54 protein-coding genes, 1 tRNA gene and 1 pseudogene (2 of these 56 cut by a window edge) are annotated in these 57,109 nt (G+C 64.6%); 33 read left to right on the forward strand and 23 right to left on the reverse strand.

Going from position 1 to position 57,109, the window contains the following annotated elements; all coding sequences use genetic code 11:
- Nucleotides 1–579, forward strand: partial view of a methyl-accepting chemotaxis protein gene (locus tag AC1DIO_RS10015; RefSeq protein WP_441505647.1) — the final stretch only. Its footprint begins 1,104 nt before the window's first position; only the last 579 of its 1,683 coding nucleotides appear in the window; its start codon lies off the left edge, out of view; it ends in the stop codon at nt 577–579.
- Between the two features lie 7 nt (nt 580–586).
- Here the strand turns inward: AC1DIO_RS10015 and AC1DIO_RS10020 are convergent, their stop codons facing one another.
- From AC1DIO_RS10020 to AC1DIO_RS10030, 3 genes are all read right to left on the reverse strand, one after another.
- The gene (locus AC1DIO_RS10020; protein ID WP_476853402.1) at nt 587–1,348 is read right to left on the reverse strand and encodes an ABC transporter permease; all 762 of its coding nucleotides are present in this window, start codon (nt 1,346–1,348) and stop codon (nt 587–589) included.
- A gap of 8 nt (nt 1,349–1,356) precedes the next feature.
- A complete protein-coding gene (locus tag AC1DIO_RS10025; protein ID WP_441505811.1) occupies nt 1,357–2,280 on the reverse strand; it encodes an ABC transporter ATP-binding protein in 924 nt (307 codons plus the stop codon).
- Between the two features lie 326 nt (nt 2,281–2,606).
- Nucleotides 2,607–3,233: a hypothetical protein gene (locus AC1DIO_RS10030; protein WP_441505648.1), complete on the reverse strand. Its 627-nt coding sequence runs from the start codon at nt 3,231–3,233 to the stop codon at nt 2,607–2,609.
- 166 nt (nt 3,234–3,399) lie between these two features.
- On the opposite strand from AC1DIO_RS10030, the gene AC1DIO_RS10035 reads away from it, so the two are divergent.
- The 7 genes from AC1DIO_RS10035 to AC1DIO_RS10065 all read left to right on the forward strand — a co-directional run bounded on the left by AC1DIO_RS10035 (nt 3,400) and on the right by AC1DIO_RS10065 (nt 9,120).
- Nucleotides 3,400–4,689, forward strand: coding sequence for a DUF3422 family protein (locus AC1DIO_RS10035; protein ID WP_441505649.1), 1,290 nt, complete (start codon nt 3,400–3,402; stop codon nt 4,687–4,689).
- Between the two features lie 112 nt (nt 4,690–4,801).
- Nucleotides 4,802–5,419 carry a glutathione S-transferase family protein gene (locus tag AC1DIO_RS10040; RefSeq protein ID WP_441493225.1) on the forward strand — a complete coding sequence of 206 codons (618 nt, stop codon included), beginning with the start codon at nt 4,802–4,804 and terminating at the stop codon, nt 5,417–5,419.
- A gap of 217 nt (nt 5,420–5,636) precedes the next feature.
- Nucleotides 5,637–6,005 carry a DMT family transporter gene (locus AC1DIO_RS10045; protein WP_441505650.1) on the forward strand — a complete coding sequence of 123 codons (369 nt, stop codon included), beginning with the start codon at nt 5,637–5,639 and terminating at the stop codon, nt 6,003–6,005.
- A gap of 3 nt (nt 6,006–6,008) precedes the next feature.
- Nucleotides 6,009–6,149, forward strand: coding sequence for a hypothetical protein (locus AC1DIO_RS10050; protein WP_441505651.1), 141 nt, complete (start codon nt 6,009–6,011; stop codon nt 6,147–6,149).
- A 34-nt stretch (nt 6,150–6,183) separates the two neighbouring features.
- Nucleotides 6,184–7,176: an NAD-dependent epimerase/dehydratase family protein gene (locus AC1DIO_RS10055; RefSeq protein ID WP_441505652.1), complete on the forward strand. Its 993-nt coding sequence runs from the start codon at nt 6,184–6,186 to the stop codon at nt 7,174–7,176.
- Nucleotides 7,173–8,612 (forward strand): aspartate aminotransferase family protein, encoded by a 1,440-nt coding sequence (locus AC1DIO_RS10060; protein ID WP_476853370.1) that lies wholly within the window; start codon nt 7,173–7,175, stop codon nt 8,610–8,612. Before AC1DIO_RS10055 ends, AC1DIO_RS10060 begins: the two co-directional genes overlap by 4 nt.
- A 127-nt stretch (nt 8,613–8,739) precedes the next feature.
- Nucleotides 8,740–9,120, forward strand: a complete 381-nt coding sequence (locus AC1DIO_RS10065; RefSeq protein WP_441505654.1) for a VOC family protein — start codon at nt 8,740–8,742, stop codon at nt 9,118–9,120.
- 6 nt (nt 9,121–9,126) lie between these two features.
- Here the strand turns inward: AC1DIO_RS10065 and AC1DIO_RS10070 are convergent, their stop codons facing one another.
- The 5 genes from AC1DIO_RS10070 to AC1DIO_RS10090 form a co-directional block, all read right to left on the reverse strand.
- Nucleotides 9,127–10,440 (reverse strand): FAD-binding oxidoreductase, encoded by a 1,314-nt coding sequence (locus AC1DIO_RS10070; RefSeq protein WP_441505655.1) that lies wholly within the window; start codon nt 10,438–10,440, stop codon nt 9,127–9,129.
- Entirely contained in the window at nt 10,437–11,327 is an 891-nt protein-coding gene (locus tag AC1DIO_RS10075; RefSeq protein WP_441505656.1) for a UbiA family prenyltransferase, read from the reverse strand. Before AC1DIO_RS10075 ends, AC1DIO_RS10070 begins: the two co-directional genes overlap by 4 nt.
- Before the next feature lie 224 nt (nt 11,328–11,551).
- Entirely contained in the window at nt 11,552–11,911 is a 360-nt protein-coding gene (locus tag AC1DIO_RS10080) for a RidA family protein (protein WP_441505657.1), read from the reverse strand.
- Between the two features lie 373 nt (nt 11,912–12,284).
- The gene (locus AC1DIO_RS10085) at nt 12,285–12,674 is read right to left on the reverse strand and encodes a RidA family protein (RefSeq protein WP_441505658.1); all 390 of its coding nucleotides are present in this window, start codon (nt 12,672–12,674) and stop codon (nt 12,285–12,287) included.
- 162 nt (nt 12,675–12,836) lie between these two features.
- Nucleotides 12,837–12,913 (reverse strand) — tRNA-Arg (locus tag AC1DIO_RS10090).
- Nucleotides 12,914–12,941: 28 nt separating this feature from the next.
- Between AC1DIO_RS10090 and AC1DIO_RS10095 the strand changes: the two genes are divergently transcribed.
- Nucleotides 12,942–13,724 (forward strand): hypothetical protein, encoded by a 783-nt coding sequence (locus AC1DIO_RS10095; RefSeq protein ID WP_476853371.1) that lies wholly within the window; start codon nt 12,942–12,944, stop codon nt 13,722–13,724.
- A gap of 40 nt (nt 13,725–13,764) precedes the next feature.
- Nucleotides 13,765–15,207: a M48 family metalloprotease gene (locus tag AC1DIO_RS10100; protein ID WP_441493216.1), complete on the forward strand. Its 1,443-nt coding sequence runs from the start codon at nt 13,765–13,767 to the stop codon at nt 15,205–15,207.
- Between the two features lie 402 nt (nt 15,208–15,609).
- Here the strand turns inward: AC1DIO_RS10100 and AC1DIO_RS10105 are convergent, their stop codons facing one another.
- The 4 genes and pseudogenes from AC1DIO_RS10105 to AC1DIO_RS10120 form a co-directional block, all read right to left on the reverse strand.
- A complete protein-coding gene (locus AC1DIO_RS10105; protein ID WP_069878873.1) occupies nt 15,610–16,212 on the reverse strand; it encodes a CarD family transcriptional regulator in 603 nt (200 codons plus the stop codon).
- Between the two features lie 392 nt (nt 16,213–16,604).
- Nucleotides 16,605–16,940 (reverse strand): annotated as a pseudogene (gene fdxA, locus AC1DIO_RS10110) (ferredoxin FdxA); the annotation flags it as partial.
- A gap of 177 nt (nt 16,941–17,117) precedes the next feature.
- Complete coding sequence (locus AC1DIO_RS10115) at nt 17,118–17,429, reverse strand: RNA-binding S4 domain-containing protein (protein WP_441505675.1); 312 nt, start codon at nt 17,427–17,429, stop codon at nt 17,118–17,120.
- A gap of 42 nt (nt 17,430–17,471) precedes the next feature.
- Nucleotides 17,472–20,801, reverse strand: a complete 3,330-nt coding sequence (locus tag AC1DIO_RS10120; protein WP_441505813.1) for a helicase-related protein — start codon at nt 20,799–20,801, stop codon at nt 17,472–17,474.
- 466 nt (nt 20,802–21,267) lie between these two features.
- On the opposite strand from AC1DIO_RS10120, the gene AC1DIO_RS10125 reads away from it, so the two are divergent.
- Both AC1DIO_RS10125 and AC1DIO_RS10130 read left to right on the forward strand, forming a co-directional pair.
- A complete protein-coding gene (locus tag AC1DIO_RS10125; RefSeq protein ID WP_476853372.1) occupies nt 21,268–21,864 on the forward strand; it encodes a TetR/AcrR family transcriptional regulator in 597 nt (198 codons plus the stop codon).
- Complete coding sequence (locus AC1DIO_RS10130) at nt 21,861–22,784, forward strand: haloalkane dehalogenase (protein WP_441505677.1); 924 nt, start codon at nt 21,861–21,863, stop codon at nt 22,782–22,784. Before AC1DIO_RS10125 ends, AC1DIO_RS10130 begins: the two co-directional genes overlap by 4 nt.
- On the opposite strand, the gene AC1DIO_RS10135 is transcribed toward AC1DIO_RS10130, so the two are convergent.
- Nucleotides 22,781–23,614 carry a DUF3108 domain-containing protein gene (locus AC1DIO_RS10135; protein WP_441505678.1) on the reverse strand — a complete coding sequence of 278 codons (834 nt, stop codon included), beginning with the start codon at nt 23,612–23,614 and terminating at the stop codon, nt 22,781–22,783. The two genes, AC1DIO_RS10130 and AC1DIO_RS10135, sit on opposite strands and share 4 nt — an antisense overlap.
- 264 nt (nt 23,615–23,878) lie before the next feature.
- On the opposite strand from AC1DIO_RS10135, the gene rpmB reads away from it, so the two are divergent.
- Nucleotides 23,879–24,166 carry a 50S ribosomal protein L28 gene (gene rpmB, locus AC1DIO_RS10140; protein WP_113516050.1) on the forward strand — a complete coding sequence of 96 codons (288 nt, stop codon included), beginning with the start codon at nt 23,879–23,881 and terminating at the stop codon, nt 24,164–24,166.
- Nucleotides 24,167–24,332: 166 nt separating this feature from the next.
- Here rpmB and AC1DIO_RS10145 read toward each other — a convergent pair whose 3' ends face one another.
- The 7 genes from AC1DIO_RS10145 to AC1DIO_RS10175 form a co-directional block, all read right to left on the reverse strand.
- Nucleotides 24,333–25,292, reverse strand: coding sequence for an esterase-like activity of phytase family protein (locus AC1DIO_RS10145; protein WP_441505679.1), 960 nt, complete (start codon nt 25,290–25,292; stop codon nt 24,333–24,335).
- A gap of 44 nt (nt 25,293–25,336) precedes the next feature.
- The gene (gene cobT, locus AC1DIO_RS10150; RefSeq protein WP_441493210.1) at nt 25,337–27,232 is read right to left on the reverse strand and encodes a cobaltochelatase subunit CobT; all 1,896 of its coding nucleotides are present in this window, start codon (nt 27,230–27,232) and stop codon (nt 25,337–25,339) included.
- A 25-nt stretch (nt 27,233–27,257) separates the two neighbouring features.
- On the reverse strand, nt 27,258–27,614 hold the full coding sequence (locus AC1DIO_RS10155; RefSeq protein WP_441505680.1) for a GFA family protein: 357 nt from the start codon (nt 27,612–27,614) through the stop codon (nt 27,258–27,260).
- 13 nt (nt 27,615–27,627) lie between these two features.
- Complete coding sequence (cobS, locus tag AC1DIO_RS10160) at nt 27,628–28,611, reverse strand: cobaltochelatase subunit CobS (RefSeq protein WP_069878864.1); 984 nt, start codon at nt 28,609–28,611, stop codon at nt 27,628–27,630.
- Between the two features lie 171 nt (nt 28,612–28,782).
- Nucleotides 28,783–29,931, reverse strand: a complete 1,149-nt coding sequence (locus AC1DIO_RS10165) for a glycosyltransferase family protein (protein WP_441505681.1) — start codon at nt 29,929–29,931, stop codon at nt 28,783–28,785.
- Nucleotides 29,928–31,184 (reverse strand): glycosyltransferase, encoded by a 1,257-nt coding sequence (locus AC1DIO_RS10170; protein ID WP_441505682.1) that lies wholly within the window; start codon nt 31,182–31,184, stop codon nt 29,928–29,930. Before AC1DIO_RS10170 ends, AC1DIO_RS10165 begins: the two co-directional genes overlap by 4 nt.
- The gene (locus AC1DIO_RS10175) at nt 31,181–31,843 is read right to left on the reverse strand and encodes a class I SAM-dependent methyltransferase (RefSeq protein ID WP_441493206.1); all 663 of its coding nucleotides are present in this window, start codon (nt 31,841–31,843) and stop codon (nt 31,181–31,183) included. The genes AC1DIO_RS10170 and AC1DIO_RS10175 overlap by 4 nt, the downstream gene beginning before the upstream one ends.
- Before the next feature lie 84 nt (nt 31,844–31,927).
- Here AC1DIO_RS10175 and AC1DIO_RS10180 point away from each other — a divergent pair, with 84 nt between their 5' ends.
- Nucleotides 31,928–32,473 carry a hypothetical protein gene (locus tag AC1DIO_RS10180; RefSeq protein ID WP_441505683.1) on the forward strand — a complete coding sequence of 182 codons (546 nt, stop codon included), beginning with the start codon at nt 31,928–31,930 and terminating at the stop codon, nt 32,471–32,473.
- 3 nt (nt 32,474–32,476) lie between these two features.
- Here AC1DIO_RS10180 and AC1DIO_RS10185 read toward each other — a convergent pair whose 3' ends face one another.
- Genes AC1DIO_RS10185 through AC1DIO_RS10195 form a run of 3 tightly spaced genes read right to left on the reverse strand, consistent with a single transcriptional unit; the run spans nt 32,477 to nt 37,531 of the window.
- Nucleotides 32,477–34,330, reverse strand: coding sequence for an adenylate/guanylate cyclase domain-containing protein (locus AC1DIO_RS10185; RefSeq protein WP_441505684.1), 1,854 nt, complete (start codon nt 34,328–34,330; stop codon nt 32,477–32,479).
- A gap of 16 nt (nt 34,331–34,346) precedes the next feature.
- Nucleotides 34,347–34,796: a cyclic nucleotide-binding domain-containing protein gene (locus AC1DIO_RS10190; RefSeq protein WP_441493203.1), complete on the reverse strand. Its 450-nt coding sequence runs from the start codon at nt 34,794–34,796 to the stop codon at nt 34,347–34,349.
- Complete coding sequence (locus AC1DIO_RS10195; protein ID WP_476853373.1) at nt 34,793–37,531, reverse strand: ABC transporter transmembrane domain-containing protein; 2,739 nt, start codon at nt 37,529–37,531, stop codon at nt 34,793–34,795. The genes AC1DIO_RS10190 and AC1DIO_RS10195 overlap by 4 nt, the downstream gene beginning before the upstream one ends.
- A 195-nt stretch (nt 37,532–37,726) precedes the next feature.
- Between AC1DIO_RS10195 and AC1DIO_RS10200 the strand changes: the two genes are divergently transcribed.
- From AC1DIO_RS10200 to AC1DIO_RS10290, 19 genes are all read left to right on the forward strand, one after another.
- Complete coding sequence (locus AC1DIO_RS10200) at nt 37,727–38,674, forward strand: polysaccharide lyase family 20 protein (protein ID WP_441505685.1); 948 nt, start codon at nt 37,727–37,729, stop codon at nt 38,672–38,674.
- 101 nt (nt 38,675–38,775) lie between these two features.
- Nucleotides 38,776–40,656, forward strand: a complete 1,881-nt coding sequence (locus AC1DIO_RS10205) for an ABC transporter ATP-binding protein (RefSeq protein ID WP_441505686.1) — start codon at nt 38,776–38,778, stop codon at nt 40,654–40,656.
- Nucleotides 40,656–42,614 carry an ABC transporter substrate-binding protein gene (locus AC1DIO_RS10210; protein ID WP_441505687.1) on the forward strand — a complete coding sequence of 653 codons (1,959 nt, stop codon included), beginning with the start codon at nt 40,656–40,658 and terminating at the stop codon, nt 42,612–42,614. The genes AC1DIO_RS10205 and AC1DIO_RS10210 overlap by 1 nt, the downstream gene beginning before the upstream one ends.
- A gap of 6 nt (nt 42,615–42,620) precedes the next feature.
- Nucleotides 42,621–43,619, forward strand: a complete 999-nt coding sequence (locus AC1DIO_RS10215; protein ID WP_476853403.1) for an ABC transporter permease — start codon at nt 42,621–42,623, stop codon at nt 43,617–43,619.
- Nucleotides 43,616–44,791 carry an ABC transporter permease gene (locus AC1DIO_RS10220; protein ID WP_441505688.1) on the forward strand — a complete coding sequence of 392 codons (1,176 nt, stop codon included), beginning with the start codon at nt 43,616–43,618 and terminating at the stop codon, nt 44,789–44,791. Before AC1DIO_RS10215 ends, AC1DIO_RS10220 begins: the two co-directional genes overlap by 4 nt.
- 103 nt (nt 44,792–44,894) lie before the next feature.
- Nucleotides 44,895–45,968, forward strand: a complete 1,074-nt coding sequence (locus AC1DIO_RS10225; RefSeq protein ID WP_441505689.1) for a glycosyltransferase family 4 protein — start codon at nt 44,895–44,897, stop codon at nt 45,966–45,968.
- Complete coding sequence (locus tag AC1DIO_RS10230) at nt 45,965–46,738, forward strand: polysaccharide deacetylase family protein (RefSeq protein WP_441505690.1); 774 nt, start codon at nt 45,965–45,967, stop codon at nt 46,736–46,738. Before AC1DIO_RS10225 ends, AC1DIO_RS10230 begins: the two co-directional genes overlap by 4 nt.
- 53 nt (nt 46,739–46,791) lie before the next feature.
- Complete coding sequence (locus tag AC1DIO_RS10235) at nt 46,792–48,174, forward strand: glycosyltransferase family protein (RefSeq protein WP_476768905.1); 1,383 nt, start codon at nt 46,792–46,794, stop codon at nt 48,172–48,174.
- 148 nt (nt 48,175–48,322) lie between these two features.
- On the forward strand, nt 48,323–49,558 hold the full coding sequence (locus AC1DIO_RS10240) for a metal-dependent hydrolase family protein (protein ID WP_441505692.1): 1,236 nt from the start codon (nt 48,323–48,325) through the stop codon (nt 49,556–49,558).
- 193 nt (nt 49,559–49,751) lie between these two features.
- A complete protein-coding gene (locus AC1DIO_RS10245) occupies nt 49,752–50,570 on the forward strand; it encodes an ABC transporter permease (RefSeq protein WP_244523418.1) in 819 nt (272 codons plus the stop codon).
- Between the two features lie 3 nt (nt 50,571–50,573).
- On the forward strand, nt 50,574–51,632 hold the full coding sequence (locus tag AC1DIO_RS10250; protein ID WP_441493193.1) for an ABC transporter ATP-binding protein: 1,059 nt from the start codon (nt 50,574–50,576) through the stop codon (nt 51,630–51,632).
- Between the two features lie 95 nt (nt 51,633–51,727).
- A complete protein-coding gene (locus tag AC1DIO_RS10255; protein ID WP_441505693.1) occupies nt 51,728–52,774 on the forward strand; it encodes an ABC transporter substrate-binding protein in 1,047 nt (348 codons plus the stop codon).
- A gap of 7 nt (nt 52,775–52,781) precedes the next feature.
- Nucleotides 52,782–53,654, forward strand: a complete 873-nt coding sequence (locus tag AC1DIO_RS10260) for an ABC transporter permease (RefSeq protein WP_441493191.1) — start codon at nt 52,782–52,784, stop codon at nt 53,652–53,654.
- Between the two features lie 65 nt (nt 53,655–53,719).
- Entirely contained in the window at nt 53,720–53,908 is a 189-nt protein-coding gene (locus AC1DIO_RS10265) for a twin transmembrane helix small protein (protein WP_043233987.1), read from the forward strand.
- Between the two features lie 174 nt (nt 53,909–54,082).
- On the forward strand, nt 54,083–54,673 hold the full coding sequence (locus tag AC1DIO_RS10270) for an acyloxyacyl hydrolase (RefSeq protein ID WP_441505695.1): 591 nt from the start codon (nt 54,083–54,085) through the stop codon (nt 54,671–54,673).
- A gap of 183 nt (nt 54,674–54,856) precedes the next feature.
- A complete protein-coding gene (locus AC1DIO_RS10275; RefSeq protein ID WP_441505696.1) occupies nt 54,857–55,438 on the forward strand; it encodes a cob(I)yrinic acid a,c-diamide adenosyltransferase in 582 nt (193 codons plus the stop codon).
- 8 nt (nt 55,439–55,446) lie between these two features.
- Nucleotides 55,447–56,142 (forward strand): rhomboid family intramembrane serine protease, encoded by a 696-nt coding sequence (locus AC1DIO_RS10280; protein WP_441505697.1) that lies wholly within the window; start codon nt 55,447–55,449, stop codon nt 56,140–56,142.
- A 144-nt stretch (nt 56,143–56,286) separates the two neighbouring features.
- Complete coding sequence (locus tag AC1DIO_RS10285) at nt 56,287–57,036, forward strand: electron transfer flavoprotein subunit beta/FixA family protein (protein ID WP_441505698.1); 750 nt, start codon at nt 56,287–56,289, stop codon at nt 57,034–57,036.
- Between the two features lie 3 nt (nt 57,037–57,039).
- Nucleotides 57,040–57,109: the 5' portion of an electron transfer flavoprotein subunit alpha/FixB family protein gene (locus AC1DIO_RS10290; protein ID WP_441505699.1), read on the forward strand. 878 nt of this gene lie beyond the right edge of the window; the window shows 70 of its 948 coding nt (coding positions 1–70); the start codon lies at nt 57,040–57,042; its stop codon lies off the right edge, out of view.

A 57,109-nucleotide genomic window follows, 5' to 3' on the forward strand; every position in this document is an offset into this window, starting at 1 on the left:
GGCAATGCCGCGCGCGATGCCACCAGCGCGAGCGCGAATGTCGCCAACCTGACCTATGCCGCCGAAGAGATCGGCAAGATCGTCTCGATGATCCGCGACATCGCTGCCCAGACCAATCTCCTCGCCCTCAACGCCTCGATCGAGGCTGCACGTGCCGGCGAGGCCGGGCGCGGCTTCAGCATCGTCGCTGGCGAGGTGAAGACCCTGGCGAGCCGAACGTCCCAAGCGACGGATGAGATCGCCGCCCAGATCGCGGCCTTCGAAACCGAGACACGCGGCGCAGTCGCCGCAATCGAAGCGATCGCGGCGGTGATGGCCGAAGTGGCCCAGCACACCGTGGCGATTGCAGGGGCGACTGAGCAGCAGATGCAGGCAACGGCGCAGATCGCCCGCAATGCGCAGGCAACGTCGGATGGCACCGTCCGCGTCTCGCGCAAGATGGAGGGGGTCACCGCCGCATCCGAGGAGACCATGCTTTCGGCAAGTCAGGTTCTGAAGACAGCCGAAAGCCTGAGTCGTGAGGCGGAGACTCTGCGGGGTGCCGTCGAGACCTTCTTCTCTGACGTCAAGGCGGCCTGAGGCCGGCTCAGGTCTTCAGGCGATATCCGGTCCGGAAGATCCAGCCGACAGTCGCAATGCAGGCGGCGAGGAAGACCAGCGTCATTCCCAGGCTGACGACGATGCCGACCTCGGAAACGCCGAAGAAGCTCCAGYGGAAACCGCTGATCAGGTAGACGACCGGGTTGAACAGCGCCACCGTCCGCCAGAATCCCGGCAGCATGTCGATCGAGTAGAACGACCCGCCGAGGAAGGTCAGTGGCGTCACCACGAGCAGCGGGATCACCTGCAGTTTCTCGAAACCGTCGGCCCAGATGCCGATGATGAAACCGAACAGGCTGAAGGTCATCGCGGTCAGGAACAGGAAAAGCAGCATCCAGACCGGATGCTCGACCCTGAGCGGCACGAAGGCCGTCGCCGTCAGCAGGATGATCAGGCCGAGAAAGATCGATTTCGTGGCCGCCGCGCCGACATAGGCGATGACCGCCTCCCACCATGCCACGGGCGCCGAGAGCAGTTCGTAGATCGTGCCGGTGAATTTCGGAAAATAGATCGCGAAGGAGGCGTTGGCGATGCTCTGCGTCAGCAGCGAGAGCATGATCAGGCCAGGCACGATGAAGGAGCCATAAGCGACGCCGTCGATCGCCTGCATGCGCGAACCGATCGCGGCACCGAAGACGATGAAATAGAGCGAGGTCGAGATCACCGGCGAGACGATGCTCTGCAGTGGCGTACGCCAGGTGCGCGCCATCTCGAAGCGATAGATCGCGCGCATCGCGTGGAGATTGATAGCCATGATCAGTGCCGCTCCCTCACCAGGCTCACGAAGATGTCTTCCAGCGAGCTCTGGCTGGTGCGCAGATCCCTGAAGCGGATGCCTGCGGTCGCGAGATCCTGCAGGAGCGCGGTGATGCCGGTCCGCTCCGCCTTGGTGTCATAGGTATAGACCAGTTCCTCCCCCTCGGCCGCGAGCGCCAGATCATAGGCTGCAAGCCCCACCGGCAACGCGGCAAGCGGCTCCTGCAGGGAGAGCGAAAGCTGCTTCTTGCCGAGCTTGCGCATCAGCTCGGCCTTGTCCTCGACCAGGATGATCTCGCCCTTGCTGATCACGCCGATCCGGTCGGCCATCTCCTCGGCCTCCTCGATGTAATGCGTGGTCAGGATGATGGTGACGCCGTCGTCCCTGAGGCGCCGGACGAGCTTCCACATGTCCTGGCGGAGCTCGACATCGACGCCGGCCGTCGGCTCGTCGAGGAACAGGATCTGGGGTTCATGCGCCAGCGCCTTGGCGATCAGCACACGCCGCTTCATACCGCCCGAGAGCGTCATGATCCGGTTGTCGCGCTTGTCCCAGAGCGAGAGATCCTTGAGCACGCGCTCGACATGGGCCGGGTTCCGCGGCAGGCCGAACAGCCCCCGGCTGAAGCTGACCGTCGCCGAGACGGTCTCAAAGGCGTCCGTGGTCAGCTCCTGCGGCACCAGCCCGATGCGCGCGCGCGCGGCCCGATAGTCCTTGATGATGTCATGACCATCGGCGAGCACGCTGCCGGAGGTCGGGTTCACCAGTCCGCAGATGATGCTGATCAACGTCGTCTTGCCGGCACCGTTGGGTCCGAGCAGGGCGAAGATCTCGCCGCGGCGGATTTCCAGATCGACCGATTTCAGTGCGCTGAAGCCGGACGCGTAGGTCTTGGACAGGTTGGAAACGCGGATGATGGACATGGCCACGATATAGGGGAAGCGACGGAGGGATGCGACCGCGCCGCCATGCGCCGCGAGCACGTCAGCAGATCATATGACGACTGACTGATTTCGTCAGCAGTAAAATGCCAATGGCCGGGACAAGCCCGGCCATCCCCAATCCTCGCTGGCCCTTCGTCTCAGCGCATGAAGAACCAGAGCAGGATGATGACGGGAATCGGCACGCCAAGCAGCCAAAGTGCAATCGAACGCATTGGGACAGCCCCTTATGAATGATCGTGCTGGAGCAACGTCCTGAGGCTGCCCAAGGTTCCGGCCGCTCCCTCCTCGCTTCCTCGGGCGCAGCCTCACGAAAACAGCGTCGCGCTTCCATGCCAGAGCGGACGATAGCCATGCGCGAGGGCCGCGATGGTCGCAGGCGGCGTCAGTACCAGGACGGTCCCGGGCGCCCGCCGCCGTCGCTCGATATATCCGTTGGGAGACCAGAGCAGCGCGGCCTCACCGCGCAAGGCCAGCCACTCGCCGGCCCCAGCCTCGATCATGGTTCCGTCCGGCAATCGATCGGCCTGAAGCCGGTGCTTCTGCTTGGCTCGTCCGATCCGGCGCTCGCCATCCAGAATCCGGTCGATCTCGGGAAAGAGCGGCTCGGACATGAGGCCGAGGCCTCGGACCAGCGCCGCACGGTAGCCGAGCGCATCCGCCCGCCGGCACTCCATGCAGGGCCGGTGCCCGGCCGCAAGCGCCGTCACCTCGTCGCAAAAGAACAGCTCGGTGTAACCCTTGCCCCAGACCTGTCGCCGTCGCCCCTTGAAGGAGAGCACGCAACAGATCCACTGCCGCGTGGCGTGCGACCGGATCGGCGCGGCCTGCGTGTGCGGATCGTGAAACCGGCCGCCGCGATTGCCGAACACCAGGCCACGCGCAGGGTCGCGGGCGAGCGAGCCGTCGGGCCTTACACGGTTGGGCAGGGGCATGGCTGGCTCCTGGGTTCTCTCTTCAGAACTTGGCACATCATGCTGCCGGATCCTGTCGGCAGCATTCTTCCCTCCCTGCTTGCGGCACCATGCCCATCTGGCCGGGCACGCGACTTTGCGGCAGTCTTGCCTCTATCGGGAGCGGTCGAACGGGCGTCGGGGCGACATGATCGAGCACCAGAAGGGCGGCCTCGTACCGCACCCCGACCGCGAGGTCATTCTCGCCGAGGTCCACGCCCGCCCCTTCGCGCCGATCGAGACCCCGCGCCGCCTGCTGCATTTCGCCTTCCTGACCGATGCGGCTCAAGCGGCGGCAGACCGCGACGCCTTGGCTCGATTTTGTTCCGAGCGCGGTGTGACGCCCCTGGCCGAAGGCGCCAAGCATCACCGCGCCCGCCTCGCGGAGATTGGCCTGCGCTGGGAACAGCATAGCGAGTTCACGACCTATAGCTGGGAATTGCCATCGCCCGAACGCTCCGCCTTCGTTCCGACGGCAATCGATCTGCAGCATCCCATGCACGAGTTGCCGCAGCCCGGCCCGCACCTCGTCTCGATCGACCTCCATCTCCTGCCCGCGATCGGGGCTGGGGAGCTGGATGCGATCTTCGATCCTGCGAGCCTCGCCGCATCGCTCGTCGATAATGCAAGCGCCGTTGCGGCAACCGATTTCCGGGTCAGTGCCGGCGGGTTCGTCCGCATCCTCCTGCTTGACCGCGAACTGACATCGTCCCGTTCGGGGGCCCTGACCCAGAGGCTTCTGGAGATCGAAACCTATCGGACATTGGCTCTGCTCGGCCTGCCGGAGGCGCAGCGCATCGGCCCATCGGTGCGTGCCACGGAGGAAACGCTGGTGCGCATTGCCTCGACGATGACGGCGACGGAGGGCCTTGTCTCCGACAATGCGCTGCTCGACGAGATGACCGCGCTCGCCGCGCGTCTCGAATCCGAGGCGGCGTCCACGAACTATCGCTTCGGTGCGAGTCGCGCCTATGACAACATCGTCCAGCAGCGCCTGATCGCGATCGGCGAAACGCCGCATGCCGGCTGGCCGACGCTCGCAGCCTTCCTGTCCCGGCGGATGGCGCCGGCGATGCGCACCTGCCAGATGCTGCAGGAGCGCCAGACCGACCTGTCGCGCAAACTCGCGCGCGCCGCCAATCTGCTACGCACCCGCGTCGATGTCGCACTCGAGCAGCAGAACCGCGACCTGCTGGCGGCCATGAACGAGCGCACCCGCCTCCAGCTGCGGCTGCAGCAGACGGTCGAGGGCCTCTCGGTCGCGGCGATCGGCTATTACGTCGTCAGCCTCTTCGGTTACCTCGCCAAGGGCGCGAAGGATGCCGGCTTCCTGCCCATCGACGTCGGCATGGCGACAGCGCTCTTCGTACCCATCGCCCTCATCGGGGTCTGGGCGGCGGTCCGACGCATCCGGCGCGGGCATAGCGAAGAGAGCTGAGCACGGGCCGTGCCGGTCCTGACATCTACTGACATCAAGTACCGTCACAACTCCCGCCATCGCCGCGACGACGCACCCTATCGGGAGCGCCGTCCTCATGATGGAGAGAGCCATGCTGACCTTCTACCACGCCCCCCAATCGCGTTCCTTCGGCGTGCTCTGGCTCCTGGAAGAACTCGGGCAGCCCTACCGGATGGAGATGATCGATATTCGCGCCAAGAGCGGTGCCCCCGAGGACTACCGCGCCATCCAGCCGCACAAGAAGGTACCCGCCGTCATCCATGACGGTATCATCGTCACCGAGCGTGCCGCGATCTGCATCTACCTCGCCGACGCCTTCCCCCAGGCGGGTCTCGCGCCTGCGCTGAGTGATCCCGCGCGAGCCCCCTATCTGACGGCCCTCGTCTATACCGACGCAGTACTCGACCCGATCATCGCGACCAGGGCGACCAATATCGATTACGTCCCGCAGCATTTCTCCTTCGGGTCGCACGAGGACACCGTTGCCTATCTGGAGAAGCGCCTCGGCAATCAAGATTTCGCGGCCGGCGACCGCTTCACCGCCGCCGACACCCAGCTCGGCAGCGGCATCCATTTCGGCATGAACATTATCGGCGCGCTGCCGCGCCTGCCTGTCTTCGAGGCCTATCTCGCTCGCGTATTCTCGCGGCCGGCGTTGCAGCGCACCCTCGACAAGGATGGTGTCCTTGAAGAAGGGCAGGTCGCCTGAGCGCAGGTCTCGAGGATCGGTCGATCTTGCATGCCCCGGCGACCGCCATGCCCGCCAGAACCGGCGGGGAACAGGGCATGCGAGATCCGCGAGACTTGTCCCCAAGGCCTCAGCATCTTCTTAAGGTTACGGTTAGGTAAGGTCGCTGACGTAAGGCATTTGAAGTATTTTCAGCCGCATTCAGGGCCCGTCAAGAACGCGGACAAATGCTGCCCCGATGAATTCCTACATACCCCTGATTCTGTTTACCGTGCTGACCAACGCAGCCGCGCAACTGATGCTGAAACGGGGCATGACCGGCATCGGTAACCTCGATATCGCGAATGACGGACTGATCTGGACCGTATTTCGGGTCGTCTTCAACCCCTTCGTCTTCGCCGGCCTCTGCACCTTCGTGGTCAGCATGGCCTCGCATCTGATCGTATTGTCCAAGGTACAGATCAGTTACGCCTACCCGTTCCTGAGCCTCGCTTACGTCGTGGTCGCGGTCTACGCCTACTTCGTCTTCCAGGAAGACCTGAGCCCTGCCCGCATCGCCGGCATTGGCTTCATCGTCGTTGGCACCATCTTCATCGCACAGAGCTGAGTCATGATGGACCTGATCGCACGCTTCATTCTCCGCCTCGGCATCCTGTTCGAACCGCCCGAGAACAGACCCGCCTTGCGCCCGGTGCCCGTGCCCGTGCCGGTCCGTGACCGGCGCCCTCGCCTTCCCGACACGTCGCGCTGACGCATCTCATCATCGAACCAGCGGCAAACTCAGCATGAAACACATCATTATCGGCGGAGACGGCTTCGTCGGCTCGCATCTCGCGGCGGACCTCGCCGCCATGGGCGAGGAGGTGCTGGTCGCGGATATCCAGAAGAGCGCTCACGCCCATTACGCGGCGGTCCCCTTCCAGACGATCGACGTAACCAGAGCCGAGAGCGTGGAGAGCATCCCGCTCGGCCAGGATGATCTCGTCTACAATCTCTCGGCCAAGATGCTCTCGCCGATCGTGACCCGTCGGGAACGCCACGATTTCTTCTGGCCGGTGAACTATCACGGCACCGCCAACATCCTGAACTGGATGGAGAAGCGCGGCGCCAACAAGCTCGTCCACTTCACCACGGACATGATCTACGGCCACTCCATCACCGTGCCGCAGGACGAGACCCATCCGGCAAGACCCCTCGGCGAATATGGCGAGAGCAAGCTCGCCACCGAGACCCTGGCGCAGACCTATCGCGACAAGGGTTTTCGGATCCCGATCTTCCGGCCGCGCCTGATCATCGGCCCGGGCCGCCTCGGCATCCTCGTCAAGCTCTTCCGCCTGATCGACATGAACCTGCCGGTGCCGATGATCGGCGGCGGCGGCAATCCCTACCAGTTCATCTCGGTGTTCGACTGCGCCAGCGCCTGCACCGCAGCCTGGAAGGCCGACTTCCCCAACAGCGCCTATAATCTCGGCTCGGACGATCCGCCGCCGGTGAAGAAGCTGCTGGGCGACCTGATCAGGCATGCCGGCTCGAAATCGATCCTGCTGCCGACGCCTGCACCATTGGTCAAGTTCGCCTTGAACACGCTTGACGCGATCAATCTGCCGATCATGGACCCGGAACAGTACATGATCGCCGACGAGATCTGCATTCTCGACACCAGCAAGGCCAAGCGCGAGCTCGGCTGGACCCCGAAATACCGCGACGAGGACATGCTGCTCGCCGCCTATACCGAATATCGCAAGAGCAAGGGCGAGCAGAGGAGCAAGGCCGCATGAGCATGCCAGCTTTCAGGAACGACGATTCCCCAGCCCGCCCGAAGCTGATCAGCGTCGAGGAGGCCAAACAGCTCGACGCCGCACAGGTGAAGGAGCTCTTTGCCAACCACATCAACCCCGGACAGCTGCATTTCCTCAAGCTGCTCGGCTTCGACAAGATCATCGTCGATCGTGCCGAGGGCATGCATTACATCACCCGGGACGGACGCAAGATCCTCGATTTCTTCGGCGGGTTCTGCTCGGTCGCCTTCGGCCATAACCACCCGCGCATCATCGCCGCCCGGCAGAAGTTCCAGGACGAGAACCGCCACGAGATCTGCATGGCGTTCATGTCGCAATATGCGGCCGCCCTGGCCCGGAATCTCGCCACGATCTCGCCCGGCGATCTCGACATGGTCTTTCTCGGCTCGACCGGCTCGGAAGCCATGGAAGCTGCGCTGAAGGTCGCCGAGCAGGTTCAGGGCCCGGGCAAGTCGAAGATCCTGCATGCCGCGAATTCGTTCCACGGCAAGACCAAGGGCGTGCTCTCGGTCACGGATTCGACGCTCTACCAGTCCCAGTTCAAGCTCGTCGAAAACCGGGTCAAGGTGCCGTTCGGCAATATCGAGGCCGTGCGCCTAGCGCTCGAATCCGATCCGGCGATCGGCATCGTCGTGATGGAGACGATCCAGGGTGGCGGCGGCATCGTCGAAGCCCCCGAAGGCTTCTGGCGCGACTTGCGCGCGCTCTGCGACAAGCACGGCGTCCTCTGGATTGCCGACGAAGTGCAGTGCGGGCTCGGCCGCACCGGCCAGTTCTTCGCCTTCGAGCGTGACGGCGTCGTGCCCGACGTCACCGCACTCGCCAAGGCTCTCGGCGGCTCCAAGGCTGCGATGGGTGCGATGATCGCCCGGCGCGAACTCTACATGAAGGCCTATGGCAAGCCGAAAACCGCATTGATCCATGCCCAGGCCACCTTTGGGGGCATGGGCGAGGCCTGCGTCAGCGCGATCGAGGCCCTCAACGTGCTCTATGAGGAAGACCTCATGGGCAACGCCAAGCGCCAGGGCGACTACCTGATCGAGAGGCTGAACACCCTTCGCGCCAAGCACCCGACGCTGCTCAAGGAGATCCGCGGCCGTGGCCTGATGATCGGCGTCGAGTTCCAGGACATCAGCGAGGCCATGCCTTTCKGCGTCAAGCACATGGTCGCGCTGCTCGACGACAAGCTGAAGGGTTCGCTCTGCGGCTTTGTCGGCGCGCTGCTCCTGAAGGATTACGACGTGCTCGTCGCCTTCACCGAATACAACCGCAACGTCATCCGCCTCGAACCGCCGCTGATCGTGACGCGCGAGCAATGCGACCAGTTCATCGAGGCACTCGACGACCTGCTCTCGCGCGGCATCACGCGGATCGTCACCGATTATCTGCGCAAGGTTGCKACCGCKAAGAACTGAGCTCCCTGCCCAGGCAGCTTCCCCAGGGTCGGCATGCGCCGGCCCTTTTGCGTCGCAGCGCCTGCTKACAGAAATCCGTGGCCGCTCGTGCAGAACTCTCCCTTCCGCAGCATCAATCCGGTGAGCCATGTTGAGCCATCTCTCCTTCGGCGTGTCCGATCTCCCACGGGCGATTGCCTTCTATGATGCTGCACTGGCGCCGCTCGGCCTCGTGCGGGTCTGGACGGTTGCCGATGGAGCAGGCTACGGGCCGCCGAATGGCGGCGATCTCCTGGCGCTGAAGCTGCAGGCTGGCCCGGTCACTCCGCCGGGGCCGGGGTTCCACCTCGCTTTCGCGGCGGGGACGCGTCAGGCTGCCGACGATTTCCATCGGGCCGCGCTTGCGGCAGGCGGACGGGACAACGGCGCCCCCGGGTTGCGACCGCGCTATGCACCTGACTATTACGCCGCCTTCGTCATCGATCCGGAAGGCTATCGGCTTGAAGCCGTCACCCGGGCAACCGCCTGAACGACGTTAGCCCGCAGTCACGCGGCGCCAGAAGCCGGATGAGAAGCCCGGATCGACATGCCGGGCAAAATCCCGCCACTGCGGGAAGGATGCCTCGAAGGTCGCAGGCGACATGCGGGCATCCTTGTAAGGGTTCACCCGGCCGCCCGCCGCGATTGCCACGCGATCAAGCTCGTCCAGCAGCTTGAGCGTCCGCTCGCCGCGATGCGGGAAATCGAGCGTCAGCGTCGCGCCCACAACCGGAAACGACATGATGCCTGGCGACGGCACGTCCCCAAACAGCTTCAGCACCGTCAGAAAGGATGCCTCGCCAGCCGCGAGCGTGCGCCTCAGCATCTCCTCGACCGCCCTATGCGCCTGCGCCATCGGCACCGCGCATTGGAACTGGCGCAAGCCCCGCGGGCCATAGGCGCGGTTCCAGTTACTCACCCGGTCGAGCGGGTAGAAGAACGGCCGATAGGGAATGCGCCTCGGCTCCGGCGAACGCGGCTGCGCGGCCCGGTAGAGCATGTTGAAGGCACGCAGCGTCAGGCGGTTGATCAGCGGAAAGGGAGGATTGATCGGGAATGGCAGCGGGCGCGCTGCGCGCGACTGCGGCAATTCCGACGCCGGAGCATGATTGGCACGGAAAAAAACGCCGCGTCCGAAGCTAGTCCCGCCAGCAAGCGAGTCGATCCAGGCCACGGTGTAGTCATGGGTTGCATCGGATTCCGCCGCGACCTCGAAGAAGCGCCCGAGGCTCGGGAAATGGATCGCCTCCTGACGCATCTCGGCGGATGGGATCGGCATCAGCTGCAATGTCACCTGGGTGATCAACCCGGTCAGCCCATAGCCGCCGATCGTGGCGGCGAAGAGCTCTCTGTTCATGTCAGGCGCGCAGGTGAGCCGGGCCCCGTCCGAACGCGCCAGCTCGAAGGCACGCACATGCCGCCCGAACGTGCCGGCGCGATGGTGGTTCTTGCCGTGCACGTCGTTGGCGAGCGCCCCGCCAACGGTGACGAAGGCGGTGCCCGGCGTGACCGGCAGAAACCAGCCCAGCGCAACCACATGCTCCAGGATGGTGTCCAGCAACACTCCGGCTTCGCAGGTGATCAGTCCGCTTTCGCGATCGAAGGCCAGGATCTGATCGAGGCGACGCGCCGCGATCAGCCCGCCGCCATCATTGAGGCAGGAATCGCCGTAGGAACGGCCATTGCCATAGGCGAGCACGGTCGAAGGGTAGCGCGCAGGCTCGGCACTCCAGGCGTCCGGCATGATGATCTGCGTATTCCGGGCGATGAGGCCGCCCCAGGACCGATATTCGGGCGCTCGTCCGTTCACGGCAGGACCGTCGCGGCGACCATGATCAGCAGCACCAACCCACCCGTCACCTGGCTGCGCCAGTCGCGGATCATGAAGACCAGCGGATCATCCGGCATCTGACCACGACGGGCGAGAAACCAGATCCGCGCCATCTGATAGAGGATGACGGGGCAAACCAGCCAGATGATCTCGGGGTGACGATAAAGCTGCTTCACGGCCGCACTATCGACATAGAGCGCCATGATCAGCGCGCAGGTGCAGCCCGAGGCCATGCCGAGCTGCGACAGGGCCTCGATATCCTCGGCCTGATAGCCGCGGCCGGCCTTCTTCAGCCCGGACTGGTCCTGCGTGATTCGCAGCTCCGCATAGCGCTTGACCAGCGCAAGGCTGAAGAACAGGAACATCGAGAAGGCGAGCAGCCAGGACGAGACCGGAATCGCCGCCGCGGCGTTGCCGGCCAGGATGCGCAGGGTATGCAGAGCTGCAAGCCCGAGCACGTCGACCAGCAGCTTGCGCTTGAGAACGAACAGATAGAGCAGCGCCAGGACGAGATAGGCGGTCAGCGCCAGCAGGAACGTACCCGGCTCAGGCACGAACACTGACGAAGCGAAGGCCGCGATCATCAGCAGTGGCACCGCAGCATAAGCCTGCTTCGCGGTGATCTCGCCGGCAGCCAGAGGGCGCTTGCACTTGGTCGGGTGCCGCCGATCGGCCTCGACATCGACAATATCGTTGAGGAGATAGATCGCCGAGGCGAGCAGGCTGAACGCGACGAACGCAATCGCCCCGTGGCCGAGCGCAGCGAGATCGAACACGTCATGGTTCAGCAGGATGGGGACGAAGACGAGCCCGTTCTTGAGCCAATGATGCGGTCGCATCGCTCGGATCATCGCGCGAACAGACATGTCAAAGCCCTTGTCCACCTTTCAGGGCCGCCAGGCGATCGAACAAAGATCGTCATGGCTTCCCGTGCGAGGCGAACAGGAACGGCCTCGGCGCGTCCTGCTATGGCGGTCAAATCCCTAAACCGCGGTGGAAATCACGTCCGCCTCGTCGAGATTCAACCGCCATGCTTAATGACAGGCTGACGATAGGTCAGATTGCCGATGTGCCGCGCGGCCCCCGGAATTCAGGGGGCCTTCTTCGCGGCCACAGCGGTGATCTCGATCGCATATCCCGGCGAAGCGAGCTTCGCTTCCACCGTTGCGCGCGCCGGCGCGCTGCCGCGGGCGACCCATTTGTCCCAGACGGCGTTCATCTCGGCGATCCCAGCAATATCGGTCAGGAAGATCTGAACGCTCAGAATCCGGTCCTTCGCACTACCGGCGGCTTCGAGCGTTTCCTCGAGCAAGGCCAACACCTCCTCGGTCTGCCGCGTCAGCGTCTCCCCTTCGGTCTTCTCCGCGACATGGCCGGCGAGGAAGACAATGCCGTTGAAAATGGCGGCGTCGCACCACCGTTCCGTCAGGCCTATACGTTCGATCGACATGGCTCTGTATCTTCCTGGTTGTTTGAACCGTGACGGCATAGAGCGTCGCGCATGCCAAGCCCCGCCTCGGAGCGCAACTCCACGGCAGACTGGTCCGCATTCTGCGTTGCGCTCCGCATCTTATGGGCGAGCCGGCGCAAGACTCGTCACGGACTGCAAAGGGGTAAGCAACGCCCGACGCACAATCCATGCGCGCGGGCCAATCACGTGCAAGGCACTCTCGCGACCCCGCACGTCCAGGCCTCGACTGGGCAAGAGCTGATCCTATGCAGGCAACGGCGCGAGCTGCGATCAGGCCGAGCGGTCAGACCGGTCCAGTATCCGGCCTCAGGATGTGCGCAGCGCGCGACCGCCCGCTGCGCGATCGCGAGGTCTACTTCATTTCACCGAGATAGGCGGTCGCGTCGATCTCGACGAGACAGTCGGGCGAGCCGAGGCCATTGACGATGCAGGACACGCGATGCGGCGAATCCTCGGCGAAATTGGCGAAATAGACCTCGTTCATCGGCTCCCAATAGGCACGGTCGGTGACATAGACTGTGCACTTGACGACATCCTTCAGGCTGCCGCCCGCCTCCCCCAGGAGAGCGCGGATGTTGTCGATGCATTGCTGCGTCTGACGCCGTGCGTCGCCGACGGCATACTTGCCCTCCCTGTCCATCCCGACGCAGCAGACGAACATGAAGTCCCCGGCGACCGTCGCCTGGGCGAAAGGGAGCCTTCCCTTGAAGACACGGTCGGAAGAGATCGTACGTTTGGGCATCGTGAACCTGTGGGGTGGGAGTTGCGCGGCGGCCGGCCGCTATCGGGCAACAGTCGCGAGGGCTGCACAAGCCAGCAACGGCGCCTGAGCCAAGGCTAACCTATGGTCAGAAGCCCAGCCAGACGGGTCACCCCGTCCAGTCTCAGATTGCTGTGGGAGAACTGGCGTCCCGGAAGGGATTCGAACCCCTGACCTACGGTTTAGGAAACCGTTGCTCTATCCTGCTGAGCTACCGGGACGCACGTGAATGCGTTTAGCATAAAGCGCATGCGGGTGAAGCCTCTTGTTGCAGTCATGCTGAGTCTCATTGCCGCGTCGGGCAAGGCGCTGGCGAACGATTCCTGTCCGGCCGCGGCCGCCGAGACGCCGACGGTTCGTTTGGCTGGCACCGACACCAGCGGCGATCTGCTGCTCGACGATGGCCGGCGGATACGCCTCGTCGGACTGGCCCCTCGGCAGGACGACGCGGAGATCGCGCGTTTCGTCGCGGCCCTGGCAGCGTGGCAAGGCCGCGATCTCCGGATCGTCATCCTGGCCGAGCCCGATCGCTGGGGCCGCATCGCGGCGCGCCTGCTGGCCGATCCGGATACCCAGGCCACCGCACCGCTGGACCTGTCGGTCGCCCTCATCCGAAGCGGCGCAGCCTGGCATCTACCCGATTCCGTCAGCAGCCCCTGCGACGCGCTCTTGCGGGCATCTGCCCCGAATGCCACCCCATCCGCGCGACAAACTGGCCCAAAACCAGCCAATCTCGTCGATGGTCACGATATTGCCGCGTTGAAGGTGCACGCCGGTCGCGTCATCGTGCTGGAGGGGCGGATCGCATCGATCGGCGAGCGACCGCAGCGTTCCTATCTGAATTTTTCGCACCGGCGGGGAGCCGGTGCGTCGGTCGTCGTGTCGAGGAGGCTCTGGCGGGAGATGCGGGAGGTCGGCTGGACCGCCAGGACACTGACGGGTAAACGCGTGTGGGCGCGCGGCGTACTGAGCGGGCCGGATGGATTGTCGCTTGAACTCCCCTCCCGCGCAGCCCTGGAACTGATCGATTAGAACCATGCTGGCCTTTCGCCGACAGACTGTGTCACGCCCCATGGCGCGACTAGGCGCCCTGCTCCTTCCCGCCCTGCTGCTTTCCGGCTGCTTCGGCGACCAGAGCGTCCTGCCCCCCCAACCGGCCGATGGCGAGCTTGCCCCGCGGCTGAGCACGTTCCAGCGCGCGTCGGACCGCGAGCATTTGCGGCTGCTGGCCGCTTTCGGCGGCGAGTACCGCGCGCCAAACGCTCGGGCCCAGCTCAACGAAGTCGTGGCGCGGCTGGTCAAGGCTGGCGAAGGGCAGATCGGCAGCTACGAGATCACCATCCTGAACTCGCCGGCGGTGAACGCGTTTGCCCTGCCGAATGGCCGGCTCTACGTCACGCGCGGGCTGCTGGCGCTCGCCAACGACACCAGCGAGATCGCTTCGGTGCTCGCCCACGAGATCGCTCACGTAACCGCCCATCACGCCGTCGAGCGGGCTGAGGCCGAAGCTGAGTCTGCGCTTGTCACGCAAGTCGTCACACAGGTGCTCAACGATCCGGCTGCTGGCGCCTCCGTTCAGGCCGGCTCCAAGATCTCGCTCGCCCGCTTCTCGCGACAGCAGGAGCTGATTGCCGACCAGATCAGCGTCCGCAACATCGCGCGCGCCGGCTACGACCCCTATGGAGCGGGCCGCTTCCTGGGCGCGCTCGGCCGCAATACCAGCTTCCGCAACAGCGGCCAGGGCCAGAGCGGCAGCGAGAAGCGGCTCGATATTCTCTCCAGCCATCCCTCGACCCCGGAGCGCGTCGCCGCCGTCACGGCGTCCGCCCGCCAGATCGGTGCACCCGGGCTTGGCGAGCGCGATGCGGCCCGCTGGCTCGCTGCGATCGACGGCATCGCCTATGGCGACGACCCGAGCGATGGCGTGGTACGAGGCCGGCGCTATCTCAACAGCACCTTGCGCATCACCTTCGATGCCCCCGACGGGTTCGACCTCGAGGCGGCGCGCGACATGGTCATCGGTGTCAGCGGCAACGGTGCCCAGGCGCTGCGTTTTGATTCGGTCACGCTCAAGCCCGGCCAGACCCTCGAATCCTATGTCGCCTCCGGCTGGATCGACGGGGTCGAGACCGGCCCCGTCGAAAAGCTCGACCTTGAGGGCCAGTCCGCCGTCCTGGCCAGCGGCAAGGGGACCGACTGGACCTTCAGGCTCGCCGCCATCCAGGCAGGCAATCGCGTCTATCGCTTCATCCTGGCGGCCCGCGGCAGCAGCGATCCGGAGCGCCCGATGCGCGCCGTGCTCAGCAGCTTCCGGGTCCTGACTGCAGCGGAAGCACAGGCCACGAAGCCTCTGCAATTGCGGATCGTCAGCGCCTCCGAAGGCGACACGCCTGCAACGCTGGCCGCCCGCATGGCGACACATGAGCGCGCGTTCGACCTCTTCCTGCTGCTGAACGGGCTCGATCGTAACAGCAAGCTGACGCCCGGCCAGCGCTACAAGATCGTCGCCGAATAGGGGCTGCCCGCGCGGGCAGCCCTGGCTTTCCTTGCTACAGCATCAGGCGCCACCGACGGAACCGGCGTGATCGGCTTCTGCAGGCGCCCCCTGCACCGGCAACAACCTTGCCGGCGCCGCTTCCGAACTGACTGGCCGCAAGGTTCTCCATGGGCGCTCGCCCGATCTGGCCCAGGTCCCGTGGGGTCACGCAGATCAAGGTCCGCCTGCTGATCCACCGGACCGCGCGCGATGGGCGGCCCGTCCAGCAGCTGCCGGATCACGAGAAGACGCTCAGGGCCGCCAAGCCAGCCTGGGAGCGCTTAGTCGCCCTTCTCCCGCGCAAAAACCGGAGCCGTCTGGCCAAGAAAAAACCCGGCGGTTGCCCGCCGGGTTGATTGGCATCATGCCGGAGGAATCGCCTCAGGCGGCTTCTTCCTGCAGATCGTCATTGTCGCTTTCGAGATCGGCATCAGCCGGGTCGACCTCGGTGCCCTTGGCCGCACGACGCGGCGACTTGGCGAGCTGGCCCTCGATCTTCTTCAGCGCTTCGGTCTCGGTCACGTCGTCGACGACCGCGATCTCACGGGTCATGCGGTCAACCGCAGCCTCGTAGAGCTGACGCTCGGAATAGGACTGCTCGGGCTGCGCCTCGGAGCGGTAGAGATCGCGGACGACCTCCGCGATGGCGACAAGATCGCCCGAATTGATCTTCGCTTCATATTCCTGGGCGCGGCGCGACCACATGGTGCGCTTGATCCGGGCCCGGCCGGTCAACGTCGTCAGCGCCTTGCTGACGATATCGGTATCGGCAAGCTTGCGCAGGCCGACGCTCACAGCCTTGGCGGTGGGAACACGCAGCGTCATCTTGTCCTTGGCAAAGCTGACGACGAAGAGTTCAAGCTTGAAGCCGGCAACCTCCTGCTCTTCGATCGCCGTGATCTGGCCGACGCCATGGGACGGGTAGACGACGAACTCGCCCGTCTTGAAACCCTGGCGCACAACAGCTTTCTTCGCAGTGGACATGCCGTTACGACTCCTGACGGGACCGCTTGACACGGCCCACGATGACACGTCCCCGGCCGGAATGACCGGAGACACTCTGCCTGATGCGTTGCAATCCCGACCGAGCGGTCACGGACCCGCAGCCTCACGCTCCCTCAGCCGATTGCTACTTGACCACCGAACACGAAAATCACCACGCTCCGGCCTTCTGCCGGAAGCCCTGGTCATCCCGTATCTATGGGGGTGCCCCGTTTATGAATCCTCGCAGGGGCAGGCGGAACCAATTCGACTGCACGAACAGGTGTATCACAAAAAACACGCCGAATCAAAGCTAAACGCCGATTAACACCGGAACTGCATGTCGCAGCGCCGGTGTGCTCATCGCTCAGCCTCTTCCCCTTGGGTGAAATTMAGTCGCCTTCGCCGGGGTTCGGCGAGAAATGTTCTTCGAGCTTTCCAGCCACGCCATCAAAGTCCTTGGCGTCGGCCGGCGGGTCCTTCTTCTGGGTCAGGTTCGGCCAGCTCGACGCATATTTCGAGTTGAGCTGCAACCAGCTCTCAAGGCCGGGTTCGGTATCGGGCTTGATCGCCTCGGCCGGGCATTCGGGCTCGCAGACACCGCAATCGATGCACTCGTCGGGATGGATGACKAGCATGTTCTMGCCTTCGTAGAAACAGTCGACGGGACAGACCTCKACGCAGTCCATGTACTTGCACTTGATGCAGTTTTCGGTGACCACATAGGTCATGTCGCCAGTCCTTCCCGGTCCATCCTGCCGGATCATAAAGACCCGGAAGGCGGGTATTTCAAGGTCGATATCCGGGCTGCGGCAGAAAGAAAAATCTCTTCCGGCCAGCTCCGGAAGGAAACTCCTCCTGAAGCACCCAAGCCTGCCCAGGCAGGCCTATCGAACCGCTCCCGCGCTCTATCCGCTCGGATCGTCCTCCGCAAGCGGCGCATCGCCGCGCGTGCTCTCCCCCAAGCGCTCATAGAGCAGTTGCGCCTCCTCATAGGGACCGCGCCTGCTGCCCAGGGCGAGCAGGCGCACCACTATGGTCTCATGCACCAGCGCCAGTGTCAGCACGTCGCCGAGCTTGAGCCCAAGCGCTGCATTCCCTGCACGCCGACCATTCACGCGGACATGGCCGTCATCCACCAGACGCACAGCGACCGAGCGCGTCTTGGCGAAACGCGCGAACCAGAGCCACTTGTCGAGACGCTGGCGATCTTCCCGCAAGGACAGCCTTTCCGCTCAGCCCCAGGTCAGTTGAGCCCCATGTCAGGTCTTGCGCCCGCCGCCCTCGAGCTGGGCCTTGAGAGCCGCAAGCTTCGCAAAGGGCGAATCCGGATCAGGCTCGCGCTCGGCCGGACGCGGCTTTGACGCCTGCTGGAAACGCTCGTTGCCGCGCTCCTCGCGGCGTGGGCCACCTGGGCGTCCATCGCGCTTGAAGTCCGGCCGCGGGCCACGCCCCTGCTCGGGGCGGCCATTGCGCTGCGGCCGGCCGCTGCGCTTCTGATCACCCTCGCGCGGCTGCGCATCCTGTCGGGGAGCATCACCTTGAGACGCATTGGCGGCAGCCGGACGGCCACGATCGCCCTGGCGGCGACGCTCGTCGGGCCGGCCGTCACGGTTCGGACGTTCACCACGCCCTGCGCCAGGCTGACGCTCGCCCTGAGCGCCGTCGCGGCGACCGCGCCCGGCATGCTCCGGCCTGCGCCCACCCTGGTGACGATGCGGCCGCCAGACCTCGATTTCCTGCACCTCGGTCGCAGCAACGACATCAACTGCTGCCTCAGGGGCAAGAGCTCCCGCGGCAAGCGTCTCGGAGACAGCTGTCTCGTCGGCAGGCGCCGGCAGAGCAGACATGGCATCGGCTGGCACCGGATGTGCGGCTTGCTCGAGCTCAGTCTCCGCCGCGGTCGGGGCGTCGGCCGTTTCAGGCGCGGCAGCCTCCGAAGAGGCAGCCTCGGCGGTCTCGATGTCAGTAGCGGCCAGAGGCTCGTCGACAATACCGGCGCCGGCCTCATCGGCCACCACCGCCGGATCGGCCTCGTGCCCAGCCGGGACGTCCGTAGTTTCCGCGGTCGGCGCGTCGGCAACCGGAGCGGTAGCCGCGACCGGTGGCTGCGCCAGCGGCACGGTAATCGCCGGTCCCGGACGCTTGGCCGAGACATAGCCGAGGGAGCGCAGGATCGAGGCGAAATCCTCGCCCGCACAACCGACCAGCGAGGTCATGGCACCGGTGACGACAAAACCGTCCTGATCGGCCGCGCCGGTGGGCGGCTGGCCCTGGGTCAGGCCCGGGCGATAGGCGATAGCCGGCCGGATCAGGTCAGCAAGCCGCTCGAGGATATCGACACGCACGGCGCGCTCGCCGCAGACGCGATAGCCGGCAGCACGGTAAAGACCCTTCGGCACCGCCTTGTCGACGGCAAAGGATGTCCGACCCGAGGCTGCTAGATGGGCAATATCGTCGAGGCCCGACGTATCGGGCCCGCCATGCTTCAGCGCCCAGAGCTGGGCAGCCAGCGCACGTGGTGCCGGCTTCAGCAGGGCCGGGACGTAAAGATGAAAGGCTCCGAAGCGGATGCCGAGCTGACGGAGTGCTGCGCGGCCCTCCTGATCCAGCGTCTTCATCTCCTCGCCGACCTTGGCGCGCTCCAGCACGCCCAGCGACTCCCCGGCCTGATAGGCGATGCCGCGCGCGATACCGGTGACATTCTCGGCATTCTCGAGCAGCTGCAACGCACCAAGCAGACGGGCGATGTGATTCTTGAGCCAGAGAGTGAGGCGCGCGTCGACCTGCTCGCGCGCCGGTCCGGTCAGGTGCTCCTCGACCAGCAGGCGCAGGCGCGGCTCCAGAACCTTGTCGCCGGCGACAAGCCGCGCGACCGGCTCACCGATCCAGCGCACCAGCCCGTCATGCGAAAGCACGAAGGCATCATCAGCCGCGAGCACGACACGCGCGGCGCGCGCTTCGATCTCGCTGGCAAGCGCCTTCATCGCGGCCATGTTCAAGGCTTTCGCCTCGGGCCCGCCAGCCTTGGGATCCGCCGTGAAGCGAAATCCCTGAAGCATCCCGACATGCTGTCCCTCGACGAGCACATCGCCCGTCGTGGTGACCTCAGCCTCCAACATTGCATTCTCCCGCAAACGACGCATCAGCACGCTCGTGCGCCGATCGACGAAACGGCTGGCTAGCCGCTCGTGCAAAGCGTCCGACAGCTTGTCCTCTACAAGACGCGCCACCCCCTGCCAATGCTCTGGATCAGGTAACCAGTCAGGACGGTTTGCGACATAGGTCCAAGTTCGGACCTGCGCAATGCGGGCAGACAGCGTGTCGATCTCGCCATCGGTCCGGTCAAGCGCATCGAGTTGGGCGCGATACCAGTCCGGATCGAGCCGTCCGTGGCGCATCAGGCGCAGATACAGCGTGGTGGCGAGATCAGCGTGCTGCATCGGCGCGATCTTGCGATAATCAGGCAGGCCACACACCTCCCAGAGCCGCTCGACTGCTGCACGGCCCTGCGCCAGCGGCCTGACATCGGCATCGCGGGCCAGAACCTCCAGCGTCGTCATGTCCTCTGCGATCAGCGCACGGGTCAGCCCCTGCTCGGTTGGCTGGACGTTCAGGCTGGCGATCAGCCCGTCGACGGAGCGCAGATCGAGATCGGAATTGCGCCATTGCAGCTGCCGCACCGATTCAAAACGATGATTCTCGATCGCCTCGACCAATTCGGCGTCGAAGGGCGGGCAACGCCCGCTCGTGCCAAAGGTGCCGTCGCGCAGATGGCGGCCGGCGCGCCCGGCGACCTGGCCGAACTCCGCGGGGTTCAGCTTGCGGAAATGATGGCCGTCGAATTTCCGGTCCGACGCGAAGGCGATGTGATCGACATCGAGATTGAGCCCCATGCCGATGGCGTCCGTCGCGACGAGATAGTCGACATCGCCCGACTGGTAGATCTCGACCTGGGCGTTGCGCGTGCGCGGCGAGAGCGCGCCGAGCACGACGGCGGCTCCCCCCTTCTGCCGACGGATCAGTTCAGCGATCGCATAAACCTCCTCGACGGAGAAGGCGACGATCGCGCTGCGTCGTGGCAGGCGGGTGATCTTCTTGTCGCCGGCAAATGTGAGCTGCGACAGGCGTGGACGCGTGACGACGTTCACCCCGGGAATGAGCTGCTCGATCAGCGGCTTCATGGTGCCCGCGCCGATCAGCATCGTCTCGGCCCGACCGCGCCGGTTCAGCAGGCGGTCGGTGAAGACGTGACCGCGGTCGAGGTCGGCGGCGAGCTGAATCTCGTCAATCGCGACGAAATCGACGGCGAGATCGCGCGGCATGGCCTCGACGGTGCAGACCCAGAAGCGGGGCCGCTGCGGCTTGATCTTTTCCTCGCCGGTGACCAGCGCCACCGCCTCGGGGCCGACCTTCTCGACCACGCGGCCATAGACCTCGCGCGCCAGCAGGCGCAGCGGCAGGCCGATCATTCCGGTCGGGTGCGCCACCATCCGCTCGATCGCCAGATGCGTCTTGCCGGTATTGGTGGGCCCGAGAACTGCTGTGACACCCTGCGCACGAACCGAGGGCGGAAGAGAGCGTGCTGAAATCAAGACGCGACCGATCGTTTCCTTTGGGCCCTTGCCGGCAGCAGACGCTGGGGAAAGCGTCCTACCTTGGCACAAGCTGGAGCGCCGAAATTAAGCTGCGGAACGAGTCCTGAACGAAGCAAGCCCGAATCGCTGACTCCGGCAGAATCGGGATTCGTTCACGGCCAGATATCGCGGAGACGGCCGCAAGTACCACTATATCTGGAATCGTGACACGAGCTTGATCCACTCATTTTCGCGACCAGCGTAAACGGCCGGGCGCCGACAGTCCTCCGCGCTATTTATGTCGTGCTCACGGCGAAACGAGGGGCCGCCGTGTGATTTCTGCGTGCGCAACGGCGTGGAACCAGCCTGAGCCATCGCCTCAGCGGGCCGTTCGGACGAGACCCGCCTCCCGTCCGACACCTTGGCGATCGGGCGTTTCCCGGAGTGTTGACAATAATACGTACGTACGTATTCTACCTTCATGAGCAAGCCATCCCTTCGTGAAAATCTCCTCGCCGCTGGCCGCGATCTCCTCTGGAAGAGCGGCTATTCCGCCACCGGCATACGCGAGATCGTCGCTGCAGCCGGAGCGAGCCCTGGCTCATTCACCAATCATTTCGGATCGAAGGAGGAATTCGCCGAGGAAGTGCTCGATCGCTATTTCGCCTATGTCGGCGGCCTCGTCGATGAAGCCCTGGCCGACCGCTCCCTGCCCGCAGCCGCGCGGTTGCGGCGCTATCTGGACGCGATCACGACCAAGCTCGAAACCGCCGATTGGTCGCGCGGATGCATGATCGGCAATTTCAGCGTCGAGACCTCTCCCAATAGCGAACGGTTGCGGCAGCGACTCTCGGAGATCTTCGTCCTTTGGCGAGAGCCCTTTGCGGCATGCATCGCCGAAGGCCAGGCCACTGGCGAGATCGCGACGGATTTCAGCGCCGACGACCTCGCTGATTTCCTGCTCACCGCCTGGCAKGGCGCGATCCTGCGCATGAAGGTCGATCGCAGCCCGGTTCCGCTCGAACGCTTCAAGGCCATCCTTTTCGCAACGCTGTTTGGAAGAAGGGCATCGCCATGACCCAGTCACCTGGATTCGCATCCGAATGGCTGCGCCGGGAGATTCCCGTCCTCGGCTCGACCATGTCCTATGTCGAGGCCGGCTCTGCGGGGCCGACCGTACTCTTCCTGCACGGCAACCCGACCTCCTCCTATATCTGGCGCCATATCATTCCGCACGTCGCGCCGCTGGCGCACTGCATTGCCCCCGACCTGATCGGCTACGGTCAGTCCGGCAAGCCGGACATCGCCTATCGCTTCACCGACCAGGTCCGCTATCTCGACGCCTTCATCGCTGAACTGGGCCTCGGACGGATGGTCATCGTCGCCCAGGACTGGGGCACGGCACTCGCCTTCCACCATGCCTCCTGTAACCCCAGCGACATGATCGGCCTGGCCTTCATGGAATTCATCCAGCCCTTTGCAAGCTGGGATGCATTCCATCAGCGGCCGCAGGCGCGTGAGCTGTTCAGGGCGTTCCGGACGCCGGGACAGGGCGAGAAGCTGATTCTCGAGGACAATGTCTTTATCGAGAGGGTCCTGCCCGCTGCCGTCCTGCGGGCCTTGAGCGATGAAGAGCTGGATGCCTATCGAGCGCCGTTTCCAACGCCCGAATCGCGCAGGCCGATCCTCCGACTGCCCAACGAGCTCCCCATTGCGGGCGCCCCGGCCGATGTCCATGCCATCAGCGAGCGCGACCACGCAGCATTACGTGCGTCCACCTATCCGAAGCTGTTGTTCTGCGGCGATCCCGGGGCGCTGATCTCTCCGGCCGAGGCGGATAGGTTCGCGGCGGGACTGCATGATTGCCGCCTGATCAATCTCGGCCCCGGCGCGCATTACCTGCAGGAGGATCACCCCGGTGCAATCGGGACGGCGCTCCGTGACTGGCTGGGTGAGATTACTGCAACGACGAAAGCGAGTGAACGCGCTGCGGCTTAGTTCTGCCGCGCGGCCGTGGTGGTGGTCGGATCGACCCTGAAGCTCGAGGCCTCGATGACCGCCGTCCCGATCATGGTCTTCACCGAGATGCGGATCGGCACCATCACATTGGTGCCGTTGACGGGGGCGAGCCAGGTGTTGATCTCGCGATTCTCGGTCATGAACTTGGTGCTCGGCCGCAGGGCGCGATGCCCTGCGATCGGCACATACCGCGCCTGGCAGATCGTGACCGGGCCGCTATAGCCTTCGAGCTTCACCTGCCGCGAACCGGAATAGCTCAGCTTGATGTCATAGCGCGCAGCGCCGTCGAAGATTGGCAGCGTCCGGTTGCAGGCGGCACCATTCCCGCCCTTGCCCTCCACGGGCATCAGGAAGGCGCTGATCGGATCGACCACATTGCGCTTGTGGCTCTCGTTGAGCGGCACGCGATCGGGCTTGTCGTCGATCGGCGGCGCAATATCCACGGCCTGCACCGTGCCGCCGTCGAGCGCCATGCGCACAGTGCGGCTCTCGCTTGAGTTCGCCGACGAAACCGCGAAGGTCGCAGGCGACAGGCGCCCGCCATGAAGATTGCCGGTTGCGGCACCTGAGCCGCGTCCGCCCGTGAAGCTGCCGACCAGGCCCGTCATCTTGGCGACGATATCGAGCTTGTAGCTGCTGCCGTCGATGCCGCCGCTGAGATGGGCGGTGCCGAGCGTCAGGCCGAGCAGGGAGACATCATATTTGGCCTCCAACGAGGTCGCCGCGGCCGACGACGCTCCAAAGCCGGAGGCCAGGGCCAGCGCAGCGAGACCAAGTCCGGCCAGGGACGACGCGATGGCGGGCTTCATCCAACTCCTCCGKACGGCATGCTTCGCACCGGCATGCACTGCGAATCGGTCCGAATCGTGACCCCTTTTACCGAATTTGGCGAGTGGCAATGCCGCCACGCTGCGGCCGCCCCGATCGTGCTATGGAATCAGTCGCGGTCCTTGACGCAGCAGCCGGCCTTGGCTATAGACCCGCGACTTCAATTTGACTTCCGGTGCTCGTGGGCCGGCACGTCGCGTGTCGGCATTTTTGTTTKAGACAACCGGTTCCAAGGGAACGATATCATGGCTCGCCGTTGCGAACTGACCGGGAAAGCCACCCTCACCGGGCACCTCGTCAGCCACTCGAACCGCAAGACGAAGACCGTCTTCCGGCCGAATCTCGTCAATGTTACGCTCCGTTCGGACGCGCTCGGTCGCTCCGTGCGCCTGCGTGTCTCGGCGAACGCCCTGCGTACGGTCGATCACCGTGGCGGACTTGACGCCTTCCTGGTCAAGGAGCCGGCAGGCAACCTCTCGACCGGCGCACTCACGCTGAAGCGTGACATCGAGAAGAAGCTCGCGACCAACTGAGCGCGCGGCTCCTTCACGGAATGAATGAAGCGGCCGCAAGGCCGCTTTTTTCGTTTGCATAGGACGCAGTGGCCAGCCCCGTATCATCCGTTCTCGGTGCTTGATCGCCGGCACATTCAGGACTTGTGCTCGCCGCAAGAGCGAGCTTGAAGTCACGCTCGTCCCCTTATCCCAACTCGAATTCCAGCAGCACGGTGCGCTGCAGGAAAGAGAAGTTGTCGTCCGAGATCAGGGTCAGAATCGTCCTGCCATGATCCTGATGGACGCAAAGCCCTTCCATATTGTCGATCTCCTGGCCGAGATCGGCCTCGATCAGGGAGGGGCCGTCAAGCATCGCACCCGGCCGGAGGCTTGCGCCGGGAACGCGGCGAATCCGCATGCCGACACCACGCAGAGGCTTGTACCAGCGCTCCAGCAGAAGCATGTCTCCGCCGGGCAGGAAGGCCAGATCGGTGATATCGAAGCCGCCATGGCGCCGCACCTGAAACAGGCCGGGCTGCCGCCCCCCGATGATCACGCCGAGCGTCGGTTCGTCTTCCCCGCCCGAGCGCTCGGCAATGGCGACGAGCGCGCCCGCAAGCGGCTGCCCGGCGGGAACGACACCAATCGCCTCCAGCCCGCGATTGCTCGGCAGGCGCTTCACCTCGCGCGGTACCGGGACGATGCGGGCACGCGCTTCGACTCCATACCGCGCCCATTCGAAACGCAGGACGTCATGCGTCCGCTCGACGCCGATATAGGCGACGCCATCGGCGATCGTCAGGCTCTCCGTGTCGAAATAGCGCGAACGATGCAGCGGCCGCCCGGAGGCGCCGAGGATCGGTGCGAGTTCGGCCTGCTCGAAGCGAACGATCCGCCCCTTCTCGGAGACAGTCTTCGCCGTCAACCAGAAGCCGTTATCGGTGATCGCAACCAGATCGACGCCGTTGCGCGAGCGCCAGAGGCCGGAAAACCCGCCGAAGCGCGGATGGTCGCCGCGCAACACCAGCCCGCCCCGGAAGCTGAGCTGGCCGAAGTGTGTCTTGCCGGGATTGCGCGGCTCGAAGGCATCGAAGCCGCGCACGCTGATGGTGAGCTTTATGCGGCCCGGCTCGATGCTCTGAGCCTGAGCGGCAGGCAAGCCCAAGCTGGCGGCGCCCAGCCCCTGGAGGACGCCGCGTCTGGTCAGCCTCATTGCATGCGACGAGAAACCGGAGCCTTGCCGGTGGGGCCATCCTCCTCGAAGAGCTCGGCCAGCTTCTCCGTCATCACCCCGCCGAGTTCCTCCGCATCGACGATGGTGACGGCGCGGCGATAGTAGCGCGTCACGTCATGGCCGATGCCGATGGCGATCAGTTCGACCGGCGAGCGCGTCTCGATCTCGGCGATGATATGGCGCAGATGCCGCTCGAGGTAGTTGCCGGCATTGACCGACAGCGTCGAATCGTCGACCGGCGCGCCATCGGAGATCACCATGAGGATCTTGCGCTGCTCGGGCCGCGCGAGCAGCCGCTTATGGGCCCAGTCGAGCGCCTCGCCGTCAATATTCTCCTTGAGCAGGCCTTCGCGCATCATCAACCCGAGATTCTTGCGAGCCCGGCGCCAAGGAGCGTCCGCCGCCTTGTAGATGATGTGCCTGAGATCGTTCAGCCGGCCCGGATTGGCCGGCTTGCCGGATTGCAGCCAAGCCTCGCGCGACAGCCCGCCCTTCCAGGCACGCGTGGTGAAGCCGAGCAGCTCGACCTTGACGCCGCAGCGCTCCAGCGTCCGCGCCAGGATGTCCGCGCAGGTCGCGGCAACCGTGATCGGCCGGCCGCGCATCGAGCCGGAATTGTCGATCAGCAGCGTCACGACCGTATCGCGGAAATTCGTGTCCGATTCCTGCCGGAAGGAGAGCGGCTGGAACGGGTCGATGATGATCCGCGGCAGGCGCGAAGGGTCGAGCGAACCCTCTTCGAGATCGAACTGCCAGGACCGGTTCTGCTGCGCCATCAGGCGGCGCTGCAACCGGTTGGCAAGCCGTGCCACCACGCCCTGGAGATGGGCGAGCTGCTTGTCGAGATAGGCCCGCAGCCGGGTCAACTCCTCGGCGTCGCAGAGCTCCTCGGCCGTGACCGTCTCGTCGAACTTGACGGTGTAGGGCTTGTAGTCCGTTTGCGGCCGGTCGTTCTGGCGCCCCTCGCGGGGGCGCGGCGCCTCGCCCGCCTCCTCGGATTCAGAGGAATCGTCCTCCTCGTCCCAGTCGCCGGCCGGAGCGTCGGTCGCTTCCGACGCGCCCTCCTGCAACTCGTCGGTCGCATCCTCGCTGACCTCGACCTCCGAGCGCTCGCCGCCGCTTTCCTGCTCGGCCTCGCCATCCTGCTGCTGCTGATCCTCGGAGGACTGGTCCTGGTTGTCCTCGTCCTCTTCCTCGTCCTGGCCCTGCGAACTCTGCTCGGCCATGTCGAGTGAAGCCAGCATATCGCGAACCGTCCGCGAAAAGGCGCGCTGATCCTCGACCGACTGCGACAGCCGGTCGAGATCGGCACCGGCCTTCGCCTCGATCACGTCGCGCCAGAGATCGACGATCTTGGTCGCGGCCTGCGGCGGCTTCAGCCCCGTCAGGCGCTCACGCACCATCAACGCCAGTGCGTCTTCCAGTGGGGCGTCGGCGCGATCGGAGATTTCCTCGTAGCGGCCACCGCGATGATAGCGGTCTTCCAGCATGGCGGTGATGTTGCCGGCCATGCCGCTCATCCGGCGCGAGCCGACGCATTCGACCCGGGCCTGCTCGACGGCGTCGAAGACAGCGCGCGCCGCATCGCCCTCCGGCGCGGCGCGGCGGTGGATCGAGGCGTCATGGCAGGCGAGCCTGAGTGCCATCGAATCCGAGTGGCCGCGCAGGATCGCGACATCCTGGACCGTCAGCTTGCGCGGCGGTTCGGGCAGACGGGCTCGTTCGCCAACGAGCGATGGCTTGTCCGCCGCGAAGACGATTTCCATCTCGGGCTTGCGCGCGATCGCCTTCATCGCACCGGAAATGGCGCGCTTCAGCGGCTCGGCTGGTGCTTCCTTGGGCTGACCCGGCTTACGATTGGAGATGGACAAGGCGGAGCCGTCCTTTGACTTGATGCTAGCGCGAGCGCCCGTCGAACATCGTCGAATCGAGTTCGGCGGGCTCGACACCCTCGAGGCAGCGTACATTCACCGCGACCATCGGCGTGCCGTCCGGCATCGAGCCGCGAGCGAAGGATTCGATGCCGCAGGTTTCGCAGAACAGGTGCTGGATCTTCTGCGTGTGGAAACGGTATTCGGTCAGCGCATCCTCCCCCTTTTCAAGGGTGAAGGCCGTCGCCGGCGAAAAGGTCAGGATCGAGCCGCGACGCTGGCAATAGGAACAGTTGCAGGTGATCGTCCGCTCGAGGCTTGCCTCGACCGTGAACCCGACCCGCCCGCAATGGCAGCTCCCTTGATAGCGCGCGCTCGCCATGACCCGTTTCCCCTCAGCTCAGAACGACGTTGACCGCGCTCTCCGGCAATTCCTTGCCGAAGGAGCGCTGGAAGAACTCCGCCACGAGCGTGCGCTCCATCTCGTCGCACTTGTTCAGGAACGTCACCCGGAAAGCGAAGCCGATATCGCCGAAGATCGCGGCATTCTCGGCCCAGGTGATGACCGTGCGCGGGCTCATGACGGTCGAGAGATCGCCGTTCATGAAGGCGTTGCGTGTCAGGTCGGCGACGCGGACCATCTTGTTGACGATGTCCTTGCCCTCGGGCGAGGCCTGATAATGCTTCGACTTGGCGAGCACGATCGCGACTTCGTTGTCGTGCGGCAGGTAGTTCAGCGTCGTCACGATCGACCAGCGGTCCATCTGGCCCTGGTTGATCTGCTGGGTGCCGTGATAGAGGCCCGACGTGTCGCCGAGGCCGACCGTGTTCGCCGTGGCGAACATGCGGAAGGCAGGGTGAGGACGGATGACGCGCTTCTGATCGAGCAGCGTCAGCTTGCCGGACTGCTCGAGCACGCGCTGGATCACGAACATAACGTCCGGGCGACCGGCGTCGTACTCGTCGAAGACGAGCGCGATGTTGTTCTGCAGCGCCCAGGGCAGGATGCCGTCCTGGAACTCGGTGATCTGCTTGCCTTCCTTCAGCACGATCGCGTCCTTGCCGACGAGATCGAGGCGCGAGACGTGGCTGTCGAGGTTGACGCGCACGCAAGGCCAGTTCAGGCGGGCCGCGACCTGTTCGATATGGGTCGATTTGCCTGTGCCGTGATAGCCCGAGATCATGACGCGTCGATTATGCGCGAAGCCCGCGAGAATCGCGATCGTGGTGTCACGGTCAAATCGGTAGTCGACGTCGAGATCGGGCACATGGGCGTCGGCCTGCGAGTAGGCCGGCACTTCGAGATCGGAGTCKATCCCAAAAGTCTGGCGCACCGACAGCTTCATATCGGGAAGGCCCTGGGCAATCGTCGTCGTCATTGTCTTGTCTCCGGGCGCAGAACAGTGCCGGGCGAACCACCGGTTGTCCCACTGCCGACCGAAAGGGGAGGCGTACGAAACCTAATTAGTGCGAAAGCGTCGGAGCGGCAATTCGCAAACCGCCGCAACGGCAATACGCAGGAGGCATGTCGCAAAAGACATGCCGAGCGTTCAGGCGCGTTCGGCCAGCAGCTTCGCAATGATCGCGACGGAGGTTTCGGCCCCTGCCCTGTCGATCGTGAGCGGTGGGGGCGCATCTGCCCCCAGCATCTCCGTCACCGCTTTCTCCAACCTGTTCGGTGTCAGCGAATCAGGTCCGGTCAGGCGCAGACAACGTGCGAGGCCTGCATTCTCCATCGCCTCGGCGCGGATCGCCTGCTCGGTCTCGTTTCCGGCATCGAAGGGCACCACGATCGCCGGCCGCCCGGCGCGGACCAGGTCTAGCACCGTGTTGTAGCCGGCCTGGCTGATCGAAAGCGCACAGCCTGCAAGCAGCCCGGGGAAATCCGGTCTCGCACGTTCGACGCGGACATGCGCCGGCGCCTTGCCCTCCAGGTCGGCGAATTCCTCTGCGCCGATGCCCTGACCGCCAAGGATACGCCAGCGCCTGCGATTGCCCATCAAGGTCGCGGTCGCGATGGCGAGCTCGAACAGAGGCAAGCCAGCAGCCGAACCGCCTCCGGACACCACGATCTCGCCAGGCTCCAAGGGAGCGGCGCACTCCTCGGGGCCGGTCAGGTAACCGGTATAGCGCAGCTTTCGCGCCAGCTCTGGTGCAACCGGCCAGGACCGCTCCAGCGGCAGGAAGGCTCTGTCGCCATGGACGAGGACCGCGTCGAAATGTGCCGCGATGCGCGCTTCGGCCTCACGGATGCGATCGGCGCGCGGCGTCACCAGGACATCGCGCACCGAGGACAGGACCAGCGCCCGTGGATTGGCCGCCGCCGCCACGCCGATGAGGCCCAGAAACTCATCGCCCAATTGTCGGCGTCCGAACGGAAAATGCTCGGTAATGACGACATCGGGCCGGTGCTGCGCCGTGAGATCGCAGAGCGTCTTCCGGCGCAAGGCGCGATAGTCCTGCGAAACCGGTCTCCCTTCCGGGTCGAGCAGGTTCCGGAAGTCAACACCCTCGACCTTGACCGGCGGCAACTGGGCAAAGGTGAACGAACCGTCCGGGACGGATCGCGGCGCGGCCCCGCCACTGACCAGCACGGTTTCGAATCCGGCGGCCCCAAGGGCACGCGCAAGATGAGCGGCCCTGACAAGATGGCCGCTGCCGAGGAGGTGCGTGACGGCGATCAGGACGCGGGGCGTCATGATCGCCGCCGGTTCGCTGCGTCCAACAGCATCGCCTGGACCCGGTCGAGTCCCGCCGCTGCCGAAAACTCCTGCGCCAATCTCTGGAAGGCGGCCTCCCCAAGGGCGACGCGCCGTGTCGGGGACGACGCGAGATCGGCCAATTGCCGCGCCAGTGCCTCCCGATCGCCCGGCGCCACKAGCACACCTTCGACGCCTTCGCGTACGAATTCGGGAATGCCCGCGAAATCGGTCGCAACGATCGGCAGGGCTTGGCTTGCGGCCTCCATCACGACATTGGGCAGGCCATCGCGATCGCCATCGCCCGCCTGCTTCGAGGGCAATACGAAGAGATCCGCATCGCGCAGGGCCGCAATCACGTCCTGCTGAGCCTTAGGCCCCGACCAGATGACCCGCTCCGCCAGTCCGAGATTCGCGGACAACGCCTTCAGCGCAGCGAGCCTTTCGCCGCCGCCGATATGGGTCAGCCGCCAGTGAAGCTCTGCCGGCAGCGCCGCCAGAGCTGCGAGCAGATCGTCGAAGCCCTTCTTCTCCACCGCCCGACCAATGGTGATGAAACGAACCGGATCGGCAGGGTCGCGACCATCGCGCATGATCCGCGCGACCGGAGGCGCGGGAAACCGCGCCAGGTCGAGCCCATGATAGAGCAGAGCGACCTTGTCGGTGCGATCCGCAAGCCGCGTCAGCTCCGCATGTCCATCACGAGTGCAGGTGACGCCCCAGGCTGCGTCGGCGATCTTTTCGCGCTTCTCCCAGTCCGGTGTCGTCCAGATATCCTTGGCATGGGCCGAAAATGACCAGCTCAAGCCACGCAGCAGCGCCGCGTATCGGATCACCGAGGCCGGCGTATGCAGATAGTGAACGTGCAGATGGTCGATACTCCCCGGGAGTTCCCGCGCCATCACGCAGGCCTGGCCGAAGCGGCGCACCCTGTTACGCGTCGGATCGCGGGCAAGATCGCGCAGGAAAACCGGCAGGAGCCGAAGGAATCCTGGCCGGAACAGAGCCCGCCCGATGCCGCGCAGCACACGCCCCGGCTCCTCGTGCAGATACTCCGGCAGGTATGTCACGGGCGCCGTGATCTGCTTGTGCATGAGGTGGCGTGCGCCATCCGTCGGCTGACGCAGCGACCAGATCGAAAAAGGCAGTGCGCGCTGCTGCAGGCCCAGCAATTCCTGTGCGATGAACGTCTCCGACAGGCGCGGATAGCCCTTCATCGCAATCGCGATCCGCGGCTCCTTCACCTCGCTCATCGCCGGCCGATCAGCATGAAGCGCGTATAGTTCCTGCCCGGCAGCGCGCCGGAAAAATGGATCTCGGACAGTCCGACCTGCTCCTTGAACGCTTCAAGACTGGCGACGCAGCTTTTGTGGTCCGGCTCGCGATAATAATCGTTCGACTGCAACAGCACCGGCAGACCGGGCGGCAGCGATGCGACCCAGCCGGGCACATCGGCCAGATGCTCGCAGCTCGTGTTGATCACCAGGCCGGGCCGCTCGGGCTCCCTCGTGAAATCAAGCTGCATCATATCGGCAGTGACAGCGCCGAAGCGCTCTTCCGCGACATGGCGGCGATTCAGGCGTTCGGCGATCTCCGCACACGCGGGATCGCGGTCGAGGCTGACCACCCTGCCGAGGTCGAGCCGCGGATCATCCAGCAACAAAGCGCCGAGCACGCCATACCACGCCCCGAGCACCCAGACCGGCCCCTCCGGTCGCGGCAAAGTCTCGGCCAGCGCATCGACCAGCCAGCGCTTGGACGCGATCTGCTTGTGGTTGAAGGCGATCCAGAGTTCCGGCGGCATCCCCTGGCCGATCAGCCGCGCGAGATCGGCCACGACCCTGTTTCCGGTCAGGGCTGCGACACCGCGCAGAATGTCGTAGAAGGCGTCCGAAGGCGTGTCCGTGGTCATGCCATATCGCGAAGGGATGGGATGAATTCGGCCGGACCATATGCAAGCCCGGATATAAAGGCCAGTCACGAGAATGACGGCGCAATGGCCCCTTCGGGAACCTTGTTGCCCCATCTCGCCGGCCCCGGCGCCTGCTTAAGACAGGTGCTCGCCGCGCACGCGGTGCGGCACTGCCCGCATATCGTGGAGATCGGGGGCGCCGGGCTGCCGATCACCGGCTTTCTCACCCATTCCCCGCAATCGGTGACGGTGATCGACCCGAAAATACCGGCTTTCAAAGCAGATATACTGAACGGAAAGCCCTGCACGGTCCTGCATCGGGCCGCCAAGCTTCAGGCCATCGCGCTTGCCCCGCCGAAGCCCTATGCATTGGTGCTGCTCGGCCTGTCGCTCAAGCCCTTCGGGGGAACCGCGGCGACCCCGCCCGAACTGCTCGCCCTTGCGGAAGCAGCCGAGACCCTTGTGATCGACTACGCGCTCGATCTGGAACGCGCCTGCGGCCAGATCGGCGCGATCACGGCGACGCGGCCGGCTCCGCCGCTTATCGATCTCGCCATGACGATCGACGATCCGGCATTGCGCAGCGCCGGATACGACCGCCGCCGCTTCCTGGTCTATGGCCCGCCCTGAGCCTCAGACGTCCTGATTTTCGGGCTTCTGGTCAGCCTGCGTCTTGGGGCGCCGCCCAGCCGGATTCGCGGGGGTGGGCGTCTCGGTGGGAGCCCGCTGCTCCCCATTGCCAGCATCCTGCGTCGCGCCTTGCGTCGCCACTGCGCTGGCGTCCACCGCGTCAGCCTCATCCGCAGCGTCGATGCGTGGCGTCCTGGCGAAGCCATAGGCCGCCATCGGCGCATCCCGGCCCTTGATCATCACCTTCAGCGGAACGGCTTCGGCAAAGCTCCGGCCGGTCACTGCAACAGTCGTCTCCGAAACCACGATATCGGCGAGAACACGCCGTGTCGCGGCCTCGAACTGGCTCGCGATCGCCACCGTCTCGCCGACCGTGATCTCATGCCGGCCGAGGCTGTCATTCTCGACCGCGCCGACGACAGCCTGGCCGGTATGGATGCCGATGCCGATCCGCAGCGGCAGCGGCAGGGCCGCGCTGAACTCACGATTCAGGGCGTCGACCGCCCGCACGATGTCGCCAGCAGCCGCGATCGAAGCCAGTGCCGCCTTGGCCGGGCTGGCTTCCAGGCCGAACACCGCCATGAAGCCATCGCCATAGAGAGCATCGATGCGCCCGCCATGAGCGATGATCGCCTGCGCCATCTCGTCGAAGAAGCGATTGAGCAATCCGATCAGCTCATGCGGCAGTTGACGCTCCGACAGCGCCGAGAAAGCGCGCAGATCGGCCACCATCACGGTCAGGCCGCGCCGGGCAATGGAACTATCCAGTTCGACGGCTCGTATGGCCGATCCGAGTTTGGATGCGAGCAACAACTGCACCTGCAGGTCGTCGCGCGGTCGGATCTGGCAGGCGAGGCGGACACGCGGCGGCGCCGAAATCCGACGCAGCAGCTTCGCCTCGTTCGGCCCTGGCGCCGGAAGCCCATCCGCACCATCGAGGACCAGCACGCGGCAGGTGGCACAGCGCGCCCGCCCACCGCAAAGCGCCGCATGCGGAATATTGAAGCGCCGGAACAGCTCAAGCACGGTCGGGCCGGGCACGACCTTGCGCACGCCATGGCCGACGAAGCGCACCGTGATCGCACGGGTCGTCCGCACCCGGAACTCGCGAAACGCAACGAAGATCGCGAAGGAGCCTACGAGCCCGAAGAAGCCACTCTTCACCCACATCTCATGCCAGTTGGACATCGCCGACCGGGCGTCGTTGCGTGCCTCCGGCGGCAGGGCCATTTGCACGGCCTCGCGCGCGGCGACGGAGAAGCCGATCAGGGCAAGAACCGGAATGAGGATCGCGACCAGAAGAAAGGGATCGCGCCACCGCGCATAGCTATCCCGGCTGCGCAGGATGAAGTGCAGGCCGATCATGCCATGCGTCCAGACCAGGAGCAGGAGCAGCGACTGCGCCAAGGCGTGCCCGGGCCAGAGCCGTCGCAGCACCGCGTGGTAGCTCTCGTCGATATGGAAATAATGCCCGATGATCCGGGTGCTGACGATATGGTCGACGAGCAGCAGGGGGATGGCGAGGCCCAGCGCGATCTGCAGGATTTCGCGCACCGGCATGCGGAAGGTCCGGCGCTGCGCGACTCGCACCAGAGCAAAGAGCGGGTGAACGATCAGAGCGCCATAGAGCGCGACGGTTCCCGGCCAGGAATGCCAGACAGCGTAGCGCCATTCCTGCACCTGCTCCATCGCCGCAACACCGGCGATCCCAACGGCATGGTTGAGGAAATGGGTCGTCGCGAAGACGAGCAGGACGAACCCTGACACCAGGCGGATATCCCGGCTCCAGGACGAAACCTGGCTCATGCCGGCATCGAATCCAGGCGAACGCTTCGTGCCGGTCTGCGGCAGACTCATKAGTTTTCCCGTGTCCTCAATGGACCTTCTCGCTATGCAGGACGTAATTGGCCAGTCGGTACAGGCGCGAGGCCAGATCACGTGACAGCGCAACGCTGAAATCGGGAACGGTGCCGAGCAGTTCGAAGAACAGATCCTTCGGCAGGCGGAGCGCGCAGACCTCGGTCTTGGCGACAGCTTCGCCGAGATAGGCCTGGTCGCTCAGCATCGGCACGTCGCCGAAGATGCTTCCCGTCTCGAACTGGAAGCGCTTGGCGGGGCGTTCACCCTCCATGTGGAGGAGCTCCACCTCTCCCTCCAGGATGAAGTAGACGCCTTGCGGCCTCTCTCCTTCCCGGATGATGACGGTCCCCGGCTCGAAATGCAGGCGTTCACCCATCAAGGCCACAAGCTTGAGCCGTGGCGCCGGCAGGCTGCGAAAGAGCGGTATGCTCCGCAGGCAGGCGATATCGCTTTCGAGCGTCATTGTCGCACCTCTACCCCCTCGGCGACCCGCAACGGAGATGAAACGGCCCGATGTTCCGTTTCGTCCTCGCCATCGCTGTCGCCGTCTTCAATCACGCCGAAGGATCCGTTGAACACGAGCCTCGGCGAAATGTCCCTGGCGAGACTACCATCACCAAGAAGTAGAAACAGTGTCATGCCGGCACAATGCTTGCGCAAGCGGCTGATGATTTCACCACCCTTGTTTGTCGTGGCAAGCAGCGCACTCGGATCGAGAATCGCGATCTGCGGCGTCTTGATCAAGGCTTGGGCGAGTGGGATCGCGAGCCGGATCCGGGCCGGCAGATAGCGGCCACGCAGCCCGCAATCGGTGTTGAGTCCGACGCGATAGAGCGAGCCGTCCAGACCTGCGCGAGACAGCGCCGTTCGCATGATGTCGGCAACCTTGCGGCCGGCATCGCTGATGCCGAAGCCGATGCGCCCGAACAGAAGATTGTCGCGGATGCTGGCCCCATCCATGACGCGGTCCGGGTCATAGAAATCGACCGAACTGGCAGCATCCGCCGGCAAATGGGCCTTGAAACTTGCCCGCGCACGCAAAATCCGCCGCCGCAGGGCATCGTCCAGCAAGTTGAGGCGGTGCTTCGGTTCGATATAGCCGAGCGCGAGCGCCATCAGGTTTCGCTCCGTTTCCGGATCGAGCGGGCTGCGCATATCGTGCTTGGCAAGAACCGAGGCCAGGCTCTTCAGTATCTCGAGGTCGAAGTTCGTGCCAAAGGAATACCTTTCGAACAAGGCATGGCCGGCCGGCAGTCCCTCGAAGATCTCGACCACCGTCGAGACGATGCGCGCACCCACTTCGACGAGCGGCTCGATCAGCGCTTCGGCCTGCATCAGGGCGCGCGCATAGGGCTCCGCCAGCAGGGTATCATTGGCGAAACGCGCCCCCTTGCGCGCCCCGAAGATCAGGTTCTCCGCAATGGTCGCGTTGGCATTGTAGCGTTTGGGATCGAATGTCTCGACCAGTCCGGCAAGCTTGCTCTTGGACAGTTCCGCCGCCACGACCTTGCGGGCTTCGGTGATCCTGTCGATGATCGACTGGTCGAGCGGCAGGACGACCTTGCCGTCCAGTCCGAGCTCGTAGACGTCCTCGTCGCAGCCAAGGACCTCCAGAATCCGCTGGACATGCGCTTCAAGCTCGGCGGCGTCGGCGAGCCCCACCCCTTCATAGTCGGTCCAGTCGGCCGCAAACGAGAAGGGCGTATTGCCGGAGCGGACCGCTTCGATCAGCCGCCTGTGCTCTTGCGGCGTGATCGGTTCCTTTGGCTTCAGGCTCGGCCGCCGGCGCCTGAGGGGCAGCAGGATGTTGTCGCGCAGCGTGCCGTTGATGATCTCGACCTCCTGGCCGGCATAACCGATCAGATGGCTTGCCTTCTCGACCGAAAATCGCGCGAGGCTGGCCCTGTCGATCAGGACCCGTCCCGAATAGGACATGATCTGGCGGCCTAGGATGCGGCCGAAGACGTCGCGCGCTCCCCCCGGCGGCCCGATGACGGCAACGACACTGGGACGAGGCACCTGAAACGACAAGGGCGACAGCAGCGGCTGGCCGCGGTTATCGAGCATCTGGACGCTGTCGAGCCTGATCTCGCCCTTGTCGGGCAGGTTCKAACAATCCTCCTCCTCGTCGAGCACCATTGTCTCGTCAGGGTTGAACTGGCCGACGACCTGTTCGTACTTGATGGTGACGTCGTTGCGCTGCTGATCCCAGTCGATCAGTTCCTTGATCGGMGGCGGCAGATCGCGATAGGCCGCGATCACGGCAACGAGCTGGCCGATATCGAGCCGGCCCTGCAGGGCAAAATAGCCCCCGACTGCGTAGAAGAAGAATGGCGTGATCTGGGCCAGCAGGTTGTTGAGGAACTTGACCGCGAATTTGCGCTTGTAGAGCGCGTAGCGGATGTCGAAAAGGTTGCCGAGACGCCCGGCAATATCCGACTGCATATAGTTGGTGACGCCATGCCCCTGAATGGTCGGACCGGCATCCACGATCTCGCCGATCCTCCCCGCGAGCAGGCGCGATGCGATCTGCCTTTCGCGGCCAAGCCGTAACTGCTCCCGCCGCAGGATCGGGATGATGATCGCCTGGGCGATCACGATGAACAGTGCGATCGAGCCCAGCCAGACGCTTTGCACCATGATGAAAACCAGCGCCGTCAACGCCTGGCTAAGCAGGAAGACCGGCTGGATGAAGGCATCACCGACGAAACCGCCGATCGGCTCGACCTCGTCCTTGATCATGCTTGCCACTTCGGCCGGCTTGACCGCCCTGATATCCTCCGGCTGGAAGCGCATGAGCTGGCTGAACAGGTCGTAGCGCATGCGCCTCAGCATCCGCTCGCCGAGGATGCCCTTGCGCACGTTGATCACGTATTTGAAGACGCCGTTGATCAGCACCAGCACAAGGAAATAGAAGCTCAGCCCGAAGAGCAGCCCGAGCTGGCCGACCTGGAAGCCGTCGAACAGGTGGACGCTGCCGCCGCCGAAGATGTCCGGCCAATGCAGCGTGATGTCCATCAGCGTCGCGCTGGTCTGGCCGTCCTTGAAGGCTCCGCCCTGGATCGCATCGTTGACGATGCGCTTCGGCACGACGAACGAGGCCCAGTTGAATGGAATTGAGGCAAGGATKATCAGCAGGACGACGATCTGTTCGCCACGGCTCTTCTGCCAGATGTAACGAAAGAGGTTCGTCTCCAAGGGACGTCCTGTCTGGCGAACCGGATGGTGCACCGCTTATTGAGTTTCGCGTCATATGTGTGTCAGTCACGGCCCTTGCGCAATGTCGCAATGCGGCATGCCCACGGCTTGCTTGGCGCCCGGCCGCATGTTTCGATCACAATGCGCGGAGGAACGACGATGCGGCTGAGAGGTGTCGGACGGCGGTTGGCAGGGATGTCAGGGATTGCCCTGCTCGCGCTGACACCGCCGTCATTGGCTGCGGCACAGGACGGATCTTCGCTGTTCCTGAGGGATGCTTTCGATGCCGGGCGCTTCGCCCTCGAAGGCGGGCTCTATTATAAGGACAATGCCGAACAGCGCGCCGGACAGGTGACATTTCAGGAGAAAGGCGCCCTGGATGGCAGGGGCGCGCTCACCCTGTCGGTCAAGCCGCTCTGCGCGAAGGGCGCGCGCAATTGCAGCGAAAGGGCCGAGGTCTGGGAGAAGCCCGAGGTCCTGGCAAGCTACGATCAGACGGTCTGGCACGGCTTCGCCATGCGCCTCGACGATCCCGTGCCGCAGGACGATGCCCGCTATGTCATGGCGCAGTGGAAGCGCCAGATCACGCCCGGAGCAGAGGGAGATTATTCGCCCTTTCTGGCGCTCAGGCTGTTTCAGGGGCGGCTTGGTGTCACCGTAGAGACCGACATGATCGAGGTCTTTCCGATCGGCGGCGCAGAACGCCCAGACGGCTGCCTCCCCGGAGAGGCCCTGGCCGTGAACCGTCGTGTCGCGCGGCAGACCCGCGCTCTGGTGGCGCTTGAGACCGGCAGCACGCGGGCCGACTACCCCGCCTATTTCAATGCCTGCGCGCCAGGAATCCAGGTGACCCATCACGCCGGGCTGCCGCCTGCTCGCGCGGGCTGGATCGACTTCGTTTTTCGCTCGAGCCCCGGCCCGCAGGGCAACGGCCATGTCGAGATCGTGGCGAACGGCCGACACGTCGCCACGATCAAGGGCCCGATCGGCCATCGCGGCCCAGGCCTCGGAAAGAAGCAGTATTTCAAGTTCGGACCTTACCGCGCCGCCAACACAGGCCCGTGGAGCGTAAGTTACGACGATTTCCGGCGCGGGCCGCGTTGCGCGGATGTCATCCGGAACGGGCAATGTCCGCCGGAATGAGCGCGCGCAAGACAGAGATTGGCAAGACGCAACTTTCCACGTCTAGTGCCAGGGGACCCGGTGACCCGGGAGTGAATACGGGGTTCAGGCGTTAGCAGCTCATGGATATCTTGCGGATCAGCGATTTGCGGATCGGCTTCACGGTGCACGGGTTCGCCCGGGATGTCGTGAAGGGGGTCAGTCTGCGTGTCCCCGCGGGGAAGACAGTTGCCCTTGTCGGCGAGTCCGGATCCGGCAAATCGGTGATCTCGCAGGCGATCATGGGGCTCCTGCCCCGCGCGGGCGCCGTCACCGGCGGAGAGATCCTATTTCGCGATCCGCTCGACCGGAACACCGTGATCGACATTGCGGGCCTGACCGCCGAAGGCGAAGCGATACGCGCGCTGCGCGGCGGCCGTATCGGCATGATCTTCCAGGAGCCGATGTCCTCGCTCTCACCGGTGCACACCATCGGCAACCAGATCGAGGAAGCCCTGCAACTGCATCGCCCGACCGATGATGCTTCGGCACGCCGGCAGATCGAGACGATGCTTCGGCGCGTCGGCTTCAAGGACCCGGTGCGCGCCTACGGCTATTACCCGTTCGAGCTTTCCGGCGGTCTGCGTCAGCGCGCCATGCTCGCCATGGCCCTGATCTGCCAGCCCGCCCTGCTGATCGCGGACGAGCCGACCACTGCTCTTGACGTCACCATCCAGGCCCAGGTGCTCGACCTGATGCGAGATCTCCAGGCCGAGATGGGCATGGCGATCCTGCTCATCACCCATGATCTCGGCGTCGTTGCCAACATGGCCGACGAGGTTGTGGTGATCTATCACGGCGAGATCATGGAAAGCGGTCCTGTCGAGGATATCTTCCGACGTCCGCGACACCCGTATCTCAAAGCGCTGCTGAAAGCCTCGCCGCATTTCGACATGCAGGAGGGCGAGCGGCTGGTCGCATTGCGCGAGGCACGTGCCCAGCCTGTGGCAACGCCGCGTGCCGCCCCGCTCATCTCCCGGCCTGCCAATGCGCCGCCATTGCTGAGCGTGCGCCACCTGCGCAAGACCTACACCACTGGCTCGCGCGGGTTCTTCGGCAAGGGCACCCAGGCTACGGTGCTTGCGGTCGACGATGTCGGGTTCGACATCGCGCGGGGCGAATGCCTCGGCCTTGTCGGCGAGAGCGGCTGCGGCAAGACCACCGTCAGCAAGATCATCATGCGCGCGATCACGCCCGATGCCGGGGCGGTGACCTTCAATGACGGCTTCGGCCCGACAGACGTCCTCTCCCTGCAGGGCGAGGAGCTGCGGCGCTTCCGTCAGCGAGTCCAGATGATCTTCCAGGACCCGGTCTCGTCTCTGTCGCCGCGCATGACCGTCATGAACATCCTGCGCGAGCCGCTGGTGATTCACGAGCGCGGTGACGGCGCCGAGCAGACGGCCCGCGTGCGCAGCCTGATGGAGAGCGTTGGGCTCGATCCGCGCTTCCTCAGCCGTTACCCGCATTCCTTCTCCGGTGGCCAACGTCAGCGCATCGGCATTGCGCGCGCGCTCGCGCTCGACCCGGACCTGATCGTTTGCGACGAACCGGTATCGGCGCTCGATGTCTCGGTGCAGGCGCAGATCCTCAACCTGCTCAAGGACCTACAGGCCGAGCGCGGCCTCACCTTCCTGTTCATCTCGCACAATCTCGCCGTCGTGAACTACATGGCGGACCGGATCGCGGTCATGGCCAATGGCCACATCGTCGAACTCGCGCCGCGCCACGCCCTCTTTGCCTCGCCAGCTCACCCCTATACGAAAGCCCTGCTGCGCTCGGTGCCCTTCGCCGATCTCGACCGCAAGCTCGATTTCAAGCTCGTCGCACCCGGCGGCGCCTCCGATTACAGCCATTGGGCGCCGGCCTTCAGACCGGAACCCGGCGTCAGCCTCGAGCCGCTATCCCTGGGCGAAGGCCACTACGTCCTGGCCCGTCCGGAAGCAAACCACAGGGAGTTGGTCTGATGACATCCCGCCGGCAGCATCCCACACGCCGTGCCGCTCTCTTGCTCGGAGCCGGCGCTCTCGCCGTTCAGGGCCTGCCGCGCGGCGTGCTCGCACGCGAACCCAACCCGATGGATTTCATCGACAGCCCATTCTGGGCCGAGAAGGTGGCGGCAGGCACCATGCCGGTGATCGCGCTTCGCCTGCCGGAAGAGCCCCGCGTGATCGAAGTGTCCGGCCCCGACCGTGTTCCCGGGCGGCATGGTGGCACGATGCGCATGCTGATGGGCGACCAGCGCGACATCAGGATGATGACGCTCTACAGCTATACCCGGCTTCTCGTCTATGACGACAACCTCGAACTCGCGCCGGACATCCTGGAGGCGGTCGACGTCAAGGACGGCCGTGTCTTCACGCTGAAGCTGCGCAAGGGGCATCGCTGGTCGGACGGCAGCCCCTTCACCACGGAGGATTTCCGCTACTGGTGGGAGGATTTCGCCAATAACCGGCGCCTCTCACCTGGCGGGCCGCCCCAGGCGATGCTCGCGGGCGGCGAGAAGCCGGTCTTCGAAGTGCTGAGCGAGACCGAGGTCCGCTACAGCTGGAGCAAGCCGAACCCGGTCTTCCTGCCCTCGCTCGCCGACGCCCAACCGACCTATATCTACATGCCTTCGGGCTACCTGAAGCAGTTCCACGAGCGCTACGCCGACAAGGTCACGCTCTATGCCCGCGTCAAGACGGCGCGCGTCAAGGACTGGGGCTCGCTGCACGAGCGGTTCTCGCGCATGTACAGGCCCGAGAACCCCGATCTGCCGACGCTCGACCCCTGGCGCAATCTGACATCGCTCCCCGCCGAGCAGTTCGCTTTCCAGCGCAACCCCTATTTCCACCGCGTCGACCAGGCCGGGCGGCAGTTGCCCTATGCCGACGAAGTGACAATCACGATTGGCACGAATTCGCTGATCCCCGCGAAGACCGCAGCCGGCGAGAGCGACCTCCAGGCGCGCTATCTCCGTTTCGACAATTACACCTTCCTGAAGGACGCCTCGAAGCGGATGAATTTCGACGTCAGGCTCTGGAAGCGGGCCGAAGGCTCCTGGTTTGCGCTGATGCCGAACCTGAATGCCATCGATCCGATCTGGCGCGATCTCAATCGCGATGTCCGTTACCGCCGCGCCCTCTCCGTCGCGATCAATCGCAAGGACATCAACCAGGTGATCTTCTTTGGCCTTGCCAAGGAAAGCGGCAATACGGCGCTGCCCGAGAGCCCACTTTATGACGCCGCCAACGCCAATATGTGGATGCAGGCTGACCGGGCGCTGGCCAACCGCCTGCTCGACGAGATCGGGCTGACCAAACGTGCCCCGGACGGCATACGGCTCCTTCCCAATGGCCAGCGCCTCGAATTTACCGTGGAAACCGCCGGCGAGAGCACCGAAGAGACGGACATCCTCGACCTGATCAAACAGGATCTGCAGGAGGTCGGGATCAAGATCTATCCCCGCTCGACCCAGCGCGACGTCTTTCGCCGCCGCATCCTGGCCGGCCAGACCGTGATGTCGGCCTGGGCGGGCATGGATAACGCGCTGGTCGCGGCCGAGATGGAACCCGATGCGCTCGCCCCAACGTCGTCGATGCAGTTCAACTGGCCGCGTTGGGGCCAGTTCCTGGAAAGCGGCGGCCGCGAAGGCGAAGAGCCTGACCTGGCCGAAGCGCAGGAACTGGTCAGGCTCTACCAGGCCTGGCGCGTAAGCGTGACCCATGACGAGCGCAGAACGATCTGGCGCGCGATGCTGAGGATCAATGCCGAGCAGCTCTTCACCATCGGCGTGGTCAATGGCACGCTCCAGCCGGTCGTGGTCTCGCGCAATCTGCGCAATGTTCCCGAAAAGGGCCTTTACAGCTTCGAGCCGGGTGCCTTTTTCGGCCGCTACCTGCCCGATACCTTCTGGTTCGACGATGCTCAGGTGAAGAGCTGACCGATGCTGCTGAAATACATCCTCAAGCGCATCCTGCTGATGATACCGACGCTGCTGGTAACCAGCGCGTTGATCTTCACCGTCATCAACCTGCCCGAGGGCGACTATTTCGAGACGCTTGCCGCCGAGATGCAGGCCCAGGGCGAAAAGGCCGACCTCAGCCGCATCGAGTTCCTGAAKACGGAGTATGGCTTCGACAAGCCGCCGATCGAGCGCTATTTCCACTGGGTCACCGGGCTCATGCGCGGCGACATGGGCTATTCCTTCGAATATCAGCGCCCGGTAAGCGAGATCGTCGGGGATCGATTGCTGCTGACGATGATCGTCTCCTTCGTCACCATCATCTTCACCTGGGTCGTCGCCTTCCCGATCGGCATCTATTCCGCCACCCATCAATACAGCTGGGGTGACTACGGCCTCACATTCCTCGGGCTGATCGGGCTTGCCGTGCCGCATTTCCTGCTGGCGCTGGTCTTCATGTATTTCGCCAATGTCTGGTTCGGCACCTCGATCGGGGGGCTCGTCGATCCACAATATCTCAACCAGCCGATGAGCTGGGCAAAGCTCCGCTCGGTGCTGGAGCATCTCTGGATTCCCGTCATCATCATCGGCGCCGGCGGCACCGCCGGCATGATCCGCGCCGTGCGCGCCAACCTGCTCGACGAACTCCAGAAGCAGTACTACGTCACCGCCCGCGCGAAGGGGCTGCCGCCCGGCAAGGCGTTGCGCAAATATCCGCTGCGCATGTCGCTGAATTTCTTCATTTCCGATATCGGCGACATTCTGCCCTCGATCGTCTCCGGCGCGGAGATCGTCGCGATCGTGCTCTCGCTTCAGACGACCGGTCCGCTGCTGATCCGCGCCCTGCAGGCGCAGGACATGTACCTCGCTGGTTCCTTCCTGATGTTCCTCTCGTTCCTCACCGTGATCGGGGTGCTGATCTCGGACATCGCGCTGGCGATCCTCGATCCGCGCATCCGCCTCCAGGGAGCGGCCACCAAGTGAAGCCCGCTCTCCCGCCAGACGGCGCGCCGCTGCTGCATACGGCCTCGACCGCGCCGTTCGAACCCTACGCCGTCGAACGCATGACGCCTGAGCAGGAGCGCGTCTATCTCGCGTCACAATGGCAGTTGATGTGGTGGAAATTCCGCAAGCATCGGCTCGCGGTGATCTCCGGCGTCTTCATCATCCTCATGTATCTGACGGTGATATTCGCCGAGTTCCTGGCGCCCTACCATTACACCACCCGCAATACCGAATTCATCCGCGCCCCGCGGCAGGAGGTGCATCTCTTCCACGAAGGTCGCTTCCTCGGCCCCTTCGTCTATCCCTATACGCAGCGCCTCAACATGGAGAACCTGAAGCGCGAATACGATGTCGACCGCAGCCGGCCGCAGCTGATCCGCTTCTTCTGCCGGGGCGACGACTACGATTTCTGGCGCCTGGTACCGGGCAACCTTCACCTCGTCTGCCCTCCCAAGGACGGCACGCTGTTTCTCCTCGGCACCGATCGGCTCGGGCGCGACATGCTCTCGCGCATCATCTATGGCGGCCGCATCTCGCTCAGCATCGGCCTGCTCGGGGTCGGTGTCAGCTTCATCCTCGGCGTCATCATCGGCGGTATCGCCGGCTATTACGGCGGCAAGATCGATCTCTTCATCCAGCGCGTGATCGAAATCGTGCAGTCCCTGCCGCATATCCCGCTCTGGCTCGCGCTGGCCTCGATCATGCCGCCATCCTGGAGCCCGCTGCTCGTCTATTTCGGCATCACGATGATTCTCGGCCTGATGGACTGGACCGGTCTTGCCCGCGCGGTCCGCTCGAAACTGCTCTCGCTGCGCGAGGAAGACTATGTCGTCGCCGCCCAGCTGATGGGCGCCAAGCCTGCGCGGATCATCGGCCTGCACCTCGTGCCGGGCTTCATGAGCCATCTCATCGCCTCGGCCACCATCACCGTGCCGAAAACGATCCTGGGCGAGACGGCGCTCAGCTTCCTCGGACTTGGACTCAGGCCACCGATCACCAGCTGGGGCGTGATGCTGAACGAGGCGCAGAACGTCAATGTTGTGGCGCTCTATCCCTGGTTGCTCTATCCGGTCGTTCCGGTGATCCTGATCATCCTGGCCTTCAACTTCCTTGGCGACGGCTTGCGCGATGCGGCCGATCCCTACCGCTGAGCGCGCCGCCACCTCCTGCTCGCGGACCTGACATCCTGTGCGGATCGCATTTCACACGCCGCTCAATGCGTATGAGGACGGCAGGATTTCCGGTGACCGGCGCATGGCGCACCAGCTCGTCGAGGCGATGACACGGCTCGGCCATGCCGTCGCCCCGATCGCGGATGCGCGCTCCTATATGCGCAGCGCGGAGCCCGCGCTCCTGGATCAGCGCCTCGCCGAGGCGGCCGGCCGGCGCGATGCCTTGCTGGCCGCCTGGGAGACCAATGGCAACCGGCCGGGGCTCTGGTTCACCTATCACAGCTATTACAAGGCCCCCGACCTCCTGGGGCCCGAGATCACGAAGCGGCTCGACATTCCCTATGTCGTCGCCGAGGCAAGCGATTCCGGCCGGCGCTCCGAAGGGGAATGGGCCCGGCATGTCGCACTCGCAAGGCGCGGCTTCCGCGCTGCCGATCTGCATTTTTGCTTCACCGAGCGTGATCGTGGTGGCGTCGAGGCCCGCTCCTCGGACCGCACGCAATTCCTCGAGCTGCCCCCCTTCATCGCGTTGGAGCCCTCCACTCCCCACCGCCGATCCGGTGCCGCAGCCACGCGCCTGATCACCGTCGCGATGATGCGTCCAGGCGTTAAGCTCGAAAGCTATCAAGCGCTTGCCGCCAGCCTCGCCCGCCTGATCGATCGTCCCTGGACGCTCACCATCATTGGCGATGGACCCGTGCGCGATCAGGTCGAAGTGGCCTTCGCGCCCCTCCCGCGCGAGCGCATCGAATGGCGCGGTGCGCTGGATCGCCCTGCCGTCGGCGCGGCGCTGGCGGAGCATGACATATTTGTGTGGCCCGGCATCGGCGAAGCCTATGGCCTGGTCTATCTCGAAGCCCAGGCTGCGGGTCTCCCGGTCGTCGCCTTCGACAGTGGCGGCGTCGCAGCCACCGTCCGAAATGGAGAGACCGCGATCCTGGTGCAGGATGGCGACCTCGCGGCTTTGGCAACAGCGTTGGCGGAGCTCATCGAGAACACGAACCGGCGCGAAGATATGGGTCGCGCCGCGCGAAACTTCGTCTTGCGGGAACGGACGCTCGACCGGACGAGCGAGATCATCTCGCACGGCCTCGCATTGGCGCAGGCGGCTCGCGCCGCATATCGGGTCGCGCGCGCGGAATCGACCGGGCCATGAGCACCCCGCTCTGGGCTCCGCTTCTCGCCGAACTCGACCGCTGGAGCACGCAGGGCCGGCGCCTTCAGCTCTGGCTTCGCGATGACGACGCGATCGCGCCAAGCCCGCAGCTCGACAGGCTGGCAGCCCTGGCCGAACATTTCGATGCGCCCGTGCTACTCGCGGTCATCCCCTTCCTGGCGCAACCCGCTCTCTGCGAGCGCTTGCGGAGCGCCCCGCTCCTAATGCCCTGCCAGCATGGCACCTGGCACCGCAATCACGCCCCCCAGGGCGAGAAGAAGTCGGAGTTCGGAAGCCACCGGTCTCGGGACATCATTGGCGCAGAGATCGCGGCTGGGCGACGCCGGCTTATGGATCTGTTTGGCCCGACCCTGCTGCCGGTCTTCGTCCCCCCGTGGAACCGGATCGACAGGGATATCGCGGCAGGCTTGCCGGAGCTCGGCTTCAGCGGGCTCTCCTGCTTCCGCCATTTCGGCTTCGCGGCTCCCCGCGGGTTTTCCGTCGTCAACACCCAGATCGACATCATCGACTGGCATGGCGGGCGCATTGGTCGCCCGGCCCCCGCCATTGCCGAGGAGATCGTCACGGAACTCACACGAAGACGTGAGGCTGGAATAGGCAACAGCCCACTTGGCCTGTTGCTGCATCACCGCGACCATGATGACGGGGCCTGGGCCGTTCTCGATGCCTTGCTCGGCTCAATGGTCCATCACCCCGCCGTGGAGTTGGTCGGCCTTCGACAGTTGTTTTCAGGCTCGAACACTGCCTAGAGTGAAGCTGCGACGCTGGGTGAGCGTCCGCCACCTGGCCAAGCCGGACTTGGATGGACGCGCGTGTGGCGCTATATCCGAATCCGAACAATTCTAGGTGCGTTCGCCCTCGCTCGAGGTCGTTTGGCCGTTTCGCGGAGGGCGAGCCGTCTATGCCGTATAACGTCATCGACATCGGCGGTGCCGACCGCGCGCCGCGCAGCCCTCAGGCCCCGAGGGTGCTGATCTACAGCCACGACACCTTCGGGCTCGGCCATATCCGCCGCTGCCGCGCGATCGCCAATTCCCTGGTCGCCAGCTATTCTCATATATCAGTGATCATCGTCTCGGGCTCGTCGATGATCTCGAGCTTCCAGTTCGGCGACGGCGTCGACTATGTCCGCGTTCCCGGCGTCGAGAAACAGGATGACGGGGGCTACGCCCCGCATCATCTCAATCTCGATCTCGGCGACACGCTGCGCCTGCGCGCCGACCTGATCAGACAGACCGTGCTGTCCTTCGATCCGGACGTCGTGATCGTCGACAAGGAGCCCGTGGGCTTGCGCGGCGAACTCTTGTCTTCACTCGAGATCCTGCGCCGGCGCGGTGCCCGCATCGTGCTCGGTCTGCGCGACGTGCTCGACGAGCCGAGCAAGGTCCTCGAGGAGTGGCGACATAGCGGCGCGCTCGAGGCACTGGGTTCGGTCTATGACGATATCTTCGTCTATGGGCTGGAAAGCGTCTATCAGCCGCTTCAGGGCCTGCCCGACCAGCATCTCTTCGCCGACAAGATCCGCTATACCGGCTATCTCAAGCGCGCCGTGCCAAGCCCGATGCCGCCGACCCGTCACCCGAAGATCACCAAGGGCCCTTTCATCCTGGTCACCCCCGGCGGCGGCGGGGACGGCATGGGCCTGACCGACTGGGTGATTTCGGCCTACGAATCCGACCCGACGATCGAGCTGCCGGCGCTGATCGTGTTCGGCCCGTTCATGTCGCGCGAGAAGCGCAAGGATTTCGCCGAGCGGATCGCTCGCATCCCGAAGCTCGAAGGCCTCGGTTTCGAGCCGCGCCTCGAACTCCTGATGAATCGCGCTCACTGCGTGGTCGCCATGGGCGGCTACAACACCTTTTGCGAGATCCTCTCCTTCGACAAGCCGGCGCTGATCGTGCCGCGCGTCCGGCCACGGCGGGAGCAGAGCATCCGCGCCGAACGCGCCGACAGCCTTAAGCTCGCCACCATGCTGCACGATCCGCTTCAGGATGGTCAGGCTACGCGCGATCCGGCGATCATGGCTGCCGCCCTTCACGCCCTGCCCAAGCGCATGCCGCCGTCTCAGGCCTTCGTCCCGAGCCTGCTCGACGGCCTGCCCGCCATCAACCGCGCGCTTGCCGACGATCTCTCGATGCCGATCCGCGGCCGGGCGCTGGCCCAGAACAGCGCGGCGGTCAGCTGAGCCTCGCACGGGCCGTGCTCCACGGCTGTGAAGAGCGCCCGAATTCGCTTGAGAAAATGGGCTGACAAGGCTGCGGAAACTTCGCAATATATCAGCCGGGGAGAATGACGGCGCCGCAACGGCGCCTCTTCATGGGAGATCGTTCTCGATGGCGCAGCTGCTGTTCAAGAATTTCGCCATGCTCGAGCCCGACCATGGCGAATTGCGCCGCGGCTACGAATTGCTGGTCGAAGGCGATACGATCCGCGAGGTCTCCGACAAGCCGATCAAGACGGCCAAGGCTGATGTGATCGATTGTGGCGAGCGTACCCTGATGCCCGGCCTGATCGACAGCCATGTCCATGTCTTCCTCTCGGAAGTCTATATCCGCGCCATGGAAAGCATGCCGCTGACCCTGATGACGGCCCGCTCCGTCCGGCTGATGAAGGGCATGATCGATCGCGGCTTCACCTCGGTGCGCGACACCGGCGGCGCCGATTGGGGCATCAAGGAAGCCGTCGAAAAGGGCGATATCCCGGCTCCGCGCCTGTTCATCGCCGGCCAGGCGATCGGCCCGACCGGAGGCCACAGCGACCCGCGCCGGCGCACGGATTTCGGCGCCCGCTGCCATTGCTGCAACGCCATGGCCTATACGATGAACGTCTCCGACGGCGTTTCCGCGGTGAAGAAGTCCGTGCGCGAGCAGATGCGGCTCGGTGCCGACCACATCAAGATCATGATGTCGGGCGGAGTCGCGTCGCCCTATGATCCGCTGGATTCGATGCAGTTCAGCGTCGACGAGGTGAAGGCGGCCGTCGAGGAGGCCAAGGCATTTGGCCGCTATGTCTGCGCCCATGCCTACACGCCTGAAGCGATCACCCGTGCCGCGCAATGTGGCGTTCGTGCCATCGAGCACGGCAATCTGATCGACGAGGCCTCCGCCAAACTGATGGCGGAGAACAATATGGTGCTCACCGCCAATCTCGTCGCCTATTACGCGATGAAGGAGCGTGCGGCCGAGTTCGGCATGACGGGGGATATGCTGGCCAAGAACGATCTGGTCATCGATGGCGGCCTGCGTTCGCTCGAGATCTGCAAGCGCGCCGGGGTTCCCGTCGCCTATGGCAGCGATCTGCTCGGCCAGCTCCAGGTCGATCAATCCCGCGAGTTCCTGCTGCGCAGCGAGGTTCTCTCGCCGATCGAGATCATTCGCTCCGCGACGACCGTCGGCGCCCATCTGCTACGGATGGAGGGCAAGCTTGGCACGCTGCGTGCAGGCGCCTTTGCCGACATCATCCTGGTCGATGGTGACCCGTTGAAGGACCTCGGCCTCTTCCAGAACCAGGGCGCGGCTCTGTCGGCGATCATGAAGGGCGGGAACTTCCACAAGAACCGCCTGCAGTGAGAATCGGGCGGCGACAATGGGTCGACAAAAACCGGCTTGATTGTTTGTAAGTTGAGCCGCAGCCTGCTGTCGGAGCGGATCGAAGGGCGGAGGGCATGGCAGTGACGAGCCGGCGGCAATCGCAGAGCGACCACAACACAACACGCCCGGCGTGGTCATCGCGGCTGGCCGATGGCCGGGCTGGATTCGCCGCTTGAGCGCCGCCCAGCGCCCAAGCTTCGGCCGAATCGCGCTGAATGGCGCTGCCGGCCTGTCGTTAGGCTTCATCCTGCTGCCGCTGGTCTTCGTGATCTGGCTCGCCTTCTTCCGGCAGGAGATTCCGTCCTTCCCGCCCGAAGGCTACTCCCTGAAATGGTTTGCGGCCGTTCCCGGGCAGAAGGCCTTTGTCGACGGCTTCATTCTCAGCCTGCAGGTCGGCGTGCTGGCGACCTTGATCGGACTGGCGCTCGGGGTCCCGGCGAGCCTAGCGCTCGTCCGCCACCGCATCCCTCTAGGCCCGCTGGTGAATACCCTGTTGCTGCTGCCGCTGGTGATGCCGGGCATCGTGCTCGGCACCGCACTCTATGTCTTCCAGATCGAAACCGAGATCGCGACCGGCTGGCCGGTCCTGGGCTCGGCGGGCGGCCTCATCGCGGCCCATACGCTCGTGGTCGTGCCCTGGGTCGTCAGGCTGGTCACGGCAAGCCTTGCCGGCTTCGACCGCACCATCGAGGAAGCTGCTCAGAATTTGGGCGCCGGTCCCTGGAAGACCTTCTGGCGCGTCACCTTGCCAAGCATCCGGCCGGGTATCGTGGCAGCCGGCCTGTTCGGCTTCGTCACCTCTTTCGGCAATCTCGAAATGAGCCTGTTCCTCGTCGGACCGGGCCGCACGACCCTGCCGATCGCGATCCTGCAATATCTCGAATGGAAGATCGATCCGACGGTTGCTGCCGCCTCCGTCATCCAGATCGTTCTGATCGGCACCGCGATGATCATCACCGACCGTTACGTCAAGCTGAGCCGGGTGGTCTGACCCATGGCACGGCTCTCGCTCACCCATCTCCAGAAGGTCTATGGCGACTTCAACGCCGTCGACGACGTCACCATCGACATCGCCGATGGCGAGTTCCTGGTCCTGCTCGGTCCGTCCGGCTGCGGCAAGACCACGACCTTGCGCATGGTCGCCGGTTTTGTGCCGCCGAGCGCCGGCACGATCACCATCGGCGAGCGCGACGTCACCGTGCTGCCGCCCTGGAAGCGCAATTGCGGCCTGGTCTTCCAGAGCTACGCATTGTTCCCCCATCTGACCGTCGCCGAGAACGTCGCCTTCAGCCTCGAGATGCGCAAGGTCCCTCCCGCCGACCGCGCCCCGCGCGTCGCGGAGGCGCTCCGTCTCGTGCAGCTTTCAGGCTTCGACGAGCGTTACCCGCGCCAGCTCTCGGGGGGGCAGCAGCAGCGAGTGGCGCTCGCCCGCGCGCTTGCGATGCAACCCGACGTGCTGCTGCTCGACGAGCCTCTCTCCAATCTCGACGCGAAACTCCGGCAGGAGGTCCGGGTCGAGATCCGCGACCTGCAGCGCAAGCTCGGCCTCACCACGATCATGGTCACTCACGACCAGGAGGAGGCGCTCACCATGGCTGACCGGCTGGTGGTGATGGAGAAGGGCAAGGTCCGGCAGATCGGCAACCAGCGCGAACTCTACGAGAAGCCGGCGGACCGCTTCGTCGCGGGCTTCATTGGCCGCAGCGCCTTCCTCGACGGGGAAACCACAACGCCTGGCCGCTTCCGCAGCCTCGGCGGGCTCGACATCACTGTCGGCGCGGCGAGTGGCACGGGAGCGGCGACACTCGCGCTTCGACCAGAGCGCATCTCGGTGGCAGCCGAGGCCGGAGCGTGCGTCAATCGCTTCGAGGCCCGTGTCGAGCACGTCTCCTATCTCGGCGCGCTGCTCGATATCGATGTCCGTCTCTCCGAGCACGACCGGATGCTGCTGCAGCTCCCGAACCGCCAAGGCAGCATCGAGCCGAAGCCGGGCGACACTATCACGATAGGCTGGGCCGAAGACGCCGGGCTCGTCTATCCGCGCGAGCCGTAAGGCCATGATCGGGAAAGGCGCATTGCGGCTCTCCGTCCGAACATGGCTCGATCACGGTCTCTAGCTCGACAGGCGTCCAACAGGGGAGAACTCATATGAACTCGATCAACAGGCGCCATGTCCTGCAAGGTCTCGCGGCGGGAGCAAGCGCCGCGGCGCTGGGCGGTCCGGCCTTGGCCCAGTCAGGCGGCAAGGTCGTGGTCGGAACCTGGGGCGGCGACTATGCCCGCCTCCTCACCAAGAACATCGAGGACCCGATCCTCAAGCCCAAGGGCATCGAGGTCCTGCAGGACCAGGCCGGCGACGCCCCACGCCGCGCCAAGATGGTCGCCGAGCGTCGCCTGCCGCGCGGCACGGTCGACATCCACGGGCTCTCGGCCGCCAACATGTACGAGATGAACGAGGCCGGCGTCGTGGAGCAGCTCGACTTCTCCAAGATCCCGAACGCCAAGAACCTGCTGCCGACGATGAAGTACCCCTATGGCATCGGGCACATCTATTCCGGCAACGTCGTCATCTACAATCCCAAGCTGATCAGCCCCGCGCCGACCGGTTTCAAGGATTGGCTCGACCCGAAATGGGGCAACAAGATCGGCTTCATCGACATTCAGTATCAGTCGATCATGGTCGCCGCCTCGATGGCCGCAACGAACGGCGCCAGCATGAACGACCTCGACAAGGCGAAGGAGGTTCTGCTCGCCGTCAAGAAGACGGGCGCGCGCGTCTACCCGACGAACGAGGCCTTCGCCCAGGCCATGAAGAACGAGGAGGTTGGCATCAGCGCGATCTGGAAAGCGCGCGTCGTCCAGTGGCAGGATGCCGGCATTCCCTGCGAGGCGGTTTCCCCGGTTGAAGGCATCCCGGCCTATGTCTCCGGTTTCGTCATCCCGAAGAATGCTCCGAACAAGGAGAATGCCTACGCCTATATGAACGCCATGCTCGAGAAGGCGCCTCAGGAGGCCTTCGCAGTCGATATGGGCTATAACGGCACTGTGACCGGTCTCAATGTCGCGGCCGCCCTGCAGAAGCGCATCGGCTTCACGCCCGAAGAGGAAAAGCGCCTCAAGGATCTCGACTACGGCTTCCTCGCCAAGAACGATTCGGCGATGAAGGAGTGGTGGGACAAGGTCTTCAAGGCGTGATGCGGCCATGAGCACGACTGCCCCCGAAGCTGTTGCGGGCGGCCGCACCGGACTTGCCGGGGCGCTCGTCGTGCCGGCGACCATCTTCGTCGCGATCGGGCTGATCGGCCCGGTCGCGATCCTGTTCCGCTATTCGCTGAACCAGTTCATTCCGGGCCAGTTCATGGTCGACGGACTGACCATCGAGAACTACGTCAAGTTCTTCACCGACACCTATTATCTCAACGTGCTCATGCGCACCGTGCGCGTCGCGGTAATCTGCACCATCGCTTGCCTGATCATGGGCTTCCCCCTGGCCTATGTGCTGGCGCGCACCGAAAGCCGGTTCAAGAACCTGCTGATCATGGCCGTCGTGCTCCCCCTGTTCGTCGGCAACGCGGTTCGTGCCGCCGGCTGGATGACCGCTTTTGGCAACAAAGGCGCGCTCAACGCCTCCCTGATGGGGCTCGGCCTGATCAATCAGCCGATCGAGATCATGTTCACCGAGACGGCCGTGATCATCGGCATCGTCGCGGTCAACCTGCCCTTCATGGTGCTGACCCTGCAGAGCGTCATCGAAGGTATCAACCGCAATGTCGAGGAGGCAGCGTTCAGCCTGGGCGCCGGCCCCGTCGCGATGTTCCGCCGCGTCCTCTGGCCACTGGCACTCCCGGGGATTCTCGCTGGCACGATCCTGACCTTCATCCTGGCGATGAATGCCTATGCGACCCCAGTTCTGCTCGGAGGCCCGAAGTTCCAGACGATGGGGCCACTCGTCTATGGCCAATTCGCGCAACAGAACAACTGGCCCTTCGGCGGTGCGATTTCCTTCATCCTGATGACGGCGACGCTCCTGCTGACCGTGGCGGCCCACCTGATCGTGCAGCGGCGTTATCGCTGAGGGCGCCGCCGGTCTCAGTGGCGCTTCCACTGGTCAAGCGCGCGGCGGCACTCTAAATCTCGCGCATGACCATTTCCGGATCGCTCGTCCCCATCGCAGTCGGCGCCGTCGCCCTGGTGCTGCTGCTGGGTCTCGCCAACATGCTGCGCGGCGGTAGCGCCAACACATCGCAGAACCTGATGCGACTGCGCGTGGTGCTGCAATTCGTCGCGATTCTGGTGATCATCGGCGTGCTCTGGTGGCGCGGAGGCTGAGCCCGTCTCACTTTTCAGCGGACGCGACAGCTCTGACTGACGGTGCGTAAGCTTTTGATAAATCAGATATTCTGCATAACCCTCCAGGGGTCCCAACCGCGCTTGCCGCATTCTGGACACGAGTCTATGCGTTTCACTAACGTCCGTTCAAACGATAAAAAGAACCTGTAGCCCATGCCGCGCGTCGCGTTGCTGATCCTTGCCGGCTTCCTGGCTGCCTCGCCTGCCCAGTCGCAGTCGCAGGCCTTGCCTTCCGGAGTTTCCAGCTACGCCCCCGCAACCGAAACCCCCGTTCCGTCCTGGGAAGCGCGCCTCGGCATTGCACCGGCGAATCCGAGCGGCCGCGAAAGCGGACTGCTGAACTTCAATGGCGAGGTGGTGACGCCGCGCGTCATCCCGCTTAATGACCGCATCGCCTCGGCCTTCGTGCCGCGCTTCCATCTTGGCTCCAGCATCAATTTCAATGGCACGCGCTATGCCTATGCGGGCGCGACCTGGACCGTCGATCTCTCGAAGAATGTCTTCGTCGAAGCCAGCTTCGGCGCCGCCGTCAATGACGGCAAGACCGGTGCGGTCGTCCCGGAGAACCGACTCGTCGTCGGCTGCGATACCGGCACGCGCGGTGCTGCGGCGCTCGGTGTTCGCCTCAGCGATCGCTGGAGTCTGATCGCGACGCTCGAACAATTCGGCACCACCGGCTGCTCCGACAAGGACAAGCCACGCGGCCCGGCCAATTTCGGCGCCAAGCTCGGCTACACCTTCTGACCCTTCGCTGGAGCATCGGCCCGAAGAGCGGATTGCGGCTTTCGGGAATGCTGACGCGGACACAGAAAGTTGGATCGCCTGACCGGATAAGAGTTTCGGTCCGATGATCGAAAGCATCTCGGCAGGGTGGAGGCTGTGGTGCTCCAAGCCTTTCGTTGCGGACGCGACGCGCTATAACGCGTCATGGTCAAGCTGAATCGCATCTATACGCGCACTGGGGATAACGGCACGACCGGGCTCGCAACCGGCCCACGCCGGCCGAAATACGACTTGCGCGTCGCAGCCTATGGCACCGTCGACGAGACCAATGCCTGCGTCGGACTGGCACGGCTGCATGCAGCAACCGAGGATGGCGAGGTCGATGCCATGCTCGGACGGATCGCCAACGATCTTTTCGACCTCGGAGCCGATCTCTCGACGCCCGACACCGGCGAGACGCTCGCCTATGAGCCGCTGCGCATCGTCCAGGCCCAGGTCGACCGCCTCGAAGCGGAAATCGATCAGCTGAACGCGGCGCTCGCCCCGTTGCGCTCCTTCGTCCTGCCCGGCGGAACACCGGCAGCCGCCTATCTTCACCTCGCCCGCACGGTCAGCCGGAGGGCCGAACGCCTGATGGTCGAGCTCGCCCAGACCGAGGGGGAGCGCGTCTCCGCGCCGGCGCTGAAATACATCAACCGGCTTTCGGACTTCCTCTTCGTTGCCTCCCGTTTCCTCAATGCCAGGGCCGGGGGCGATGTGCTCTGGGTTCCCGGGCAGAACCGCTAGAGCCGGACATGTTCGTACCGCTGCATGACGGCGTTCCGCTGCGCTTCATGCGCGCGCCCTATGTGACCTATGCCCTGATCAGTGCCTGCATCGGCATCCATCTCGCGATCTGGATCCTGCACGAACCGCCGGGAGAGATCGCCGTCATGGCCGGCTTCGGCCTGATCCCCTCCGTCTTCTTCGGCACCGCGCAACTGCCCATCGAGATCATGCAGGCTCCGGCCTGGCTGACGCTGTTCAGCAATGTGCTGCTGCATGCGAGCTTCGCCCATCTCGTCGGCAACATGCTGTTCCTCTGGGTCTTCGGCGACAATGTCGAGGACGCGATGGGCCATTTCCGCTTTCTGGCCTTCTTCTTTCTTTGCGGCCTGGCCGGGTCGCTGGCGCATGCCGTCATGAATCCTGGGTCGGAGCAGCCGCTGATCGGCGCATCGGGCGCGATCTCGGGCGTTATCGCCTCCTATCTGATGCTCTATCCGCAGGTCCGGATCTGGGGCCTCGCCTTCAAATGGATCCCGCTGCACGTCCCGGCGATGTACGCGCTCGGCGCCTGGATCCTCTTCCAGTTCATGTCAGCCTTCGTCGACCCACAGGGCAATGTCGGCTGGTGGGCGCATCTGGGCGGGCTTGCGACCGGCGCGGCGCTGACCCCGATCTTCATCCATCGCGGCGTTGGGCTGTTCGGGCGCGCTGCAAGAGGGTGACGCCCGCGACTTTGGCGGCGTTGACAAGCCTAAACAGCCATCGCTACGGTCCCCCGGCATTCCAGCCGAGAGCCACGATGCCGTCATCCTGCCGCGTCGCGCGGCGCGGCCTCGATCGTATCTCTCCCGAACGGTGAAGCGACGATGAAGATCCTTGTGCCCGTCAAGCGGGTTGTCGACTACAATGTGAAGATCCGCGTGAAGGCGGACGGCTCCGGCGTCGAGCTTGCCAATGTCAAGATGTCGATGAATCCGTTCGATGAGATCGCCGTCGAGGAAGCGTTGCGGCTGAAGGAAGCCGGCAAGGCGACCGAGGTCATCGTCGTCTCGATCGGCCCGGCGCAGGCCGCGGAAACCATCCGCACGGGTCTCGCCATGGGTGCCGATCGCGGCATCCTGGTGAAGGCCGAGGGCACAGTCGAGCCTCTCGCCGTCGCCAAGCTCCTGAAGAAGATCGTCGAGCAGGAAAGCCCTCAGCTCGTCATTCTCGGCAAGCAGGCGATCGACGACGACTGCAACCAGACTGGTCAGATGCTGGCTGCCCTGCTTGGCTGGCCGCAGGGCACCTTCGCCTCCAAGGTGGTGGTCGGCGAGGGTTCGGTCGACGTCACCCGCGAGGTCGATGGCGGCCTGCAGACCGTGGGTCTGAAGCTGCCGGCGATCGTGACCACCGATCTGCGACTGAACGAGCCGCGATACGCCTCGCTGCCCAACATCATGAAGGCCAAGAAGAAGCCGCTTGATGAGACCACCGCCGAAGCGCTCGGCGTCGACATCGCGCCGCGCCTCAAGGTCCTGAAGACCACCGAACCGCCAAGCCGATCGGCCGGCGTCAAGGTCGGCTCGGTCGCCGAGCTGGTTTCCAAGCTGAAGAATGAAGCAGGAGTTATCTGAATCATGACGACGCTGCTTCTCGCCAAGCACGACAACAAGAGCCTCAACGAGGCCACCCGCAAGGCCCTGACCG

The sequence above is a fragment of the Allobosea sp. 05T439 genome (genome assembly GCF_056396005.1).

Coding starts and splice junctions, on each gene's coding strand:
- AC1DIO_RS10055 (WP_441505652.1), top strand. CDS start 6,184: ATGAAACACATCATTATCGGCGGAGACGGCTTCGTCGGCTCGCATCTC.
- AC1DIO_RS10205 (WP_441505686.1), top strand. CDS start 38,776: ATGGATATCTTGCGGATCAGCGATTTGCGGATCGGCTTCACGGTGCAC.
- AC1DIO_RS10225 (WP_441505689.1), top strand. CDS start 44,895: ATGGCGCACCAGCTCGTCGAGGCGATGACACGGCTCGGCCATGCCGTC.
- AC1DIO_RS10265 (WP_043233987.1), top strand. CDS start 53,720: ATGACCATTTCCGGATCGCTCGTCCCCATCGCAGTCGGCGCCGTCGCC.
- AC1DIO_RS10105 (WP_069878873.1), bottom strand. CDS start 16,212: ATGTCCACTGCGAAGAAAGCTGTTGTGCGCCAGGGTTTCAAGACGGGC.
- AC1DIO_RS10050 (WP_441505651.1), top strand. CDS start 6,009: ATGATGGACCTGATCGCACGCTTCATTCTCCGCCTCGGCATCCTGTTC.
- AC1DIO_RS10275 (WP_441505696.1), top strand. CDS start 54,857: ATGGTCAAGCTGAATCGCATCTATACGCGCACTGGGGATAACGGCACG.
- AC1DIO_RS10100 (WP_441493216.1), top strand. CDS start 13,765: ATGGCGCGACTAGGCGCCCTGCTCCTTCCCGCCCTGCTGCTTTCCGGC.
- AC1DIO_RS10255 (WP_441505693.1), top strand. CDS start 51,728: ATGAACTCGATCAACAGGCGCCATGTCCTGCAAGGTCTCGCGGCGGGA.
- AC1DIO_RS10135 (WP_441505678.1), bottom strand. CDS start 23,614: ATGAAGCCCGCCATCGCGTCGTCCCTGGCCGGACTTGGTCTCGCTGCG.
- AC1DIO_RS10250 (WP_441493193.1), top strand. CDS start 50,574: ATGGCACGGCTCTCGCTCACCCATCTCCAGAAGGTCTATGGCGACTTC.
- rpmB (WP_113516050.1), top strand. CDS start 23,879: ATGGCTCGCCGTTGCGAACTGACCGGGAAAGCCACCCTCACCGGGCAC.
- AC1DIO_RS10175 (WP_441493206.1), bottom strand. CDS start 31,843: ATGACCACGGACACGCCTTCGGACGCCTTCTACGACATTCTGCGCGGT.
- AC1DIO_RS10075 (WP_441505656.1), bottom strand. CDS start 11,327: ATGTCTGTTCGCGCGATGATCCGAGCGATGCGACCGCATCATTGGCTC.
- AC1DIO_RS10240 (WP_441505692.1), top strand. CDS start 48,323: ATGGCGCAGCTGCTGTTCAAGAATTTCGCCATGCTCGAGCCCGACCAT.
- AC1DIO_RS10030 (WP_441505648.1), bottom strand. CDS start 3,233: ATGCCCCTGCCCAACCGTGTAAGGCCCGACGGCTCGCTCGCCCGCGAC.
- AC1DIO_RS10230 (WP_441505690.1), top strand. CDS start 45,965: ATGAGCACCCCGCTCTGGGCTCCGCTTCTCGCCGAACTCGACCGCTGG.
- AC1DIO_RS10035 (WP_441505649.1), top strand. CDS start 3,400: ATGATCGAGCACCAGAAGGGCGGCCTCGTACCGCACCCCGACCGCGAG.
- AC1DIO_RS10185 (WP_441505684.1), bottom strand. CDS start 34,330: ATGAGTCTGCCGCAGACCGGCACGAAGCGTTCGCCTGGATTCGATGCC.
- AC1DIO_RS10200 (WP_441505685.1), top strand. CDS start 37,727: ATGTCAGGGATTGCCCTGCTCGCGCTGACACCGCCGTCATTGGCTGCG.
- AC1DIO_RS10280 (WP_441505697.1), top strand. CDS start 55,447: ATGTTCGTACCGCTGCATGACGGCGTTCCGCTGCGCTTCATGCGCGCG.
- AC1DIO_RS10095 (WP_476853371.1), top strand. CDS start 12,942: ATGCGGGTGAAGCCTCTTGTTGCAGTCATGCTGAGTCTCATTGCCGCG.
- AC1DIO_RS10155 (WP_441505680.1), bottom strand. CDS start 27,614: ATGGCGAGCGCGCGCTATCAAGGGAGCTGCCATTGCGGGCGGGTCGGG.
- AC1DIO_RS10045 (WP_441505650.1), top strand. CDS start 5,637: ATGAATTCCTACATACCCCTGATTCTGTTTACCGTGCTGACCAACGCA.
- AC1DIO_RS10085 (WP_441505658.1), bottom strand. CDS start 12,674: ATGCCCAAACGTACGATCTCTTCCGACCGTGTCTTCAAGGGAAGGCTC.
- AC1DIO_RS10285 (WP_441505698.1), top strand. CDS start 56,287: ATGAAGATCCTTGTGCCCGTCAAGCGGGTTGTCGACTACAATGTGAAG.
- AC1DIO_RS10190 (WP_441493203.1), bottom strand. CDS start 34,796: ATGACGCTCGAAAGCGATATCGCCTGCCTGCGGAGCATACCGCTCTTT.
- AC1DIO_RS10270 (WP_441505695.1), top strand. CDS start 54,083: ATGCCGCGCGTCGCGTTGCTGATCCTTGCCGGCTTCCTGGCTGCCTCG.
- AC1DIO_RS10130 (WP_441505677.1), top strand. CDS start 21,861: ATGACCCAGTCACCTGGATTCGCATCCGAATGGCTGCGCCGGGAGATT.
- AC1DIO_RS10235 (WP_476768905.1), top strand. CDS start 46,792: ATGGACGCGCGTGTGGCGCTATATCCGAATCCGAACAATTCTAGGTGC.
- AC1DIO_RS10040 (WP_441493225.1), top strand. CDS start 4,802: ATGCTGACCTTCTACCACGCCCCCCAATCGCGTTCCTTCGGCGTGCTC.
- AC1DIO_RS10260 (WP_441493191.1), top strand. CDS start 52,782: ATGAGCACGACTGCCCCCGAAGCTGTTGCGGGCGGCCGCACCGGACTT.
- AC1DIO_RS10165 (WP_441505681.1), bottom strand. CDS start 29,931: ATGACGCCCCGCGTCCTGATCGCCGTCACGCACCTCCTCGGCAGCGGC.
- AC1DIO_RS10065 (WP_441505654.1), top strand. CDS start 8,740: ATGTTGAGCCATCTCTCCTTCGGCGTGTCCGATCTCCCACGGGCGATT.
- AC1DIO_RS10025 (WP_441505811.1), bottom strand. CDS start 2,280: ATGTCCATCATCCGCGTTTCCAACCTGTCCAAGACCTACGCGTCCGGC.
- AC1DIO_RS10210 (WP_441505687.1), top strand. CDS start 40,656: ATGACATCCCGCCGGCAGCATCCCACACGCCGTGCCGCTCTCTTGCTC.
- AC1DIO_RS10080 (WP_441505657.1), bottom strand. CDS start 11,911: ATGTCGATCGAACGTATAGGCCTGACGGAACGGTGGTGCGACGCCGCC.
- AC1DIO_RS10180 (WP_441505683.1), top strand. CDS start 31,928: ATGGCCCCTTCGGGAACCTTGTTGCCCCATCTCGCCGGCCCCGGCGCC.